Origin of the sequence: Sulfitobacter sp. BSw21498, assembly GCF_006064855.1 — a bacterium.
GTDB lineage: Bacteria > Pseudomonadota > Alphaproteobacteria > Rhodobacterales > Rhodobacteraceae > Sulfitobacter.
The window spans coordinates 2,902,501-2,960,171 of sequence record NZ_CP040753.1 but is presented as its reverse complement, the minus strand read 5'-3'; the positions used below and the strand labels follow the sequence as shown (position 1 = coordinate 2,960,171).

At 56.5% G+C, this 57,671-nt stretch carries 47 protein-coding genes, 1 tRNA gene and 2 rRNA genes (1 of these 50 running past the window's edge); 17 read left to right on the top strand and 33 right to left on the bottom strand.

What is annotated here, in order from left to right:
* Positions 1-471, top strand: the 3' portion of a protein-coding gene (locus E5180_RS14245; protein WP_138924959.1) for an energy-coupling factor ABC transporter permease. Its footprint begins 213 nt before the window's first position; the window shows 471 of its 684 coding nt (coding positions 214-684); its start codon lies off the left edge, out of view; the stop codon is at positions 469-471.
* A 58-nt stretch (positions 472-529) separates the two neighbouring features.
* On the top strand, positions 530-1,282 hold the full coding sequence (cobF, locus tag E5180_RS14240) for a precorrin-6A synthase (deacetylating) (protein WP_138924958.1): 753 nt from the start codon (positions 530-532) through the stop codon (positions 1,280-1,282).
* A gap of 9 nt (positions 1,283-1,291) precedes the next feature.
* Here the strand turns inward: cobF and cueR are convergent, their stop codons facing one another.
* Complete coding sequence (gene cueR / locus E5180_RS14235) at positions 1,292-1,678, bottom strand: Cu(I)-responsive transcriptional regulator (protein ID WP_138924957.1); 387 nt, start codon at positions 1,676-1,678, stop codon at positions 1,292-1,294.
* Between the two features lie 20 nt (positions 1,679-1,698).
* Positions 1,699-4,155 (bottom strand): heavy metal translocating P-type ATPase, encoded by a 2,457-nt coding sequence (locus tag E5180_RS14230; RefSeq protein ID WP_138924956.1) that lies wholly within the window; start codon positions 4,153-4,155, stop codon positions 1,699-1,701.
* A gap of 187 nt (positions 4,156-4,342) precedes the next feature.
* On the opposite strand from E5180_RS14230, the gene E5180_RS14225 reads away from it, so the two are divergent.
* Positions 4,343-5,299, top strand: coding sequence for a NodZ family protein (locus tag E5180_RS14225; RefSeq protein WP_138924955.1), 957 nt, complete (start codon positions 4,343-4,345; stop codon positions 5,297-5,299).
* Here the strand turns inward: E5180_RS14225 and E5180_RS14220 are convergent.
* The 3 genes from E5180_RS14220 to E5180_RS14210 form a co-directional block, all read right to left on the bottom strand.
* The gene (locus E5180_RS14220; RefSeq protein WP_138924954.1) at positions 5,296-6,267 is read right to left on the bottom strand and encodes a glycosyltransferase family 2 protein; all 972 of its coding nucleotides are present in this window, start codon (positions 6,265-6,267) and stop codon (positions 5,296-5,298) included. The genes E5180_RS14225 and E5180_RS14220 overlap by 4 nt on opposite strands.
* Before the next feature lie 2 nt (positions 6,268-6,269).
* Positions 6,270-6,950 carry a sugar transferase gene (locus E5180_RS14215; protein WP_254700494.1) on the bottom strand — a complete coding sequence of 227 codons (681 nt, stop codon included), beginning with the start codon at positions 6,948-6,950 and terminating at the stop codon, positions 6,270-6,272.
* Positions 6,951-7,168: 218 nt separating this feature from the next.
* A complete protein-coding gene (locus E5180_RS14210) occupies positions 7,169-8,455 on the bottom strand; it encodes a glycosyltransferase family 4 protein (RefSeq protein ID WP_254700493.1) in 1,287 nt (428 codons plus the stop codon).
* Positions 8,456-8,648: 193 nt separating this feature from the next.
* Between E5180_RS14210 and E5180_RS14205 the strand changes: the two genes are divergently transcribed.
* Together E5180_RS14205 and serA are read left to right on the top strand one after the other, a co-directional pair.
* A complete protein-coding gene (locus tag E5180_RS14205) occupies positions 8,649-9,788 on the top strand; it encodes a phosphoserine transaminase (protein ID WP_138924953.1) in 1,140 nt (379 codons plus the stop codon).
* An 81-nt stretch (positions 9,789-9,869) separates the two neighbouring features.
* Entirely contained in the window at positions 9,870-11,465 is a 1,596-nt protein-coding gene (serA, locus tag E5180_RS14200; RefSeq protein WP_138924952.1) for a phosphoglycerate dehydrogenase, read from the top strand.
* Between the two features lie 138 nt (positions 11,466-11,603).
* Here serA and tdh read toward each other — a convergent pair whose 3' ends face one another.
* From tdh to ubiE, 5 genes are all read right to left on the bottom strand, one after another.
* On the bottom strand, positions 11,604-12,647 hold the full coding sequence (gene tdh, locus E5180_RS14195) for an L-threonine 3-dehydrogenase (RefSeq protein ID WP_138924951.1): 1,044 nt from the start codon (positions 12,645-12,647) through the stop codon (positions 11,604-11,606).
* Positions 12,644-13,831, bottom strand: coding sequence for a glycine C-acetyltransferase (locus E5180_RS14190; RefSeq protein ID WP_138924950.1), 1,188 nt, complete (start codon positions 13,829-13,831; stop codon positions 12,644-12,646). Before E5180_RS14190 ends, tdh begins: the two co-directional genes overlap by 4 nt.
* Before the next feature lie 106 nt (positions 13,832-13,937).
* A complete protein-coding gene (locus tag E5180_RS14185; RefSeq protein WP_138924949.1) occupies positions 13,938-14,504 on the bottom strand; it encodes a helix-turn-helix domain-containing protein in 567 nt (188 codons plus the stop codon).
* Between the two features lie 45 nt (positions 14,505-14,549).
* Positions 14,550-16,082 carry a 2-polyprenylphenol 6-hydroxylase gene (ubiB, locus tag E5180_RS14180; protein WP_138924948.1) on the bottom strand — a complete coding sequence of 511 codons (1,533 nt, stop codon included), beginning with the start codon at positions 16,080-16,082 and terminating at the stop codon, positions 14,550-14,552.
* 3 nt (positions 16,083-16,085) lie between these two features.
* The gene (gene ubiE / locus E5180_RS14175; protein WP_138924947.1) at positions 16,086-16,838 is read right to left on the bottom strand and encodes a bifunctional demethylmenaquinone methyltransferase/2-methoxy-6-polyprenyl-1,4-benzoquinol methylase UbiE; all 753 of its coding nucleotides are present in this window, start codon (positions 16,836-16,838) and stop codon (positions 16,086-16,088) included.
* 88 nt (positions 16,839-16,926) lie between these two features.
* On the opposite strand from ubiE, the gene mutM reads away from it, so the two are divergent.
* The 8 genes from mutM (at position 16,927) to gyrB (ending at position 26,442) form a co-directional block, all read left to right on the top strand.
* Positions 16,927-17,778 (top strand): bifunctional DNA-formamidopyrimidine glycosylase/DNA-(apurinic or apyrimidinic site) lyase, encoded by an 852-nt coding sequence (gene mutM, locus E5180_RS14170; protein WP_138924946.1) that lies wholly within the window; start codon positions 16,927-16,929, stop codon positions 17,776-17,778.
* Positions 17,779-17,843: 65 nt separating this feature from the next.
* Positions 17,844-18,620, top strand: coding sequence for an enoyl-CoA hydratase (locus E5180_RS14165; RefSeq protein ID WP_093734393.1), 777 nt, complete (start codon positions 17,844-17,846; stop codon positions 18,618-18,620).
* A gap of 168 nt (positions 18,621-18,788) precedes the next feature.
* Complete coding sequence (gene rpsT / locus E5180_RS14160; RefSeq protein ID WP_093734394.1) at positions 18,789-19,052, top strand: 30S ribosomal protein S20; 264 nt, start codon at positions 18,789-18,791, stop codon at positions 19,050-19,052.
* Positions 19,053-19,575: 523 nt separating this feature from the next.
* A complete protein-coding gene (dnaA, locus tag E5180_RS14155; protein ID WP_138924945.1) occupies positions 19,576-20,934 on the top strand; it encodes a chromosomal replication initiator protein DnaA in 1,359 nt (452 codons plus the stop codon).
* Positions 20,935-21,069: 135 nt separating this feature from the next.
* Positions 21,070-22,188, top strand: a complete 1,119-nt coding sequence (dnaN, locus tag E5180_RS14150) for a DNA polymerase III subunit beta (protein ID WP_138924944.1) — start codon at positions 21,070-21,072, stop codon at positions 22,186-22,188.
* Between the two features lie 46 nt (positions 22,189-22,234).
* Positions 22,235-23,332, top strand: a complete 1,098-nt coding sequence (recF, locus tag E5180_RS14145) for a DNA replication/repair protein RecF (RefSeq protein ID WP_138924943.1) — start codon at positions 22,235-22,237, stop codon at positions 23,330-23,332.
* Positions 23,329-23,949 carry a LysE family translocator gene (locus E5180_RS14140; protein WP_138924942.1) on the top strand — a complete coding sequence of 207 codons (621 nt, stop codon included), beginning with the start codon at positions 23,329-23,331 and terminating at the stop codon, positions 23,947-23,949. Before recF ends, E5180_RS14140 begins: the two co-directional genes overlap by 4 nt.
* 78 nt (positions 23,950-24,027) lie before the next feature.
* Positions 24,028-26,442 carry a DNA topoisomerase (ATP-hydrolyzing) subunit B gene (gene gyrB, locus E5180_RS14135; RefSeq protein WP_138924941.1) on the top strand — a complete coding sequence of 805 codons (2,415 nt, stop codon included), beginning with the start codon at positions 24,028-24,030 and terminating at the stop codon, positions 26,440-26,442.
* Positions 26,443-26,705: 263 nt separating this feature from the next.
* On the opposite strand, the gene E5180_RS14125 is transcribed toward gyrB, so the two are convergent.
* Entirely contained in the window at positions 26,706-27,899 is a 1,194-nt protein-coding gene (locus E5180_RS14125; protein ID WP_138924940.1) for an MFS transporter, read from the bottom strand.
* 84 nt (positions 27,900-27,983) lie between these two features.
* Here E5180_RS14125 and E5180_RS14120 point away from each other — a divergent pair, with 84 nt between their 5' ends.
* Complete coding sequence (locus E5180_RS14120) at positions 27,984-28,880, top strand: LysR family transcriptional regulator (protein WP_138924939.1); 897 nt, start codon at positions 27,984-27,986, stop codon at positions 28,878-28,880.
* A 380-nt stretch (positions 28,881-29,260) separates the two neighbouring features.
* Here the strand turns inward: E5180_RS14120 and E5180_RS14115 are convergent, their stop codons facing one another.
* From E5180_RS14115 to E5180_RS14090, 6 genes are all read right to left on the bottom strand, one after another.
* Positions 29,261-30,403, bottom strand: coding sequence for a patatin-like phospholipase family protein (locus E5180_RS14115; RefSeq protein WP_138924938.1), 1,143 nt, complete (start codon positions 30,401-30,403; stop codon positions 29,261-29,263).
* Positions 30,404-30,470: 67 nt separating this feature from the next.
* A complete protein-coding gene (locus E5180_RS14110) occupies positions 30,471-31,643 on the bottom strand; it encodes a YHYH protein (protein WP_138924937.1) in 1,173 nt (390 codons plus the stop codon).
* Positions 31,644-31,729: 86 nt separating this feature from the next.
* Entirely contained in the window at positions 31,730-32,128 is a 399-nt protein-coding gene (locus E5180_RS14105) for a hypothetical protein (protein ID WP_138924936.1), read from the bottom strand.
* 173 nt (positions 32,129-32,301) lie between these two features.
* On the bottom strand, positions 32,302-32,982 hold the full coding sequence (locus E5180_RS14100; protein ID WP_138924935.1) for a response regulator: 681 nt from the start codon (positions 32,980-32,982) through the stop codon (positions 32,302-32,304).
* Positions 32,979-34,559 (bottom strand): ATP-binding protein, encoded by a 1,581-nt coding sequence (locus tag E5180_RS14095; protein WP_138924934.1) that lies wholly within the window; start codon positions 34,557-34,559, stop codon positions 32,979-32,981. The genes E5180_RS14100 and E5180_RS14095 overlap by 4 nt, the downstream gene beginning before the upstream one ends.
* Positions 34,560-34,660: 101 nt before the next feature.
* Positions 34,661-35,257, bottom strand: a complete 597-nt coding sequence (locus E5180_RS14090; protein WP_254700492.1) for a hypothetical protein — start codon at positions 35,255-35,257, stop codon at positions 34,661-34,663.
* 222 nt (positions 35,258-35,479) lie between these two features.
* Here E5180_RS14090 and E5180_RS14085 point away from each other — a divergent pair, with 222 nt between their 5' ends.
* Positions 35,480-35,797: a bactofilin family protein gene (locus tag E5180_RS14085; protein ID WP_138924933.1), complete on the top strand. Its 318-nt coding sequence runs from the start codon at positions 35,480-35,482 to the stop codon at positions 35,795-35,797.
* A gap of 138 nt (positions 35,798-35,935) precedes the next feature.
* Here the strand turns inward: E5180_RS14085 and E5180_RS14080 are convergent, their stop codons facing one another.
* From E5180_RS14080 to E5180_RS14065, 4 genes are all read right to left on the bottom strand, one after another.
* Complete coding sequence (locus E5180_RS14080; protein WP_171048957.1) at positions 35,936-37,051, bottom strand: SH3 domain-containing protein; 1,116 nt, start codon at positions 37,049-37,051, stop codon at positions 35,936-35,938.
* Between the two features lie 73 nt (positions 37,052-37,124).
* Positions 37,125-37,550, bottom strand: coding sequence for a hypothetical protein (locus E5180_RS14075; RefSeq protein WP_138924931.1), 426 nt, complete (start codon positions 37,548-37,550; stop codon positions 37,125-37,127).
* Positions 37,551-37,603: 53 nt separating this feature from the next.
* A complete protein-coding gene (locus E5180_RS14070) occupies positions 37,604-38,059 on the bottom strand; it encodes a hypothetical protein (protein WP_138924930.1) in 456 nt (151 codons plus the stop codon).
* Between the two features lie 107 nt (positions 38,060-38,166).
* On the bottom strand, positions 38,167-42,366 hold the full coding sequence (locus E5180_RS14065) for a hypothetical protein (protein ID WP_138924929.1): 4,200 nt from the start codon (positions 42,364-42,366) through the stop codon (positions 38,167-38,169).
* A 304-nt stretch (positions 42,367-42,670) separates the two neighbouring features.
* Here E5180_RS14065 and E5180_RS14060 point away from each other — a divergent pair, with 304 nt between their 5' ends.
* A complete protein-coding gene (locus E5180_RS14060) occupies positions 42,671-43,738 on the top strand; it encodes a helix-turn-helix transcriptional regulator (protein WP_138924928.1) in 1,068 nt (355 codons plus the stop codon).
* Between the two features lie 249 nt (positions 43,739-43,987).
* On the opposite strand, the gene E5180_RS15760 is transcribed toward E5180_RS14060, so the two are convergent.
* The 9 genes from E5180_RS15760 to E5180_RS14025 form a co-directional block, all read right to left on the bottom strand.
* A complete protein-coding gene (locus E5180_RS15760) occupies positions 43,988-44,140 on the bottom strand; it encodes a hypothetical protein (protein WP_171048955.1) in 153 nt (50 codons plus the stop codon).
* A gap of 287 nt (positions 44,141-44,427) precedes the next feature.
* Positions 44,428-45,557, bottom strand: a protein-coding gene (locus E5180_RS14055) for an IS3 family transposase (RefSeq protein WP_441351430.1) whose coding sequence is annotated in 2 segments (ribosomal slippage) — positions 44,428-45,308 and positions 45,308-45,557 — 1,131 coding nt in all. Because the reading frame shifts where the segments join, the coding sequence is not laid out codon by codon here.
* 63 nt (positions 45,558-45,620) lie between these two features.
* Positions 45,621-46,949: a sensor histidine kinase gene (locus tag E5180_RS14050; protein ID WP_254700491.1), complete on the bottom strand. Its 1,329-nt coding sequence runs from the start codon at positions 46,947-46,949 to the stop codon at positions 45,621-45,623.
* 17 nt (positions 46,950-46,966) lie between these two features.
* Positions 46,967-47,623: a response regulator transcription factor gene (locus tag E5180_RS14045; protein WP_138924926.1), complete on the bottom strand. Its 657-nt coding sequence runs from the start codon at positions 47,621-47,623 to the stop codon at positions 46,967-46,969.
* A 113-nt stretch (positions 47,624-47,736) separates the two neighbouring features.
* Positions 47,737-48,138, bottom strand: coding sequence for a diacylglycerol kinase (locus E5180_RS14040; protein WP_138924925.1), 402 nt, complete (start codon positions 48,136-48,138; stop codon positions 47,737-47,739).
* On the bottom strand, positions 48,135-49,799 hold the full coding sequence (locus E5180_RS14035; RefSeq protein WP_138924924.1) for a phosphoethanolamine--lipid A transferase: 1,665 nt from the start codon (positions 49,797-49,799) through the stop codon (positions 48,135-48,137). Before E5180_RS14035 ends, E5180_RS14040 begins: the two co-directional genes overlap by 4 nt.
* A gap of 161 nt (positions 49,800-49,960) precedes the next feature.
* Positions 49,961-50,587 carry a sensor histidine kinase gene (locus E5180_RS15980; RefSeq protein WP_254700489.1) on the bottom strand — a complete coding sequence of 209 codons (627 nt, stop codon included), beginning with the start codon at positions 50,585-50,587 and terminating at the stop codon, positions 49,961-49,963.
* A gap of 27 nt (positions 50,588-50,614) precedes the next feature.
* Positions 50,615-51,073 (bottom strand): GAF domain-containing protein, encoded by a 459-nt coding sequence (locus E5180_RS15975; protein ID WP_254700488.1) that lies wholly within the window; start codon positions 51,071-51,073, stop codon positions 50,615-50,617.
* A gap of 311 nt (positions 51,074-51,384) precedes the next feature.
* Positions 51,385-52,308 (bottom strand): nitrilase-related carbon-nitrogen hydrolase, encoded by a 924-nt coding sequence (locus E5180_RS14025; protein ID WP_171048954.1) that lies wholly within the window; start codon positions 52,306-52,308, stop codon positions 51,385-51,387.
* A 220-nt stretch (positions 52,309-52,528) separates the two neighbouring features.
* Between E5180_RS14025 and E5180_RS14020 the strand changes: the two genes are divergently transcribed.
* Positions 52,529-53,688 (top strand): IS3 family transposase gene (locus E5180_RS14020; RefSeq protein ID WP_138924922.1). Its coding sequence is split into 2 segments (ribosomal slippage): positions 52,529-52,778 and positions 52,778-53,688, totalling 1,161 coding nucleotides; the frame shifts between segments, so codons are not numbered across the junction.
* Between the two features lie 509 nt (positions 53,689-54,197).
* Here E5180_RS14020 and E5180_RS14015 read toward each other — a convergent pair.
* The 3 genes from E5180_RS14015 to E5180_RS14005 all read right to left on the bottom strand — a co-directional run bounded on the left by E5180_RS14015 (position 54,198) and on the right by E5180_RS14005 (position 57,387).
* Positions 54,198-54,274 (bottom strand) — tRNA-Met (locus E5180_RS14015).
* A 74-nt stretch (positions 54,275-54,348) separates the two neighbouring features.
* Positions 54,349-54,463, bottom strand: a 5S ribosomal RNA gene (gene rrf / locus E5180_RS14010).
* Between the two features lie 89 nt (positions 54,464-54,552).
* Positions 54,553-57,387 (bottom strand): 23S ribosomal RNA (locus E5180_RS14005).
* Positions 57,388-57,671: the final 284 nt, after the last annotated feature.

Genomic DNA, 57,671 nt, shown 5'->3' with positions numbered 1-57,671 from the left:
CACCTGATCCTTGGATCGACCCTGTTTTTGCTGTTCGGCGTGGCCCCTGCTGCTGCCGGTCTGGCGCTAGGTCTGCTGGCGCAGGGCATGTTCTTTGCCCCCATCGATCTGCCGCAATACACAATGAACGTCACCACGCTGCTGGTGCCGCTGTTCATGGTATCGGCGCTGGCCAAACGGATCATCGCGCCCAACACCGCCTATGTTGACCTGACCTATGTCCAAGCGCTGAAGCTGTCGACAGCGTTTCAGGCGGGCGTTGTGGGCTGGGTTGCGTTCTGGGCGATCTATGGTCAGGGTTTTGCCGCGAGCAACATCGCCGCTGTCGTCAGCTTTGGCGGGGCTTATATGATGGTCATCCTGATCGAGCCGCTGGTCGATCTGGCCGTGCTCGCCGCAGCCAAGACCCTGCGTGATGTTGCAGGCAGCGCAGTGTTCACCAAGCGTCTGACCCAATCCGCCGCTGAATAACCCAAGACCAGACGCGGCCCCTTCCCTTCGGGTCGCGTCACACTTCCGGAGCCATAAGATGTTTACGCTTTCACTGATCGGCATCGGGTCCGGCAACCCCAAACACCTTACCTTGCAGGCCATCGACGCGCTGAATGCCTGTGACGTGATCTTGATCCCGTCCAAGGGCGCGGGCAAGGATGATCTGGCCGGTCTACGCCACGAGATTTGCGCGCAGGTGCTGCACGCGGGCGGGCCGGATATTCATGAATTCACGCTGCCAAAACGCGACGCGGACAACCCCGACTATCAGGCCGGCGTGCACGATTGGCACGATGCCATTGCGCAGGTCTGGCTGGCCGAAATGCAGCGCGCACTGCCCCAAGGCGGGCGCGTGGGTTTTCTGGTGTGGGGCGATCCGTCGTTGTATGACAGCACGCTGCGCATTGCAGAGCGTCTGCAAAAGGTGGTGCCGCTTAGCGTCGATGTTGTGCCCGGCATCACATCGCTGCAGGTATTGACGGCGGGCCATGCGATCGCGCTGAACACCATCGGCAACCCCGTCATGATCACCACCGGACGGCAGCTGCGCGATCACGGCTGGCCCGAGGGCGTCGATACCATCGCCGTCATGCTTGACGGGACCTGCGCGTTCGAGGTGCTGCCACAGGACGGCGGTTTCCACATCTGGTGGACCGCTTATGCCGGGATGCCCAATGAGCGGCGCATCGCGGGGCCGCTGGATCAGGTCCGCGACCGGATCATAGCGACACGCGCAGAGGCCCGCGCGGCGCATGGGTGGATCATGGATATCTACCTGCTGCGCCGCTAGAGGCTTTGGCTAAAGCTCTTCGAGCCGCTGCAAGATCGGGCAATCGGGGCGATCGTCGCCGGCGCATTCATGCACCAGATGCGTCAACGTATGACGAATATCCTGCAAGTCCGCGATCTTGCTTTCGATCTGCGCCAGATGTTGCTGTGCGATGGCACGGACATCCGCGCTCGCGCGGTCCTGATTGTCCCAAAGCGCCAGCAGGTCGCGACAGTTTTCTATCGTAAACCCCAAGGTGCGTGCGCGCGCCAGAAAGGTCAGCTTATGCACGTCACTGTCACAAAAGCTGCGATAGCCGTTGGTGTCCCGCGCTGGCGTGATCAGCCCGATGTCTTCGTAATAGCGAATGGTCTTGGCAGGCAGGCCCGCGCGTTTCGACACGTCACCGATGTTCATAGACATTTCCTTTGCTTTCATTAGGCCGTTGCAGCCGCGGCGACCCACCGCAGGCGCAGCGCGTTAAACAGGACAAACACGCTTGAGAGTGCCATCGCAGCAGCGGCAAGCACCGGCGACAACAGCACACCGAACAGCGGATACAGAATGCCTGCAGCGACAGGGATCAGCAGCACGTTATATCCAAAGGCCCAGAACAGGTTCTGACGGATATTGCGCATTGTGTGCTGGCTGATGTGCAGCGCGTTGACCACACCTTGCAGATCGCCCGACATCAACACCACGTCGGCTGCTTCAATCGCGACATCGGTGCCGGTGCCAATGGCAATGCCCACGTCGACACCGGCCAGCGCGGGCGCGTCATTGATGCCATCCCCGACAAAGGCGACCTTGTGCCCTGCCTCTTGCAGCTTCTGAAGCGCTGCGACTTTGCCTTCGGGCAGGACTTCGGCGACCACAGTGTCGATCCCCAATGTGCGCGCGATTGCCTGTGCCGTTGCCTTGTTGTCACCGGTGATCATGGCGATTTTCAGCCCCGCGTCGTGCAACGCCTTGAGCGCTTTGGGTGTTGTCTCTTTGATCGGGTCGGCAACACCGATCATCGCAACCAGTTCCCCGTCAACAGCGGCGAACAGCGGCGTCTTGCCGTCGGCACCCCATGCCGCCGACCGCCCCTCTGCTGCCGCAAGAGAGACCCCTTCGAGGGTCATAAACCTGTCCGCCCCGACCAGCACGCTATGGCCTTCGACCTCGGCGCGAACGCCGTGGCCCGTCTGGGACGTAAAGGATGTGACCTGCGCCAGCGACAGCCCCTCTGCCTCGGCATGGCGGATGATCGCTGTGGCGATTGGGTGCTCTGACTTGGCCTCGACAGAGGCGACAAGACGCAAGGCATCGGACCGGGTCCAACCGTTGAAGACGTCCAGATCGGTCACCTCCGGGCGTCCGGCGGTCAGCGTCCCTGTCTTGTCGAGCGCGATGGTATCCACCTCTGCCAAGGTCTGCAGCGCATCCCCCTTGCGAAACAGCACGCCCAGCTCGGCACCTCGTCCCGTGCCGACCATGATAGAGGTCGGCGTTGCCAGCCCCATCGCACAAGGGCAGGCAATAATCAGCACGGCAACACTGGCCACCAGCGCGAACCCCAACGATGGCTGCGGCCCGACGGCCAGCCAGATAAGGAAAGTCGCTGCCGCAATCGCCATGACCGCGGGGACGAACCACATGGTGATGCGGTTGACCATATCCTGAACGGGCAGCTTCGCGCCTTGGGCATCTTCGACCATGCGAACGATTTGCGACAAGGTCGTATCCGCACCCACATGGGTCGCGCGGTAGACCAAAGCGCCAGTGCCGTTTACCGTTCCGCCGACAACGTTTGTATCCGCTTCTTTTTCCACCGGTATAGGTTCGCCAGTGATCATGCTTTCGTCCACAAACGACGTGCCGCTGGTGACGGTCCCGTCCACCGCAATCTTTTCACCCGGACGCACATGGATCAGATCCCCGACGACAATCTCGTCAATCTCTATCCCGGCCACCTGCCCGTCACGCTCTACCCGCGCGGTTTTAGGGCGCAGACCGATCAGTTTTCGAATGGCTTGGCCTGTCTGGCCCTTGGCGCGTGCTTCAAGCGTGCGCCCCAGCAGGATCAACGTGACAATCATCGCTGCGGCCTCGAAATAGACAGCCTGTGCACCAGCGGGCAGCACCTGCGGCGCAAACAACGCGACGGTCGAAAAGCCCCAAGCCGCTGTGGCACCCAGAACGACCAGCGAATTCATGTCAGGCGTGCGTTTTAACAGCGCCGGAACACCGGTGACAAAGAAGCGCCGCCCGGGCCACGCCAGCACGATGGTGGTCAGAACGAACTGGATCGACCAGCTGAGCTGCTGGCCAAGTGTGGTCATCACCCAATGATGAAACGCGGGGATCATATGCCCGCCCATTTCCAGCACAAACACCGGCAAGGTCAGCGCTGCGGCCAAAAGCGTCATGCGTTTCAGATGCGCGGCTTCTTCCATCTTGCGGTCGGGCGGTGACGTCATCGAGGCGTCTTTGACGGGGGTGGCAGGGTAGCCGGCGACTTGCGCCGCCTGCACAATTGCGGTGTCCGCGTCCGCGGTCAAAATGTGCACCACGGCTTCTTCGCGGGCCAGATTGACAGAGACGTCGACAACGCCGGGCACCGCAGCCAAGGCGCGTTCGACCCGGCCGACGCAGGACGCGCAGGACATGTTTTCGATGGCATAGCGCCGTGTTTGCACGGTGGCAGGGTACCCCGCGGTGTCCAGTGCAGCAACAACAGCCTTGGGGTCAAACCCCGATGTCACCTGCAATGCTGCCGTTTCAGAGGCAAGGTTAACGCGCGCGTCCTGCACACCATCGACACGGCCTAGCGCCGCCTCGACCCGCCCCACGCAAGAGGCGCAATTCATGCCGCTTATCTCAAAATTGATCGCAACTACATCGCCCATTCTCTGTCTCCTCAGGGTGTCTTGCCCCTCAGATAGGGATTCCAGTCAATGGAAGGTCAAGCTGTGAAGTCAAATTTAATTCATCTTGTCCACAATAAGCGGTTTTTCCGCGGGGCATTTAACGATTTCGAAATGGATAGGCCCGATCTTCACTGCAAAGCGACATACGGAGGGTGCGTATCGACGGATGACAACAAAAACATTGGTTATCAAAGGCAAAGGCGGGTTGGGGAACCGCATACTGTCTGCAGTTTCGGGCTTGGTTTACGCTGACTTATCGGGGCGCACACCCGTGATCGACTGGCGCGATGGCTGCTATGCTCCGCTTGGCGAAAACGCCTATCCACTTCTGTTTCAATCCCCGATCACGGGTGAAAACGTTGAAGACCATACAGACATATGCCCCGCAATCTGGACCGGCAAACTGCATTGCCAACCGCAAGATATGATCGACGCCTATATGCCCCAATCCCATTCAAACCCCTGGGGGTATCGCAGGCTATGTGTTGACTTAAAGCGGCTAGACCACCCACAGGAAACAGCAGTCTACTGGTCCTACCTGCCCAAGCTGGCACGCATGCAGCATCACTTGCGCCGTGACCCTCGCTTTGCCAACAGGGGGGAGCGTGAAATTCTGGCCGACTACCTCGGGCGCTACTTTACCCCTAACGCGCGGGTGCGCAGGGCGCTGTCGCAGATGCGCCCCACAACAAAGAGGCCCAGCATCGGCGTGCACATCAGGTTTACGGATCGTAAAATCCCGCTTCGACCCGTGTTGGCGACGTTGCGACGGCTAAAGCAATGCCAGCCGGATGCGACCATCTTTCTCGCCACGGACAACGCGCAGATCGAGCAACGTCTGACATGCGAATTCGACAAGGTAATGACCCACCCGAAACGACTGGACCCTTCGGGCCATCGCCTGCACGGGCCAGATACAACCTGCGATCAGCAACGCGAAGCAGAGAATGCTTTGATCGACATGTGGCAGCTGTCGCGCTGCGATCATCTCATCTATTCGCACCGATCTACCTTCTCTGTGACATCCGCCTGTTTGGGGTGTTTTTCAAAGGTACATACCCATGATGTCGAACGCTTTTCAGTACGGCTGTGGGCGAAGGACCTTTTACAGCGCTATGCCTAATCATACCCCTGCAACCAAAGGTTCCGCGCGGTCCAAACCGCCGCCCAATGCGCTGCCCGCGCCCGCCTGTCGGCCCTGTTCGACGCTATTAAGGGCCGCGTGGCCAGATACCGCGTCGCAGACCAAAGCCACATGAAGAAGATCCCCGCGCCCCTTTGCGATTTGGGCCAGTGATCGCGGATCAATGATGCGCGCGATGTCATGACTGCAATGGCCTTTGCCTCTGTGCGCGATGTGGAGGCTCCAACATGATGTACGATCTGCGCGCTTGGTGTGATCATCGGGTGGTACCCGAAGGCCCGCGCGCGCAGACACAGATCGGCATCCTCGCCATACATGAAATACTTGGTGCTGAACCCGCCCAGCCGGTGCCAAAGCGAAGTTTCAATCAGCATGAAGCATCCGACGACGATGTCCACCTGCCGCACGGTGTCGCGCGCCCAGCCACCATAAGCTTCAGGGTTAAAAAACCTGTTCTTCGTCAAAGCTGCGCTAAACCCCGTCGCCTTGAAGAACAGGCTTGCCAATGTGGGCCGTGCCCAGCATGACGCGATGTTCAACGCGCCGTTCGCAAAAACAGTCCGGCCGCCCCAGATGCCAGCCTTCGGATAAAGTCGCGCAAAGTCGATGAGGCGATCAATCGCCTCGTCCTGCAATTCCGTATCGGGGTTGAGCAAAAGCACGTAGTCAGATGCGCAATCTAGCGCAGCCAAGTTATTGCCACGCGCAAAGCCAAGGTTCTGCGGCGCTCGAATCAGCTGTACCTTCGGAAACGCAGAAGCAATTGCATCCGCAGAACCATCTGAAGACGCGTTATCCAAGACGACGCAGTCAAAACGCGTTGTGTGGGTATGTTGGTACAACGTTTCGAGCGCCTTCAACGTCATGATGCGCGTATTAAAGCTGATTATGACCACGGTTAGCGTGGCCGGAGAGCTCGCCAAAGACGCTGCGCCGGCCTGCGCCATCGTCAGCATCCCGTTGCGCGAAATACCACGCCCGCTGTTGCTTTTAGTATTCGTAAGTCTTGTTTCATTGAGAGTGATGCAAAATACTGCTCGTCAAAACGAGCGCGGTCCACAAATTTTGATCTATTTCGTGAGGAAACCTGCCAGTTCCCACTGATCCCCGGTCGCAGACGGTAATAGCTTTTTCCACGATACAACACTTGTTGAGACACCAGCATGGGTCGCGGGCCAACCAGACTCATATCGCCGCTGAGCACGTTCAAAATTTGAGGAAGTTCATCCAGCGATGTACAGCGCAAGAAGCGCCCCAGTTGCGTCACTCTGGGATCAAGGCACAGTTTGTGACTACGCCGCCATTCAGATTGCGCCGCGGGATTTTTCGCCAAATAATCGCTAAGGAAGTCTGGGTCATGAGGCCGCATGGTGCGCAGCTTCCACATGCGAAAGATCCGCCCATTTCTGCCGACACGTTCCTGCGTAAAGAATGGGTCAAGCCCAGATCCCGCGACTAAGCACGCCAGGAACGCGATCATAGCAAAAGCGATCGGGAACAGCAGCATACATAAAAAAAGGTCAAAGCAGCGTTTTCCGTAGCGGCGATATAGGTCCGACCGCACATATAGGTGCGGTCTGGTTTGCATATGAACATCACGCTGTTTTTGAAGTATAGTAGGTTGATACATCCGAAACTCCTTCTTCGGCGTGGGCCATGGAAAAGTCGATGCATCAAAGCGTATGAGGGCAGGCTTACTGCTGAGTTAAGAATAACTATTCAATTTGAGCTATTACGTAGAAAGAACGGTTCACCGCCGCTCGAACGAGACACGCTGTCAGGAAAACAGAGACTGTTGGCAATTCTTCGATGCTACGCAGATCTGAAAAACATTTTTGGGAGGAGCACCTACGGCGCTATGGTCCGACCTTCACCCTCTCGCTTAGCCGCCAAATGCGCATATGCAGCAAGCAATTGCGGTTCAGAGAATGACCATGCCAATGTGCAAGCCACCCTATCTTTGCCAATTTGGCCCATTTCACGCCTGCGTGCCGGATCGCTGACAAGGGTTTTGATACACTGCGCAAAAATCACTGGATCATTATTTTCTGCGTACAGCGATGCCCCCCCTGCGGTTCGCCGCCCTTCAGTCAAATCAAATTGCACTACAGGTTTGCCCAGCGCCATATATTCGACCACCTTATTCATGGTCGAAATATCGTTCATTGCATTGTGCGGGTCAGGTGCGAGGCCAATATCGATGACATTCAACGCGCCGACTAGCGCAGGCCCGTATAAGGCACCAGTAAACGTAAAGTAATCTTCAAGCTTAAGCTTAGTGATCTGCTGCGTCATCTCGGCCAGCGACGGCCCAAAACCGATAATTAGGAAGTGAATATCGGTTTCGCCCAATACGGTGACAAGATGATGGGCTGCCGAAACCATGTGCTCCATGCCCTCTTGCTGTCCGATTACGCCCACATAGCCAAGCTGTGTTTTTGCAAGGTTTTGATGGGATTTGGTCCCTGGCTCCGGCTTAAAATCCGCGAGGTCGGGGGCCGACCGGACGACAAAGATATCCTCCGTATTCTTGCGCCCTCGCCCGACGGCAATGTTGTGAAAGCTGACATTTGGCGAGATGATGATCGATGCGATGCGGTAGCTGAGCCGTTCAAATCGACGCATGAGCCAATAGCCAATTCCCCGCTTCTGAAACTTCACGATATATAGTTCAGGGCACACGTCGTGTTGGTCAAAGACGTATGCCACGCCTTTGCGTCGAAACCACAGCGCCAGCAGGCAGATCAGGTCCGGAGGGTTACAGCCGTGAATTGCCTGAAAAGGGTTTTCTCGCCAAATTTTTCGCGCCAAGCGGAACCAGTGCAAAAGTGCGCTGGAATACTCTTTCACGTAGGAAACAGCCCCCCCACTACCCTCTAAAACAGCGGGATACCGGTAAATGCGCACGCCTTCCCGAATTTCGAATGCCTCGATCCATCCCTGCCCCGTGGGCGAAATGATCGAAACCTGGTACCCGGCCTTGACCAACGTTGTTGCTTCCAGCCAGACCCGCCGGTCAAGCGGGACGGGCAGGTTTTCAACGACGATTAGGATATGGCGCAAGGGCGGTTTGGTCATACGTCTTTCAACAAGGGAATCATAGCTCCCCTCGGTTTGACACAAGGGAATGAACAATTGATTAATTCGGCCGCTAAACAGCCCGGGGGGCGCCGCCTATCGGAAACAAAGACACCCGCATCGTCCATTTATCCTGCATTTGCGTCAAACTGGCGATATTTGAGGACTTGTAGCCACCCTGATCGCCGCGTATCCAAGTCAGTGGGACACCCTTCCCCAACGAAGGGCGCTTATCTGAAAGGGTAGCTAAATGGCTATTACGACACCGACCTCGCGGCCTACGAATCCGCGTTTTTCTTCTGGCCCGTGTGCCAAACCCCCTGCTTATGACCTGGCGAAGCTTGCGAGCGCGCCATTGGGACGCAGCCACCGCGCAGCGCCCGGCAAGGCAAAATTGTTTGAAGCAATTGAAACCACCCGTGAAATTCTAGGCGTACCTGCTGACTATAAAATTGGCATCGTTCCCGCTTCCGACACCGGTGCGTATGAAATGGCGATGTGGTCACTGCTTGGCGAGCGCCCTGCAGAAATGGTCGCATGGGAATCATTTGGCGCGGGCTGGGTTACGGATGCCGTAAAACAGCTCAAGATAGAGCACACGGTACATACAGCTGATTACGGACAAATTGTCGATATGTCGGCGTTAAACTATGACCATGATGTATGCTTCACTTGGAATGGGACTACCTCTGGCGTGCGCGTTCCAACCGGCGATGTCATCCCATCCGACCGCAAGGGATTGACCTTGTGCGATGCAACGTCCGCTGCTTTCGCAATGGATTTGCCCTGGGACAAACTGGATGTGACAACATTCAGCTGGCAGAAAGTTCTGGGTGGCGAAGCCGCGCACGGGATGCTGATCCTCAGCCCTCGGGCTGTCGAACGGCTTGAAAGCTATACGCCTGCATGGCCACTTCCTAAGATTTTCCGCCTGACCAAAGGTGGCAAGCTGATCGAAGGTATTTTCAAAGGCGAGACAATCAACACGCCTTCCATGCTCTGCGTTGAAGATTATCTGCTGGCCTTGGATTGGGCGAAATCCGTGGGTGGACTGAAAGGTCTGATCGCGCGTGCCGATGCCAATACGGCAGCCATCACAGGATTTGTGGAAACACACGATTGGATCGATTTCTTGGCGGTTGATCCGGCGACACGGTCGAACACATCAGTATGCCTGAAGTTCAATGACGACCGGATCAAAGACGGCGCAGCCTTCGCAAAAGCTGTGGCCAAACGTCTGGCTGACGAGGATGTAGCATTGGACATTGGAGCTTATCGCGATGCTCCTGCCGGTCTGCGCATCTGGTGCGGCGGCACCGTCGAAGCCTCTGATATCCAGGCGATGTTACCCTGGCTTGAATGGGCTTTCGAAGCTGAAATCAACGCCTAATTTGCGGCTCCCCGCCTAGCATTTTTGTTGGGCGGGTGGTTAGCCCACGCCCCCATTTTATTCAAAAAAGGAGCGCCACTCATGGCCCCCAAAGTGCTTATTTCCGACAAACTCTCGGACGCCGCAGTTCAAATCTTTAAAGACCGTGGCATTGACGTCGATTTCCAACCCGACCTCGGCAAAGACAAAGACAAGCTCGCCGCCGTGATCGGCGACTATGACGGGCTCGCGATCCGGTCCGCTACGAAGGTAACTGACAAGATTCTCGCAAACGCTACCAACTTGAAGGTAATCGCGCGGGCCGGCATCGGGACGGACAACATCGACAAGGATGCGGCCTCGAAAAAGGGTGTCATCGTGATGAACACCCCCTTCGGCAACATGATCACCACTGCTGAACATGCGATTGCAATGATGTTCGCCGTCGCCCGGCAAATCCCCGAAGCGTCGGCCTCCACGCACGCGGGCAAATGGGAAAAGTCCAAGTTCATGGGTGTTGAACTGACAGGAAAGACCCTTGGCGTGATTGGCGCAGGTAACATCGGTGGTATCGTTTGCGACCGCGCGCGTGGGCTCAAGATGAAAGTTGCCGCCTATGACCCCTTCCTGAGCGAAGAAAAGGCACAGAAGATGGGCGTCGAGAAAGTCGAGTTGGACGACCTGCTGGCCCGCGCCGATTTCATCACATTGCACGTGCCCTATACCGACCAAACCGCCAACATTTTGTCGAAAGAGGCGCTGGCGAAGACGAAAAAAGGTGTGCGGATCATCAACTGCGCCCGCGGTGGCCTTGTTGACGAAGAAGCATTGGCAGAAGCGCTGAAATCCGGCCATGTTGCCGGCGCAGCCTTTGACGTCTTCAAAGAAGAGCCCGCGACCGAGAACCCGCTGTTCGGCCTGCCTAACGTCGTGTGCACGCCCCACCTTGGCGCGGCGACAACCGAGGCGCAGGAAAACGTTGCCCTTCAAGTCGCCGAACAAATGTCTGACTACTTGCTGACCGGTGCGGTCACCAACGCGTTGAACATGCCTTCGGTCACCGCCGAAGAGGCAAAGGTCATGGGCCCATGGATCACATTGGCCGGTCACTTGGGTGCCTTTATTGGCCAGATGACTGACGAAGCCGTTAAGGCAATCAACATTCTGTATGATGGTCAGGTCTCGGAGATGAACCTGAACGCGCTGAACTGCGCGGTCGTGGCGGGCATCATGAAACGTGCCAACCCAGATGTTAACATGGTCAGCGCCCCTGTCGTCGCACGGGAAAAAGGCATCCAGATCAGCACCACCAACCAAGATAAATCTGGTGTGTTTGACGGTTACGTGAAGGTCACGGTTGTTACTGAAAAACGGGAACGTTCGATCGCGGGCACCGTATTCTCGGACGGGAAACCACGGTTCATCCAGATCAAGGGCATCAATATCGAAGCCGAAGTTGGCGCACATATGCTCTATACAACCAACGACGACGTGCCCGGTATCATCGGCACATTGGGGCAGACCCTTGGTGCGCATGACGTCAACATTGCGAACTTCACGCTTGGCCGCTCCACCGCTAAGGGCGAAGCAATTGCATTGCTCTACATTGACGGACCGCTGCCCGAAAAAGCGCTAAAAGATCTGCGCGATACAGGCCTATTCAAGCAGGTCAAAGAGCTCGAATTCGAAGTCGCCTAAACCCGACCTTATCCCTGAAACGCAAAGCGCCCCCGGCATCGGGGGCGCTTTTTTGTCTGCTTCCAAATGACCTAAATCCCGGGGGAGTAGCCAAAGGCTGCGGGGGCAGCGCCCCTTCTTAGCCGACCCGACGATGCATCACGCACCGGTCCAGTCCAGCACGACCTTGCCCGACGCACCCGACCTCATCGTCGCAAATCCGGTCTCGAAATCATCTGCGTCAAAGCGGTGCGTGATGATCGCACTGACATCCAGCCCGTTTTCGAGCATGGCGATCATTTTGTACCAGGTTTCGAAAATCTCGCGGCCGTAGACGCCTTTGACCGTGATCGCCTTGAACACGATGCGCGACCAATCCACAGGGGATTTTCCGGGCGGAATGCCCAGCATCGCAATCCGCCCGCCCATGGTCATCGCCTCGACCATCTGGTCAAGCGCGGTCTGATTGCCCGACATCTCCATCCCGACGTCAAAACCCTGTTTCATCTTGAGACGCGCGATGACATCCGCGAGGTCTTCTTGACGCACATCGACAGGCACGACGTCCGCGACCTTGGCAGCCAGTTCAAGGCGTGCGGGGTTCACATCCGTGATCACAACATGGCGGGCACCGACATGGCGCGCGACCGCGGCGGCCATGATGCCGATGGGGCCTGCGCCGGTGATCAACACATCCTCGCCCACCAGATCAAAGCTCAGCGCGGTGTGGACCGCATTGCCAAGAGGGTCGAGGATAGCACCGATATCATCGGAAATCGTATCGGGCAGCGGCACCACGTTGAACGCGGGCAGCCGTAGGTATTGCGCGAACGCGCCTTGTTCGTTCACGCCGATCCCGCGGGTGGCGGGATCAAGGTGGAATTTGCCCGACCGCGACTGGCGTGAGGTTTTGCCGATGAGGTGCCCCTCGCCCGAGCACCGCTGACCGATGCTCAGATCGGTGACATTGCGCCCCAGCTCTACGATCTCTCCGGCGAATTCATGACCCGTGATCAACGGGACAGGCACGGTTTTTTGCGCCCATTCGTCCCAGTTCCAGATATGAATATCGGTCCCGCAGATGCCAGTTTTGTTCACCTTGATCAGCACATCATCCGGCCCGATCTCTGGCACAGGCGCGCGGGTCATCCACAGCCCCTCACGCGGCTCGGATTTGCACAGCGCTTTCATTTGGTTGCTCATGACAGAACCCCACAGGCTTTGCCCGCGACTTCAAAAGCGGCCAGCGCGCGATCCAGTTCATCGCGTGTCAGCGCGGCGTTCATCTGGGTGCGGATGCGGGCTTGACCACGAGGCACCACCGGAAAGAAGAATCCGCTAACATAGACGCCTTCCTCGAACAGACGCGCCGCCATATCTTGTGCCAACTGCGCTTCGCCCAGCATCACAGGGATAATCGGATGTTCGCCAGGTAGCAGGTCAAAGCCCAGTTTGGTCAGTCCCTCGCGCCAGTATTTCGCGTTTTCGAACAGTTGCTTGCGGCGGTCGTCACCTTGCTCGACCAGCTCCAGCGCCTTGATCCCCGCCATGACAATCGAAGGCGGCAGCGAGTTCGAAAAAAGATAGGGGCGTGCGCGTTGGCGCAGCAAATCGATCACCGGCTGCGGCCCTGCGATATAACCGCCAATGGCCCCGCCAAGCGCCTTGCCCAACGTGCCCGTCAGAATATCAACATCGACGCTAAAATGTGCGGGCGTGCCCTCGCCCTTGGGGCCCATGAAGCCTGTCGCGTGGCAGTCGTCGACCATCACGAGCGCTTCGTATTTCTCGGCCAGTTTTGTGATTTCAGGCAGTTTGGCCAGATAGCCATCCATACTGAAAACGCCATCTGTTGCGATCATGATAAACCGCGCGCCTTCCTCGCGGGCGAGCTTCAGCTGCCCTTCAAGGTCGTCCATGTCAGAATTGGCATAGCGGTAGCGTTTGGCCTTACACAGGCGGATGCCGTCGATGATCGACGCGTGGTTCAGACTGTCCGACACAATGGCGTCTTCGGGTCCGAAAAGCGGCTCGAACAGCCCACCGTTGGCGTCAAAGCAGGCGGCGAAGAGGATGGAATCATCCTTGCCAAGGAAGGCCGCCAGCTTTTGTTCAAGCTCGCGGTGAATATCCTGCGTGCCGCAGATAAAGCGAACCGAGGCCATGCCAAACCCCTTGGGGTCCATCGCGTCGCGGGCAGAGGCAATCAAGTCGGGGTGGTCCGCCAGCCCGAGGTAGTTGTTCGCGCAAAGGTTAATGACCTGACGCCCGCCCACCGTGATCTCGCCTGATTGCGGCGAGGTGATCATGCGTTCTTGCTTCATCATACCGTCTGCGGCGATGCCGGACAGGGTGGCGTTGACGTGATCTAGATACGCTTGGGTCATGATAAAACTCCTTTTCACAGGCGTTCTACCATAATGGATGCATTTCCGAAATAGAGGAATTCCCCTATAGCGGATTTTTTCCTATATTGTGGATTAAGATGTCGATCTAGGCGTCCTGCACCACTAGAAACGCCCGTACAGGACCATCCGTTGCAGCGATCCGGTGCGGCACGTCGGCTGGATAGCGCGCTGTATCACCTGCGTGGACTGTGCCGACGGCCTCCCCGCTGTGCAGCTCTACCGTGCCTTCCAAGACTGTCAGGTGTTCGCGTGCACCCCGCGTATGGGGCTGGCTGTCCAGCATACCGCCGACGTCAATCAGCAGTTCATAGACTTCGTGTTTGCCCGCCTCTTCGGGTGGCGAGAGGATGCGGATGCGGCAGCCGGAGCCGAGGTTATTGATCGTTGGCACCTCTGCGGCCCGTAGCACTTCGATCTGGGCAGGGCTCGGGGCGCTGTCCAGCAAACCTGCGAAATCTACCTGCAAGGCGCGGGTCAGGTTCCACAAGGTTGCGATGGTAGGGCTGCTTTCGCCGCGCTCGATCTGGCTGACCATGGACCGCGACACGCCTGACAGCTTGGCGACCGCATCAAGGCTCAGACCCTGTGCGGTGCGCGCGGCCTTCAGGCGGGCGGGAAGTTGCGTCAGTATAGCGTCTGGATTATCCGTCATGCCGGATAGATGGGCCGCAGTGTGCCCCGCTGTCAATGGCAGGCGCTAGCTGAGCGCCTGCAAAACCGCAATAATCCCCGTTGCGGTCCCTGCGCCCACAATCGCCGACAGGATAATCCACCGCCGGAAGGCCGGACGGGGCGGCGGCGTTTCTTCCTGCTGCCGGATCAACGCACTTTCGACCAGCGCAGGCAACCGCGGGCCGAAACGTGCGAGCACCATCGCGGTCTTGCTCAGGTCTTTGATCACTGCGCGTGGACCGATGGATTTAGAGATGTAATCCGTCACGATCGGGTTCGACACTTCCCAGATGTTGATATGCGGGTTGAGCGAACGGGCGACCCCTTCGACGACGACCATGGTGCGTTGCAGCAAGATCAGCTCGGTCCGCGTCTCCATCCCGAAGCGTTCGGTGACCTCAAACAGATAGGTCAGCAGCCGCGCCATCGAAATGCGGGTCGCGTCCATGCCGAAAATAGGCTCCCCCACGGCGCGCAGGGCACGGGCGAATTCGTCGACATCTTTGTCGGCAGGCACATAGCCCGCTTCGAAGTGCACCTCTGCCACGCGTTTGTAATCTTTGCGGATAAAGCCAAACAGAATCTCGGCATAAACACGGCGGGTGTATTCGTCGATGTGGCCCATGATGCCGAAATCATAGGCGATGATATCCCCGTTCGGTGCGACCTTAAGATTGCCCTGATGCATGTCTGCATGGAAATACCCGTCGCGTAGCGCGTGGTTCAGGAACAGCTGCAATACGCGATCGCCTAACGCGACACGGTCGTGACCCGCGGCGTCAATCGCATCGTTATCCCCCATGGATACGCCATCGGCCCAGCCCAGCGTCATCACACGTCGGGCGGAATATTCCCATTTGATCGCAGGCAGTTGGAACCCTGCGTCGCCTTTGGTGTTCGCGGCAAATTCAGACGCGGCAGAGGATTCGAGCCGCAAATCCAGCTCGCCCCGTACGACGCCATCGAAATGCTCGATCACCTCCATCGGGCGCAGGCGGCGCGATCCGGGAGAGAAGAGTTCAACCATACGCGCCGCCAGATAGAAGGCATCGACATCCTTGCGGAACGCTTTCTCGATACCGGGGCGGAGCACTTTGACGGCCACGTCTTCTTGGGTCTCGGCGATGGTTGCGCGGTGCACCTGCGCGATAGAGGCGGCAGCGACAGGTTCGCTGAACTCAGAGAAAATCGCACTGACCGGCAGGCCCAACTCTTTCTCGACTTCGGCCTTGGCCTGTTCGATCGAAAACGGCGGCAGCTTGTCTTGCAATACGCGCAGCTGCACCGCCAGTTCGTCGCCCACGACATCGGGGCGCGTGGACAGCACCTGACCAAATTTGATGTAGGCGGGGCCAAGCGCGGTGAGCGCACGGGTGGCGGGTGGCATCGCCGGATCGCCAGCATAGCCCAGAAACTTGAACGGCTTGCCAAGCGCCTTGGCGACGAACCGCAAGGCAGGAGTCGCGTCAAAAGCGTCGAGCACGACATTCATCGCGCCGGTCCGCTCCAAAGTTGCACCGGTGCGGATCAACCGCCAGATATTGTGAGGTCCGCGCATGACTTAAATCTTCCAACCAGAATGAAGCGCCGCAATGCCCAGCGACAGGTTCCGATATTTCGCCTGCCCAAAGCCCGCGGTGCGTAGCATACCTAAAAAGGTCTCTTGGTCGGGGAAATTGCGGATCGATTCGACAAGGTATTGATAGCTGTCACGGTCGTTCGCGATCATCTGCCCCATGCGGGGGATGACGTTAAAGCTATACAGATCATAGGCTTTTTGCATCATCGGATTGGGCAACTGGCTGAATTCAAGCACCATGAGACGCCCGCCGGGGCGCAACACGCGGTAGGCTTCGTTCAAAGCCTCTTGGGGACGGGTTACGTTCCGGATGCCAAAGCTGATGGTATAGACGTCAAAGCTGTTGTCCTCGAACGGCAGCGCCATCGCATCGCCGACAACCCAATCAAGACTGTCCGCCATCGCTGCTGCCTCGGCGCGCTTGCGCCCTGCGACCAGCATCGGTTCGGTCAAATCCAGCACAGTGGCATGGCCCGTTCCCGCGCGGCCCAGAAACTTGAACGACACATCTCCCGTGCCTCCGGCGACATCCAGCAGCTTTTGTCCTGCACGCGGGGCCAGCCAATCCATCATCGCTTCTTTCCAGACGCGGTGGATGCCGACGCTCATCACGTCGTTCATGATGTCATATTTGCTTGCCACAGAGTTAAAGACACCCTGCACGCGTCCGGCCTTGTCGCCTTCGGCCACGGTTTCAAATCCGAAATGAGTGGTTTTGTCGCTGTCGTTTGTCATGGGGTCTTGTAGTCCTTTGATCTGCACCTTTGTTATAGGGCGCGAGGGGTCAGGTACAATGCGCCCTTTTGTCAGAAGGGAAACAACCATGCCTGAGTTGCCAGAGGTCGAAACAGTACGTCGCGGTTTGTCCCCCGTGATGGAGGGTCAGGTGATTGCCCGCGCCGAGGTGAACCGCCCCGATTTGCGCTGGCCTTTCCCCCCAGATATGGCCGCAAGGCTGACAGGACAACGGGTGACCCAGCTGCGCAGGCGGTCAAAATACATTCTGGCGGATCTATCCTCGGGAGAATCGCTGCTGGTGCATCTGGGAATGTCCGGCCGGATGCTGATCTCGGGCGATCCGTTGGGGCAATTCGTGCATGACCACCCCGCCCCCGAAAAACATGATCACGTTGTGTTTCATATGGGCAACGGTGCGCGGGTAACATTCAACGATCCGCGCCGCTTTGGCGCGATGGATCTTTTGGATACGGCCAGTGCCGACAGCCATAAGCTGCTGTCGGCCATCGGGCCAGAGCCGCTTGGCAATGATTTCCACGAGGCGCACCTGATTGGCGCGCTGAAAGGCAAGAACACCCCGATCAAGACCGCTCTGCTGGACCAGCGGATCGTGGCGGGGCTGGGGAATATCTATGTCTGCGAAACACTTTACCGCGCGGGCATCCACCCGGCGCGCAAGGCGGGGCGCATATCAGCGGCCCGTGTTGGCGGGCTGGTCCCGATCATCCGCGACGTCCTGAACGCAGCGATCACCGCAGGTGGATCGACCTTACGCGATTTCAAACGCGCTGACGGAGAGTTGGGCTATTTCCAGCACAGCTTTGACGTGTACGGGCGCGAGGCGCAGCCCTGCCGCACCCAAGGCTGCGCCCATCAGATTGCCCGCATCGTGCAGTCCGGGCGCTCTTCCTTCTACTGCCCGCAATGCCAAAGATAACTTGAAACACCCCGTCCCCGTGGTATGCACATCTTTCAAAGCGTAACAAACGAGAGCATTCTTTGATGGCTTATGAAACGATCACGGTCGACGTCGACAACCACATCGCGCTTGTCACGCTGAACCGTCCTGACGCAATGAACGCATTGAATGACCAGCTGATGACAGAGCTGGCCGATGCATTGAAATCGGCTCAGGAAAACGAAAAAGTCCGCTGCATCGTGATCACCGGCTCGGAGAAGGCCTTTGCCGCCGGTGCCGATATTGCCATGATGCGCGACAAAAGCTTTGTCGACGTCTTTGCCGGTGATCTTTTCACCCCAGAGACCGACCAGATCATGCGTGTGCGCAAACCCATCATCGCTGCCGTGTCGGGCTATGCCCTTGGCGGCGGTTGCGAACTGGCGATGATGTGTGACTTTATCATCTGTTCGGAAAGCGCCAAGTTCGGCCAGCCCGAGATCAATCTGGGCGTTGTCGCCGGCATTGGTGGCACCCAGCGTCTGACCCGTGCGATCGGCAAATCCAAAGCAATGGATATGAACCTGACGGGCCGCTTTATGGATGCAGCCGAAGCAGAACGCGCGGGCCTTGTGTCACGTGTGGTTCCGGTCAAAAAGCTGATGGAAGAAACGATGGCAGCCGCGGCAAAGATCGCCGAGAAATCCATGATCTCGACCATGGTGGTCAAAGAGGCGGTAAACAGGTCCTTCGAAGTGCCGCTACGCGAAGGTCTGCTGTTTGAACGCCGCGTTTTCCATTCGCTGTTTGCAACGGAAGATCAAAAAGAAGGCATGTCCGCCTTCCTAGAAAAGCGCGAAGCACAGTTCCGCGACAAGTAAATAGCTTTGCGGGTTTGCATTGCGCGTCGGGGTGGACTATAGGCAACCCCAATACATGCGCGTGCAGCCCGCTCTGGCTAGAATCACCTTATCGGATATTGGTTCCGGTCCTTGGGTTTGTGTCGCGTATTCGCAATTTGAACATACCCAAGATTAAGGCTGATCCTCATGGCAAATACACCTCAGGCAAAAAAGCGCGCCCGTCAGAACGAAGCACGTTTTCAAATCAACAAAGCACGTCGTTCGCGCATCCGTACCTTTCTGCGTAAAGTAGAAGAAGCCATTGAATCCGGTGACAAAGAAGCCGCAACAGCCGCCCTGCGCGCTGCTCAGCCTGAGCTGATGCGCGGTGTGACCAAAGGCGTTTTCCACAAGAACACAGCGTCGCGCAAAGTGTCGCGCCTGGCGTCGCGGGTCAAAGCACTGGGCTAAGCCCGACTGACACCACGTCAACATTAAAATCCGAAAGGCACCGTTTTTACGGTGCCTTTTTTTTGGTGTCGCACTCGGATCACGGGAATGAGATTCTTTTGCACCAATCTCTGAGTCAAGTTTGAAGATGTGTTGTAACAGTCCAACCGAGATTGCTAACAGTATCAAACGCGATTCACTTCGCTTGGGGGGACAGGCCCGAACGGTTCGAGATATTTGCTAGGATATCGAACATCCGTCGGGGAAATTTGGATGGCCTTGCTAGAGGCCACCTGACGTCTGCAGATGCTGCTGCCAGCACATTTGCCCTGTCTTTTGTATACGACGAACGGTGTGTTCGGCAGCGACGTTGGGCGATTTTCATCGCCAACGCACGCGTCAGACGCGCCCTATGTAAAAATGTCCGAAGGACGACAGGCCGGTTTTCTGTGTGGGACCGGGTGAGCGGTCTATTGTCTTTTGGTACGGCAAAAAAGCGTTTCCGCATGAGCTGGGACGATCAAAGAATGGGACGGCAGGGCGCATGATGCAGGCAGAGTGGACGACAATTCGGGGCCGGCTTTTAAAGACGGTCGGGCAGAACAACTTTACGACCTGGATAGACCCGCTGACCGTTGGCCCGATCGATGACGGCATCTGCACGTTGTTCGTGCCGACCAACTTCTTTGGCAACTATGTCAGCCAGAACTTTGCCGATCTGCTGCTGCATGAAATGCAATCCGAAGACATCAGCATCAGCCGCCTGAAATTTGCTGTGGCCCCACAGGACAAGCCCACCGCCGTCGATCCTGTGACTGCCCGCCCCAAGCCCGCCGCCGCGGTTCATCCTGCGAACAGCCAAATCAACACTGCCCCGCTTGATGCGCGCTTTAGCTTTGACAACTTTGTTGTCGGCAAACCCAACGAGCTGGCCCACGCCGCCGCGCGTCGCGTTGCCGAAGGGGGCCCCGTCACGTTCAACCCGCTGTTCCTGTATGGTGGCGTCGGTCTGGGTAAAACGCACCTGATGCACGCCATCGCGCAAGAGCTTCAGATCCGCAAACCCGAGCTGAACGTGCTGTATCTCTCTGCCGAACAGTTTATGTACCGTTTTGTTCAGGCATTGCGCGATCGCAAGATGATGGACTTCAAGGAAATCTTCCGCTCTGTCGACGTGCTGATGGTGGACGATGTCCAGTTCATCGCCGGCAAGGACAGCACGCAGGAAGAGTTCTTTCACACGTTCAACGCGCTCGTGGACCAGAACAAGCAGATCATTATTTCGGCAGACCGCGCCCCGGGCGAGATCAAGGATCTGGAAGACCGCGTGAAATCGCGTCTGCAGTGTGGTCTGGTCGTAGATCTGCACCCCACCGACTATGAACTGCGTCTTGGCATTCTGCAAAACAAGGTCGATGCACAGCGCAAGAACTACCCCGGTCTCGAAGTCGAGGCAGGCGTGCTGGAATTTCTGGCACACCGGATCACCACCAACGTCCGTGTGCTTGAAGGCGCGCTGACCCGCCTCTTCGCCTTTGCGTCACTGGTGGGCCGCGAGATCAACATGGACTTGACGCAGGATTGCCTTGCCGACGTGCTCCGCGCGTCCGAGCGCAAAGTCAGCGTTGAAGAAATCCAGCGCAAAGTGTCCGAACATTACAACATCCGCCTCAGCGATATGGTCGGCCCCAAGCGTCTGCGCAGCTACGCGCGCCCGCGTCAGGTCGCCATGTATCTGTGCAAGAAAATGACCAGCCGGTCGCTGCCTGAAATCGGGCGTCGCTTTGGCGGGCGCGATCACACCACGGTTATGCACGGCGTCAAACGCATCGAAGAGCTGAAACAGAACGACGGTCAGATCGCCGAAGATCTGGAACTGCTGCGCCGCTCTCTCGAGGCTTAAAAGCACCAGCTTGCTCAGAACACACGCGAAGGCCTTGACGGGCCTTCGTTTCGTGCTGAAAAGTCAACAAAACTCTTGTGAATACATTGGTATCGGGTAGTTTGCCCTCCCGGACTGCCGGAATGGAGATGGCATATGAAATTCAGCATCGAACGCGCCGCGCTGCTTAAGGCCGTATCACAGGCCCAATCAGTGGTTGAGCGCCGCAACACCATCCCAATTCTCGCCAACGTGCTGATCGAGGCCGAAGGCTCCGACGCGTCGTTCCGCGCGACCGATCTGGATATCGAGGTTGTCGATAAGGCCCCCGCTCAGGTGGAACGCGCCGGTGCGACCACCGTATCGGCAACCACGCTGCATGAAATCGTGCGCAAGCTGCCCGACGGTGCGTTGATCAGTCTGACCGCAGACAACGCCGCGGGGCGTCTGACTGTTGAAGCAGGCCGGTCCAATTTCTCACTGGCGACGCTGCCACGCGAAGATTTCCCCGTGATGGCCACCTCTGAATATCAGTCGAACTTCAAGGCCCCTGCCCCCGTGCTGCGCCGGCTGTTCGACAAATCCAAATTCGCCATCTCGACCGAAGAAACGCGGTATTACCTGAACGGCGTCTACATGCATATTTCGGACAGCGACGGCAGCAAGGTTCTGCGCTGCGTTGCGACCGATGGCCACCGCCTGGCCCGCATCGACGCGCCCATGCCGGACGGTGCCGCTGAAATGCCCGGCGTGATCGTCCCCCGCAAAACCGTGGGTGAATTGCGCAAGCTTCTGGATGACGATGATATGGAAATCGCCGTTTCCGTGTCCGAGACAAAGATCCGCTTTGCCACGCCGCATATCACGCTGACTTCGAAAGTTATCGACGGGACGTTCCCCGACTACACGCGCGTGATTCCGCAGGGCAACACACGTAAAATGGAAGTCGACGCCAGCGATTTTGCCCGCGCCGTTGACCGTGTTGCGACCGTAAGCTCTGAACGGTCGCGTGCCGTCAAACTGCAACTGGACGAAGACCGTCTGGTGTTGTCGGTCAATGCACCTGACAGCGGTGCAGCCGAAGAAGAGTTGGTCGTCGCCTATGCGGACGAACGGCTCGAGATCGGGTTCAACGCGAAATACCTGCTTGAGATTGCAAGCCAGGTAGATCGTGAAAATGCGGTATTCCTGTTCAACTCCTCCGGTGATCCGACGCTGATGCGCGAGGGCAATGATATGTCTGCCGTGTATGTCGTTATGCCGATGCGTGTGTGACGCTGCCAGCTTACGCCGAATATCTTAACGCATTCATACCACCCGTATGAGCGGCCTATTTTTATCCCAGCTGACGCTGTCGCATTTCCGTTCGCATAAACGGGCGGTGATCGACAGCGATGCGCGACCGGTATCGATCTTTGGTCCGAATGGCGCGGGCAAAACCAATATCCTCGAAGCGGTATCTTTGCTGTCGCCCGGACGTGGCCTGCGGCGGTCGAGCGCGTCGGATATGACACGCCGGCCAGAGGCGCTTGGCTGGAAAATCACCGCACATCTTCACAGCTTAGGACAGGTTCACGAGATCGAGGTCTGGTCAGAAGCAGGCGCGGCGCGACAGCTGCGCATTGACGGCAAAGCCGTAGCGCAGAACGGTTTAGGGCGCATCGCGCGGGTGCTGTGGTTGATCCCGTCGATGGACCGTCTGTGGATCGAAGGGGCCGAAGGGCGCCGCCGCTTTCTGGACCGTATGACCCTCAGCTTTCTGCCTGACCATGCAGATCAGTCGCTGGCCTACGAGAAGGCCATGCGGGAACGCAACCGCCTGCTCAAAGATATGGTGCGCGAACCGTCGTGGTATGTCGCGCTGGAACAGCAGATGGCCGAAGCCGGAAGCGCGATCCACGCCAACCGTGTTGCTGCCCTTCAAGCGATCACCGAAGCGCAGGCGCAGGCCGAAACCGCCTTTCCGACCGCCACACTTAATCTGATCTGCGACATGCCCAAAACCGCCGACGGGCTGCGTCAGGCGCTTGCCGATAGCCGCATGCGCGATCTTTCGGCTGGGCGGACATTGATCGGCCCGCATCGTGCCGACCTTGAAGGCGTCTATGCCGCTAAAGATGTCCCCGCGCGCGATTGTTCAACCGGAGAGCAGAAGGCGCTGCTGGTATCGCTGATCCTTGCCAACGCCCGCGCTTTGGCCGCTGATTTTGGCGCGCCCCCTTTGTTGCTGCTCGACGAGGTCGCGGCACATCTGGATGAAAGCCGCCGCGCCGCGCTGTATGAAGAACTAAGCGCACTTGGCGCGCAGGCCTGGATGACCGGCACCGGGGAAGAGCTGTTCGACACGCTCGGCCCGCGCGCGCAACGGCTTGAGGTGACAGACGCCGACGGATTGTCGACCGCAAGAATGCTCCCATGACCATCGCCCTGCCCGACCTGCTGCTGTATTGCGGTGCGCTGCTCATCCTGTTTCTGACACCCGGTCCGGTGTGGTTGGCGATCATGGCGCGGGCATTGTCGGGCGGATTTGCATCCGCTTGGCCGCTCGCCGTTGGTGTCGCAATCGGTGATATGCTGTGGCCACTGGTGGCGGTGCTTGGCATCAGCTGGATTCTGTCGGTCTTTGATATGTTCATGTTGGGCATGCGCTGGATTGCATGCGGTGTGTTCCTGATCATGGGCTCCCTGCTGATCCGCCATGCCGACGCTAAAATCGACCGCGACAGCCGTCTCACGCGGCCAGGTGCCTGGGCTGGTTTCGGGGCCGGTCTGCTTGCCATTCTGGGCAATCCAAAAGCGGTATTGTTCTACATCGGCGTGCTGCCGGGCTTCTTTGATCTGCGCAGCGTTACCGCAGTTGATGTGGGTGCGATCATCGCGGTCTCGGTCGTAATTCCGCTGCTTGGCAATCTCTCTGTCGCCGCTTTGGTGGGCAAATTGCGCGGCCTGATGACCAACCCTGCCACGCTGAAACGCATCAACATTGTGGCCGGCACGCTATTGATCTGCGTAGGTTTGCTCATTCCCTTCATCTAACGCAAAATCTTGTGTCAGGCGCGTGACAATCATGGCGAAAAATACTATAAATTGGGTAACAAAAGAAGGTTTCCCAATATGTCCGACACCGATCAGCTCCCCGAGGAATACGGCGCAGATTCCATCAAGGTTCTAAAAGGCTTAGAAGCTGTTCGCAAACGTCCGGGCATGTACATCGGTGACACCGATGACGGGTCGGGTTTGCACCACATGGTCTATGAGGTCGTGGACAACGGCATCGACGAGGCGCTGGCCGGTCATGCGGATGCGGTGAACGTCACAATCCACGACGACAGCTCCATTTCTGTCCGCGATAACGGGCGCGGCATTCCGGTTGGCATCCACCAAGAAGAAGGCGTTTCCGCAGCCGAGGTCATCATGACCCAGCTGCACGCGGGCGGTAAGTTCGACAGCAACTCCTACAAGGTGTCGGGCGGTTTGCACGGCGTGGGTGTGTCGGTTGTGAACGCCCTCTCCGACTGGCTTGAGCTGCGCATCTGGCGCGAAGGCAAAGAACACATCGCACGCTTTGAGGGCGGCTTTACCACAGAGCACTTGAGCGTTGTTGGCCCGACTGACCGTACGGGTACTGAAGTACGTTTCATGGCCTCGACAAGCACGTTTTCGAACCTCGAATACAGCTTTGAAACGCTGGAAAAACGCCTGCGCGAACTGGCCTTCCTGAACTCCGGTGTGCGGATCATCCTAACGGACGAACGCCCTGCCGACCCCCTGCGCTCAGAACTGTTCTATGAAGGCGGCGTGAAGGAATTCGTGAAATACCTCGACCGCTCAAAATCCTCTGTCATGCCAGAACCGATTTTCATCACCGGTGAAAAGGATGATATCGGGGTCGAGGTCGCGATGTGGTGGAATGACAGCTACCACGAAAATGTCCTGCCGTTTACCAACAACATCCCACAACGCGATGGCGGCGCCCATATGGCGGGCTTTCGGGGCGCATTGACGCGGACGATCAATAACTACGCTCAAGCTTCCGGCATTGCCAAGAAAGAGAAAATCTCCTTTACCGGCGATGACGCGCGCGAAGGTCTGACGTGCGTGCTGTCCGTCAAGGTGCCGGACCCCAAGTTTAGCTCGCAGACCAAAGACAAATTGGTCAGCTCAGAGGTGCGCCCCGCCGTCGAGGGCTTGGTCAACGAAAAGCTGTCCGAATGGTTCGAAGAGAACCCCCAGATCGCCAAGATCGTCGTCGGCAAAATTATTGAAGCCGCTCACGCCCGCGAAGCGGCGCGCAAAGCCCGCGATCTGACCCGTCGCAAGACCGCCATGGATGTGAATTTCCTTGCCGGCAAGCTCAAGGATTGCTCTGAAAAAGACCCGTCCAAAACCGAAGTCTTCCTGGTGGAGGGTGACTCAGCCGGTGGTTCTGCGCAAACTGGCCGTGACCGCCAGACCCAGGCAATTCTGCCATTGAAGGGTAAAATCCTGAACGTCGAGCGTGCACGGTTTGACCGGATGCTGGGCAGTCAGGAAATTGGTAACCTTGTTATGGCGCTTGGCACAGGTATTGGCCGCGACGAATTCAACATCGACAAGCTGCGCTACCACAAGATCGTCATCATGACTGATGCGGACGTCGACGGCGCGCACATCCGCACGCTGCTGCTCACGTTCTTCTATCGCCAGATGCCGAAGCTGATCGAGAACGGCCACCTCTATATTGCGCAGCCGCCCTTGTACAAAGTGTCGCGCGGCAAGTCTGAAGTCTATCTGAAAGACCAGGCCGCGATGGAAGACTACCTGATCCAGCAAGGCATTGATGGTGCTATGTTAAAACAGGGTAACGGCGAAGAAATCACCGGTCAGGATCTGGCCCGCGTCGTCGATCTGGCGCGCCAGATGCGCCGTGTTCTCGAAGCCTTCCCGACCCATTATCCCCGTCATATTCTAGAACAGGCAGCTATCGCCGGTGCCTTTGTTCCAGGCGCGGTCGATTCCGATTTGCAAGGTGTGGCCGATAAGGTCGCCGTGCGTCTGAACCTCATTGCGCTGGAATGGGAACGCGGTTGGCAGGGCCGTATCACGCAAGACCACGGCGTCCGTCTCGCCCGTATCCTGCGCGGCGTGGAAGAAGTCCGCACCCTTGATGGCCGCATGCTCCGCTCCGGCGAAGCAAAGCGTTCCGGCGGTTTCACAGAGCATCTGCAAGACGTCTATGGCACGACCGCCAAGCTGGTACGCAAAGACCGCAGCCAGCTCATCCACGGTCCTATGGACCTGCTTGAGGCAATCCTCGCAGAGGGTGAAAAAGGCCTGTCCCTGCAGCGCTACAAAGGCTTGGGCGAAATGAACCCTGATCAGCTTTGGGAAACCACGCTCGACCCCGACGCGCGGACCCTGCTGCAAGTCAAAGTGGCCGATATGGCCGAAGCAGATGATCTCTTTACCAAGCTCATGGGCGACGTCGTGGAACCCCGCCGCGAGTTCATCCAGCAAAATGCGCTGAACGTAGCAAACCTCGATTTTTAGAGGGTTCATTGGCCCGCGCCGTATCGATATGCCGAAATCCTCCGGAAAGGGGCGCGGCCAGAACGTCCTCGATTCCACGCTGTGATTGGCGCAGGTTCAAGGCGATGTGGGCGAACCCTGCAGCCTGCAGGGAACGAACCTGTGTCGTTAGAGCATTGCGACCGATACGGCCCCTGAACTGGATGGGCCGGAACAGCGCATCGGGATCAGGGGCAAGACCCCGCTACATGGCGGTCAGGATTGGCGCGGATGGCAGGCCTGCATCATTGCGCGCCTGACGCCACATCGACAGTCGGCGTGCGGCCTGATCGGGAGGGCCCGGATAGGCGCACCAGAACAATCCCGACAACCACCACACCAGCGGCGATGTAGGGCGCAGCGGCAAGGCCTATGCCTTCCACAACAAGCCCCCCGGCCCATGCACCCCCGGCGATGCCAAGGTTGAACGCACCGATGTTCAGACCGGATGCCACATCGACCGCACCCGGGGATACTTCGCGCGCAATTTGCACGACATACGATTGCAGCGGCGGCACGTTGGCGAAGGCAAAGCCGCCCCAGAAGGCCGCAACCGCGATGGCTGCAATCGGGTGTGTAAGGAAGGCACCAAGTGCGACCAGTGATATCGCAAGGCCAGAGAAAATCACCATCAGGGACGCGACTGCACCGATACGGTCAGCCAGTTTGCCACCGGCGATATTTCCTACGGCAACAGATGCACCGTAGAGCAATAGCACAAGACTAACCGCGCCCGCAGACAGACCCGTGACTTCGTTCAGCATCGGTGCAAGGAAGGTAAAGGCAATGAAGTTGCCGCCATAGCCGACAGCCGTGATCAGGTAGACCAACAGAAGGCGCGGCGAAGTCAGCACCTGTAGTTGGGCTTTGATTCCCGCTGATGCGGTCTTGGACAGATTGGCGGGCACCAAAATGGCAGAAGCGATGAAACCGATAACGCCAAGCACGACAACGCCAAGGAAAGTTGACTGCCAGCCAAAGTTCTGGCCGATGAACGTCCCCAAGGGAACACCCGTCACAAGCGCGACAGTCAAACCAAGGAACACCAGCGCAATAGCCGAGCTTTCCTTTTCAGGTTCCACAAGGTCCGTGGCGATAGTCGAGGCGATAGCAAAGAACACGCCGTGGGCGAGGCCAGTAATAAAGCGCGCAGCGACAAGGCTGCCGTAATCCGGCGCAAAGGCAGCATAAGCATTGCCGAGCGTGAACAGCGCCAGCAAGAGCAGCAACAGCGTTTTCCGCGGCACACGGTCTGCCATGGCGGTCAGCACTGGCGCGCCGATGGTCACGCCAAGCGCATAGAGGCTGACCAGCAGGCCAGCGGAAGGAATGGAAACGCCAAGATCGGCGGCGATGGTGGGAAGCAAGCCGACGATAACGAACTCGGTCGTACCGACGGCAAAAGCGCTGATGGTCGGCGCCCATAGGGCAAGTGGCATCGGTTTTCTCCAATAAATTTGATGTCGACGCCGTATATGCCTGTCGTTATCTATTGCGAGAACAGACAAGTTTGGAATGGATCATTGCAAAAACTGCACGAATTTCTGCGCATGGGGGACTTGGCCGCCTTCGTCGGGATCGTTGATGGTGGGGGCTTTGCTGAATCCGCGCGGCGCAGAGGGGTGTCTGCCTCAACACTCAGCCGGTCGGTCACGCGGCTGGAAGAGCAGCTGAAAGTCACGCTGCTGCGCCGGACCACGCGGTCCATCGAAATCACACCCGAAGGCGCCGCCGTTCTGGCTGAGGCGCGCGAGATTTTAGATCGTAGCGAAGCCCTGCAAGAGATCGCCACAAGTGGACAGGCCCCTGCCGGACCGCTGCGTGTAAACGCACCGGTTCCTTACGTCCTGCATGTTCTCGCCCCGCGGCTGGCCGAGTTCCGCACCCGATATCCCGACATCCAGCTGTCGATTGACATGACGGATGCGCTGGTGGACCTAATCGGCAGTCACGCGGATGTTGCCATTCGGCTGGGACAACTGCCCGATAGCGACATGTTGCACCGCCCCTTGGGGCGCACGTCATGGAAGTTAGTGGCGACGCCGGAATATCTCGATCGCAACGGCTGGCCCAAAACACCAACCGACCTCGCACGGCTGGAGCAAGTGCGCTTTGCGGCACCAGATCATATCAACACGCTGCGCTTTACCGGTCTGCCCACCCCCGTGACGGTGCCCCCCGCCCTGACTGCGGGCAATGGGGAGGCCGTTCGCCAGATGGTATTAAGCGGTCTGGGCATCGCGCGGTTTTCCGATTTCATGATCGCAGATGACATCGAGGCGGGCCGATTGGTGGAGCTGTTTCCCGGCCGACTTGACGCCGCCCCACTGGATATCTCAGCGCTCTACCTTACCCGCGTATCAGGATTGCGCCGTCTGGGCGTCTTTTTGGATTGGCTGGGGAACCTTAGCGAAGGCTAAGTTACGCTGGTGCCCTTCGCGCATGCATAACGATACCGAGCAAAGCGTGGCCTCGAAAAGGTTAATCTCTGTCAGTCTTATATAGACATATTTTTTATGCCCGCTTTCGGGAAGTTGCGCCGCAGCGGTGCGATCCCTTCCGAACGGCTGGTAAGGGCTGGAAGTTGCCATGGTGACGAAGCGCGGAGAGCCGGCCTTTGCTGCGGGTTGTACGATCGGCAGCCATGTGCAGAAAGTTGGATTTGCAAAGTCCGAGATTTTACTAGATTCAGCGCATTTTTGTTCTGCGGTGCGCCCGCTGCGGCTTACGTTTTCCGCAAGTTCGGGGTGCTGACCTAATCAATAAGGATCGGTGCTACTTCTTCTATCGCCCATTCTTCCTATGCGTTCGTCCAAAGAGCGCCATTCTGCGCCCGCTCCGCCCCGTGCTGATAAAGGGCGTTCATATAAGTTGATGAAAACCGATCCGACGGATCATAGACGATCCCCGAACTCGGATCGATCGATGTCACCGAAAAGCGGAGCCCCCTTTCTCGCGCGTAAAGCTGCGTCGCGTTGACCTGTAACAATGCATTTGCTCTGCCTGTTGTCGTGAGCGCTTGTTGCGAGATGCTTAGCGCGGATCTTCTTACTGTCTCAGGTGCAGGGTTAAGCGTGTTGTTGATGAGGACGTAGATATGCCCGCCTTGCAGCTTCTGATCAGGTGTTGTGAACGCGAAATTAGGTACCGCCAGAAACTGCATGTGAACGCCACCGTCGACATGTGTTTCCGCATAGGTTTTATCATTCACACTGTATCGCAGGTTCACGGGCGGAAAGAGGCCCGGCAATGCAGCAGACGCCCGCATTATACTGCGAAACAGATCGTATTGCCCTGCGGCGGCGATGGCACCCATGTCCCAGACCGAGGCTCGCGCACTATCAAGCTCCGAGGTTACGACCAGCAGACTATTTCCCGCTTTATGCTTTTGCGCAATGGCACGGAGGAACGAGGGTGGGGTGTTTTCCTCGATCAACACTGCAAGCGGAGAAGTGTCATATAGCGCGTCGCTGAAGACTGCTTGAAATGGACGCATCCGCATGATGTCACTTGCATCACTTTGGGTGAAGACGCGGGTCAGAACCTCGTCATAGTCCTGTCCCATAAACGCAAAGGGCGCGATCAGCGCTCCGGTCGAGATACCGGTCACCAGGTCAAAGTCGGGTCTGTCGCCCCGTGCGGACCAGCCAACAAGCGCGCCTGCACCAAAAGCACCATCCTCACCGCCGCCGGATAGGGCCAGCACGTTCGGCCCGTCGGAAGACCCCGACGAGGATTGCGGGGGATGCAGGTGTTTGAGCCATTCATCCGGCCCATCATCCGCAAAGAGACGAAACCGAGACAGCGGGTCATCGTCTGTTGCAACACGCGTTTCCAAGGGGATCTGAACGCGGCTTGAGCAGGCTGAAAGGGCGGTTACCCCAAGACCCATGAGAAGCAAGCGGCGGCCCAAAAGGTCACTGGTTGGTTTCGTGCACGTCATCTCAATTTCCTCAACGGCACCGAGCAAGTAGCCCTGCTCGGTGAACTGTATCCTGTCTTAATGGTCATTAATGGTCGGGCGGTGGTGGAAGGGTGGCCCGCAAGGCATCTTCGGTGATGCCCAGCGCCTTGGCCGCAGCGGACATATCGGGCCGTCCAGCTTGAGGGTCGCCCAAGGCACGCACCAGTTCTTCGGGTGTTACCCCCAGCGTCTCTGCAGCCTCAGAAAAACCCGGAGGCATCTGTCCCGACGTGCCATCGCCGGGACGTGGCGGTTCATTGCGCCCGTCTGCACCAGCCCGTGTTGCGCCAACCCCTGCAGTTGCGGTTGTTGAGAAATTACCCACGGCTTGCACGCCAACCAGACATGCCGGCAGGTTCGGGAATTCATCCGTAGCATGATAATGATATATTTCGCCTGTGGGTGTCGCTCCGATGTGACCGTTGCAAGCATCAAGACCCGTGACTTCTGCGCCATCCGCTTCGGTGCTGCCATACATGGCGTGACCGTCAAATGCGTAGCCGAACAGCGCGGCGCTATCTTGATCCAATGCACAATCTGCGGCGACGCCTTGCTTTTCAAAGACGGTTTCTATGTCCGTCGACGTGGCATGCCAATGATACCAACCGCCGGGATCGATATGACCGCCACAGGTATCAAGCGCTGGCATATGCCCCGTTTGCTGAATGCTGGGCGCGTCCGAGAATATCGGCACACCATCAAGCGCCACGCCGACCTTGGAGACAGTGCCAAGCGGGCGGGGGCTCCCTGCCATTACTGGTGTCACCGGTAGCAGCATGGTGATCTCGACGCTTTCGTCCGCAGATACATTGATGCAGGCGTGGTCGACCGTTGGCCGTTCAGTTGCGATATCGACCGTGTGCACGGTTCCATCCTCGTCGAAGAAGCTATAGCCAAGCTCATCCAGCATCCCAAGGAATGCCCCATCAACGCGGTACAGCTTGGCATTCACGCCAGTCCAGTCCCAGATCCCGCCCGCGTCGTTCAGTGTCGCTGGACAGAACGGCCCGATGTCCAAGTCTTTCGGCATGTAATTGACCGTGATTTTGTAGCAGCTCGATGCTGTGCCCTCCTCGAGCGTGCAGTCCACGGTCACAGGTTGCTCAGCAAAGGCCGTCTTGGCAAATTCTTCGATGTCGGGATGGGCCAAAGCCGTTTGACCAAAACCGACCGAGGCGAGCACAAACAGGCCCGGCCAAAGGTGAGATAGACATTTCATTCAGCAAATCCTTTATCAGGACGTTTACAGAAAACACGACAACCCAATGTGGGGTGCCGTGTCGAAAAGTGATTCAGGAGGGGAGCTTAGCCCTTTTTCGGCATACTCGCTGGGGCGCAGGCAAGAGGCACATCCGACTTGGGGGACATACAGGTGCCCTGAACAGCGTTGCCGTCACGACCTGAGAATTCACAGGCTGCCTTCGGCTGCGCATTTTCACAAGCGCTTATTGCTTCGCGCGGCGGGCGGTCTGCGCGCGCTCCCTTACCGGACGGGGCAGCTTGCGCATAAACGATTCCTTGGTCCGTGACTGGCATGCTTTCAGCCCGCACAGCCGAGATGTTCAGCGCGCCCAGAAGCACTGCGGCCAATGTGATCGCGAGGATAACACTTTGGTTTCCTTTGATGCGCGGTACTGTTGGTCGGTAAAGCGGGATCTTGCGTTGGGCCGCGGACTGTGCGCGTCGTGCTCTAAATTTATCCATGAACATCGTAGGTTCTCCTATTGTGGCGTTAAGTCGCCATTCACAGGATCCTTTTCCATGTTCTTTGAGCAGTGAGTTTGCAGCAATTATGCAGCGAAAATGCAGATCGTTAAAAAATGAGCTCTGTAGCTTTTGTGGCTCAATTCTCGGAGGATAAGGCGCGTGCAGCCCCTTTATCCATCGTACGCGTATCCCACGCCATAGACAGAGCGGATCGGGTCCCAAGTGCTGACCGATGCGATCTTCCGCCGAATATTTCGAATGTGACTGTCGACGGTTCGGTCAAAGACCTCTGTGTCGTCGGGAAAGGCGAGAGAGAGCAGTTGATCGCGCGAAAAAACGCGGCCTGGCCTTGAAGCCAACGCCTGCAACACCGAGAATTCGCGACGCGTAAGATCGAGGTGGCTGCCATCCAGCGTTGCCTGCCACCTGTCGCCGTTAATGATAAGGCGGTCGTTCGTGACAGGGCTTTCGGTGGGCTTGCCAATAGGGCGTCGCCGCAAGACCGCCCTGACCCGCGCGACAAGCTCACGCGGGGAATAGGGTTTGCATAGGTAATCATCGGCCCCCAGCTCGAGCCCCAACAGGCGGTCGATTTCTTCAACCTTCGCAGTGGTCATGATGATCGGCACATCTAATGTCTTGCGCAAGTCCCGGCAGATCGTCAGCCCGTCGACTGCCGGCAGCATCAAGTCGAGAATGATCAGATCATACTGCTTTGCCTGTGCGAGTTCGACGGCACCCGCGCCCGTACTGAGCATTTCGACACTCATACCTTCAGTAAGCAGGTAATCCCGCACAACTTCTGCAAGCGCAATTTCATCTTCTACGATTAGGATGCTCGCAGTGGTCATTTTGATTCCTTTGGCAATCGAATGACAGTTTGCACCCCGCCCAACTCAGAGCGGCCAGCAGAGATGGTGCCGCCATGCGCCTCTACGATCGCCTTACAGACAGAAAGCCCCAGTCCAGACCCACCATACGCGCGAGATCGCGATGCTTCCACACGGTAGAAGCGGTCAAATAGCTTTTCCACATCACCTTCAGGCGCAGCTGGCGGAGTGTCCTCTACAGTCAGCAGCGCGAAACCCTCATCGTCTTGCAGATTTACGCGTATTTGGCCTGGTCCATCCGTGTATCGGAATGCGTTCTCAAGCACGTTATCCATGACTTGGCCGATCTGCCCTCGGTCGCACGGGACCAACATATGCGCGGGCAGATTGAGTTCCAATTCAATTCCCTTAGCGCTTAACCTTGACCGCGCCGCTTCAGCCGCCTGATCTACAAGTGTCGGGAGGTCCTCATGTTCAAGTATGGATGTCAATTCTGCTTCGCGGCCATACGACAGTGTTTTGAGGTCCTGCACCAAGCGCGATAGTCGCATGAGTGCAGCATGCATTTCGGTCAGCGTTTTGTCATCAGGCTGGCGTATCCCGTCCTGTAGTGCCTCAATCTGGGCCCGTAGAACCGCAAGTGGAGTTTGCAATTCGTGGCTGGTGTTGGAGATCCATTCTCGCTCGGCCTTGGCCGTCTGTTCAAGTGTCGCTGCCAAGGTGTTGTAATGGCCGATCAACTGCCCGAGTTCGTCACTTCGGTCCTGTTCTATCCTTGCTGTATAATTACCTGCGGCCATCGTTTTCGCCCCGGATTCCAGCCGCCTAATGGGCTCCAGTAACTGGCGCGCGATAATAAATGCAGCAGCAGCCGAAAGGGCGATGGCGATCAGCGCAGCAAGGGCAAGAGACGCATACTGCCCGCGCAAGAAAAATGCATCACTCGCATCTCGCTGCTCAACTGGGGCGCTTAATCCGATATAACCGAGAAGGTTCGCACCCGTGCAATTGTTTTTCGCACATACTGGGCGACGTTCAAATAACGATGAGCGTTCAATGTTGCCCGCGATGTGAATGCCATCGCGGTCAAGCAGCACGATGCGTTTCTCGAGCCTCATATTGTCGTCGCCTGCCGCAAACGGCGGTGGGTTGGCTTGCCTAGGACCCGGTGGCGCTTCAGATGGAAATCTCGGGGGCCGGCTTGGGCGGGGGCCGAAATTCCCCTTAGGGCGAGGAGCATGCGCATGTACAAAGGCACCCCAGACCTGCGGATCATCATCAAATTCAGCCCACCCGCCTTGGTTGCGCTCAGCCAAGGACGATGCCAGTTCGTCGAACTGTGCCAGCTCGCCCCTTAGCAGGTACCGTGCAAAACCGTCACGCATCCACACCGCGACCATCAGCGCCATCACCAGTACGACAAGTATGGAAATCGCTGCGACTGCTATGAATATCTTGGCAAACAGTGACTTCCGGATTGGGTTCATGCCGTAAGTATTCCACCGAAATATGCAGTGAGTTTGCAGGTACGCTAATGGTTCAGCGTTACTGCCGTTGAATCGCTCACCAGTATTATTAAGCTTTGTTCGGTCCAGCAAATATCAGATCTTAGATGTAGCTTTGGTCACGGTTCGGCTCGAAGGAGATATTCGCGGCTGACTTTAGCAATGTCCGCTAAGGGACGATCAGGCAGCCAACCTTATCTGCTTTCAAGAAATTGGTAGGCGTCAAGAATGGTTGCTGCCAGGCCTTCAAAAAAGTGCGGCGAGGCTACATCGATCAAACCCGTGGGCGCGCCCTGTGATGTCGCTCCGCTATCTTCGTCCTGTGTCACTACCAACATCGCACTTTTGTTGTTCAGCAGCTCGCGGTGGCTCGCGCCGTGCCCGTGCTTCAAAACATTGATCGCCAAATAATACTGGTGAAGTCGATCGGCGAGGTCGGCATGCCCAGCCGCCAAAAGCGTGGCCTGTACTTTACGTGACAGCGGGCCTCGTTTGAAATGGCGTTGCATCCGTGCTTCGAACACGGTGAAAATATCCACTGCAACCAATTTAATCGTATCCGTTTCAGATGCGATTTCTTTGATTTGTGCGTCCGACAGGGTTTGACCTTCGGCACATTTCAGAATTTCCGACATCCGGTCCAAGGACGTCTTTGCCGTGCTCTGCGCTGTGTGAACCAGTTCCGTTAGGGGCTGTGAGCTTGCCATTTTTTGTCCTTCCAAGAGTTTCTCTCTCAATACGCTAAAAGGCCGCCGATGGTAGGAGAAATTGGCGTTGAGCGGCAACGCCACATCCGCATTCGGAAAGCCGCATCACGGCGCCGACTGCGTTGACCGATGGCAGCCAAGGGCCGCACACGCCCTTGAGCAGGCCCCGTGACAAGCCGACGCTGCACCACATACGCGCCTGGTGACTTCCTGCGCTTGGACTCGCTAGAGACCACCTTCTACGACGGTGTTCAAATCCCAGTTTTCATTCTATGGTCGCCAATCTTTCATCCAAGGGGATTCAATGTGCCAAGCTCAATTATTGAAGAAGATCTGATGATCGAAGGCAACATCAGCTCAAGTGAGGGCAGTGTCGACATCAAAGGTCGCGTGGTTGGGGATGTCAGCGTTAAGATGATCACTATTCAGTTGAGCGGCTCAGTTGACGGGGCAATGTCGGCAACGAAGATCACAGTTGAAGGCAGCCACACCGGCAGTTTGAAGTGCGACGATCTAAAGCTTGCATCGACCTCACGGGTTCAGGCTGATGTCGTGGCCAAGGTGATGGCAACAGAAAGCGGCGCCAAAGTTAAAGGCAAGATCGATATTACAGGGCGCAAATAGGACAATTCCGGTATCGCTACGCGGTAAAGTCACATTTGGGCTTTTACAGCTAAATCATTCCAAATGCGGCGCGATGCGCGAGTGGCTGTTTCCATGACGCTGCGATGCAGCTTGCGATCGGACGACGAGAGCCCGCTTCTACTTCAAGCTGCAACATCCATGGAGCGTTTCCGTTTGCCCGCCGCTGAGCGCGCGGATCAGGATCAGGGACATGGGATAGCTGATGTCGGACATGCCATCCGAACAGGTTGTCTGATCAAGCGCGCCGGAATAACGCTGCGCCCCGAAGGTGTAGGGATAGCCACCTCCCGTGGCCGGTGTCGTTTGCGTGAGCGACGTGATTGGGTCCGCCCCGTCGTTGAGCGAAGTATATTCCACCGTGCGATCTTCGGCGATGGTCAAGGTCCAGAACGGCTCCGTCCCACGACAGGTCAGCCCCAATGGAAAGCCGTTCACCGTCGTATTACCGCCGCTTTCAAAGGCGCGTGTGAGGTAGCTCATGTGGACATAGCCGATCTCGCCATTGAGCGTGATCTGTCCCCAGTCCTCGGATGCCCGTGCGTTGATGCTGACCACCGAATTGGGGGTGAGCCCGCCGAGCCGAGCGCCTGTGACTGCGGGCGCATCGCGGACCCAGAGCTTGTCGCCTGCGGCCACGCCCGTCACGGTAAACACCGCCGGCAGGCGGGCACCATCGGGGGCCGTATGCGGATCAATCCCGTCGCTCGGGTCAGGCAGGGTGCTGGCCGCCGTCAGATAGGCCGTTGAGACCCAGCCCACATTGCCGCCGAAACCGATCATCGCCCATGTTCCGCCCTCGGCCATCTGGATGACATGCACCAAGGTTTCATTTCGCAGCGTGCCGATGGCCGCGAACTGCCTGCCCGCACCACCGCGCACCACCAGCCCGCCGTCAGGATCGTCAGCGGCAATGCCCGTCACGACATTGGCCCCGATTGCCACTGGGGGCGGCTCGGAGGTGGCGAGATAGGCCGTCGAGACCCAGCCCAGCTGGTCGCCATATTGGATCCGCGCCCATGTCCGCGCAAAGTTCCGACCCAGCACCTCGACCATCGTGTGCTCCTCCAGATCGCCAATATCGGCGGAGGACGCACTCGGGCCTCGGCGGACGTTCAACGTGTCGCCATCCGCAATGCCGACCACCTCCATCATCTCGGCCGAAGCCTCCAAGGCGGAAAAGGTCAGGCCAAGGGCGAGAAGCGACATATGCGCAGCGGGGAAGAGACGGGACATGCGGACAACCTCGAATTGAAAAGAATAAGCCAGTGGGCGCCCCGCACCGAAACGCGGGCCGCGCCTTGTCATGTTATTTGTAACAGCTTGCCGCGATCTTCTCGGCGGGGACTTTCCCTTTGATCATCTTGATGATCTCACCAGTTTTGCAAACCTTGACGTGTTTAGCACGCTTGGCATTTTCTTTGGCAGGCTGCGCCTTGCCCTTGATCCCGTCGACTTTTTTGGTTGTCGCCTTCTTTTCGATCAGCTCACCTTTGATCGGGTCGAGTTTCATGTATCCCTCCGCTCTGAGGGTTTGGAGTTCGACCTGCTCTTCTGACGTATCCGGCTCGCCGAAGTGGATATAATCTCCGCCGAGCTTTTCCGAGAGCCAGCAGCCGATCGCGTCCAGGTTCTCGGCATAGCAGACGTCATAAGGGCGTGCCTGTGCGGACAGCGGCAAGATGAGACCAAGGGTGGCCGCGGCGAGAAAGGTTTTTGTATTGAAAAGGGTCATAGTGTTGTCCTTGTTGGAAATGTTGAGGTGGTCTGGTTCTTGTCGAGGATCAATCAATCACGCTTCATAGCGTCTCCGAGTGATTTGGATTTTTCGACACCTTTCCCGTGAATGTGCAGATCCAGCATATAGGTGGTCTTGCCGACAGGGACTTTCACCGAGATGTCGTTGACCATCTTGCACGGCCCGCACCAGATATCGCCAAGCGCCTTCATGCCGGAGGTCACGAATTTGTCTCCTGCACCGATGTGCTTGGCGACGGTTTTCAGAACAAAGGCTGGGCGATCCGCGCCCTTGAGGCCGTTGAGCATTTTGATTTCGCTGCCCATGAGGGAATACGGATTGATCGGTTTACTGCCGGGATTCTTCTTAATGATAATATCAATGCCCGAAATCGGATCATCGCCGCCAATGGCCAATGCGGGGGACAGCCCCGCCATCATGCTCATCCCGATGACGGCTGTGCCGAGTATAAATCTACGTCTTAAAGTCATGAATCCATCTTTCATAAAGTTGAATTGTTGCGCTTAAGGTGTGGTGTCTTACCAATGTCGAATTGCCGATAGCTAAGCGATGTCAGCCCCATTTCATCTGATACCACCACCCCAAAGCATTGTTATTTAATGCAAATTTCATTGAGTTTGATCTTGCATTTTTCTGTACCGTTCTCGTCCCTTGCAGGGCCAGACGGCTTGATCACCAGAGGAATACATTTGCCGTTGATCATCGGCAGGCCATTGCTGCAACCGCATTGGGTGGCCGAGATATTCCTGGCGTTTTCATGGTCGATACAAGCGCAGATGTCGCCGCGTTCATAGGTCGAGCGCAGGTCGCATTGCAGCGCGGGGGTTGGCTCGGGCACAGGCGCTGGTGTGTCCGCGACGACCTTGACGCAGCCCTTGCCATTCACCAGTTCAAACCCTTTGACGCATTGGCAGGAGGTGCTGCTGCTGGCGGCCATGTTATCATAGCGACAGGCACAGCTTTCGCCACGTTTCACCGTGCTAACTGCATCACAGCGTAGAGGTGGCGCGGGCGTTGCGGGAAGCGTGGCAGTGATACAAGAATTCACGCCGTTCTCTTGCAAGGGTAAGCCGAGGGCTTCAAACAGCGCGTCGTCAAAGTCGCGGCTTTCGGGTAGGCCAAGATCGCTGCGCAGCTTGCGCAAGGCGGTGTAGGTCTTTTGTCCCGGCTTACCATCGACTGGTCCCGCGTTGAGACCGCGATCATTCATAAGTTTCTGGATCAGGACCACGCGCTCTAAGCGGTTGTTCGGAACCCCGACCGCCGCGCAGTTCTGAAACGTGCCACCTTTGCGCAGGGCGCTGACCGTCATGCGCAGGTCGATATGGGTGGATGCTCCAGCTGCAAGGTTGAGCGCGGGATGGGAACACGACAGTGCCGCATTCACCACCGCGCCACAGGTCCAGCCATTGCCCGAGAGCACCTGTGCCGCCACCCTTCCCGGTGCGCCGCTCGTATCGGTTATCACCAGCGGCCCAAGATAGGCCCCGTCGCCCGTATTGGTAACACGCAAGCGGAAGCCGCAGTCATAGGTCTGGCTGATGCGGTCGGAATCACAGCTTTCTGTTTGTTCCTTCACCATGGTCAATACGGCACGCGGCACAGCAGGCACGGGTGTCGGCGTCTCGGCGCGCGGGAGCACGATGTCGGGTCGGGTAGATCCGATGCTGCCCGTACCGATGACGGGGCCACCGGGCGTGTCGGGCACGGCAGGATCAACCATGCCCCCCGTTCCCGCCACGGCATTTGCGGGGAAGTTGATCGGCGTGCAGACCTTTTCGTCCCCCACAGGCCCCGCAGGCGCGCGCAGGGACAGCGTCGGGATCGTGACCCAAGCGCAGTTCGTGATCGAACCGCCGTTGATGAGCTGCCCCGCAGGGCCAGAGAAGGTCGCGGTGTAGGGTTGCGTGATCGTGGCGCTACCGTCGGCTTGCAGATAGTTCAGAAGCATTCCGGTGGCGTTATTAAACCCTGCGGGCGTGCCTGTTGTTGGCCCCCAACCGCCCGCGCCCATTGCATTGAAGGGCATCAGCGAGGTCAGCGGCGTTTGCGGACCGCTGCCCCCCAATTCATCATAGATGTAGAACTGACGGTTGGTCGCGGTGTCGAAGTTCTCGAAATGGACGTAGATTTCGCACTCTGCGGTCCAGATACCATCCCCCCCGCGCACGGCGGGGGCGCAGGTCTTGGTGATGTCGAGGCTGGGCTCTGGCGCGGGCGGTGGTGCGATTTCAAAGCAATCGCTGGCGAGCGGTTCGCCCTCTCCGGCCTCTTTGCCCAGACCGATCGAGACGCAGTTCTCCGCGCCGAATATGTCCATCGCGCCGCTTATCATCAGATCAACGGTCAGGAATGAGCTACTCGAAGCAGGAAATTGCCCGCCATCGATGCTGCATTCTGGCGTGGTGCCTTGGCCTGCGGGCGCATAGGGTGGGTTGGAACAGACCCAAGGATCAGCGGAGGTGATGTTCAGGATCGAGCCCGCACCGGGGTTCTGCCCAAAGGACAGGTCTTCCGAAAGCCACAACGGACCGGTGAAGGGTGCGCCATTTGTCGCGACCGTGAGGGTGCATTGATAGGGCTGGAACCAGATCGAAGGACTGAAGGTTTGTCGCGGGCCGGTCTCCTTGCACTGTTTCGAGACATCAAAGATGGTTTCGACAGGCGGCTCTTCGATCTCGACACAGTCCGCCGATCCGACGACCTGATCCCCGATCCGCACCTGCGCGCAGTTCTGGAAACCCTCGTCGCCAAAGCCGCTCGTAGGGATCGACAGATAGGCATCGATCCGATGGCTCGGATTGCTGTTGAAATCGGCGGCGGCAATCGTGCAGCTTGCGCCATTGGTATAGGGCGGCTGCTGGCAATCCCACCCGTTCGGCATGGCGGGGGTGCCTTGCATGTTCAGCATATATTGCGTCGCAGGGCTGCCCGATGTGGTCGAGAACAATTCGTCGAAGGTCAGCAGATTGGTGATCGGCGTGCCGCTGCTCTGCGTGATATAGACCGTGCAGGCATAGAACGCGTTTCCATCCTGCACCCCGCCCAGACGGCAGCCCTTTTTCAGTGCAAATTCGGGCGGCGTTGTGGACACGGGCAGGTCCAGAACCACGCAGTTGTCAGGCAGGCCCGCAATCGTATCTGTTGGCGGTGCAAGCATGTCGGGCGCGGCACTGCGCTGGCCTGGGGCGCTATGAAAGGAGGCAGGCAGAATGGCGGACTGGGGACAGTTGATCACCTGACCCTCTGACTGGCTCGCGGTGAAATCGAAGCTGACGTTGATCGTCGACGCCCCGCCTGCGGCCAACATATCGGACGCGGTGAGTTCACACAGTCCGGTCGATCCGGGGTTGTTGATGTTCTGATCCACGCAGGACCAAGGCTCGGTCGAGGCGACATTCATCATCGGGCCCGTAATCGTTGTGGTCATGGGCGGCAAAGAGCCAAACATATCCGCGGCGAGGACAAAGCTCCCTGTCGCAAGGTCCGTGCCCGTCACCTCGATCTGACAGTTCATCGTCATCGGCCCCGAGGTGACCGCCTCAAGCGGGTCGCAGCTCTTGTCGATGGAGCTGCGCGGAATCCATTGCGCATTCACACAGTTGCCCGCGACAGGCGTGACCGCGCCCGCACCGTCATCATAGCTGCCCCCGACGCAGTTCTGCATCGGGTAGCTGTCCTGCAAATCTGTGCTGGTGACAAAGATGGCAAAGTCGAGTGTGTCAGTGCCGCTCGCATCAAAATCCACCCCGTCGATGGTGCAACCCGCCCCCGTCGTGCAGTCGAAATTGCCTGAAGCGGAAGTGCCAGAGATCACTTCGCTCGATGTGGTCGAAATCGGGGTGTAGAGGTCCGAGACGCTCAATGTGCCTGCAAAAGGCACGCTCGGCACGGTGACATCCACGGAACATTCCCACAGTTGACCGACTTGGCCATTATGTTCGGCCGAGGAGGTCGGTGTGCAGGATTTGGTGAGAGAAATATTGCTTGCCTCCAATGTGGGGGCTGATGGCGTCCAGCCCGCAACACATTGCTCCACCGGCACAAATTCAGCATAGACATCGTCCATCGCGACGCCCGAATAGGTGAACGCACTCAAAGCATAGGTTTTACCCGCCTCGACGTTCATCCGTATCGCCTTTTCATACCAGCGGCCGTCTGGTGTCAGCGTGAACAACTCATTAACCGACGCGGCCCCATGTGCATATCGGGGGTCCATTTGTGGTGGATTTGGATTGGCTTGTATTTCCTGAAGATCCAACGGCGTCATTTCATGAATTTCAAGCTTCACCCAATCTGAGATTTGCCAAAAAGGAACCGATGGCGGGGCGGCGCGGGCAATATCCGCACCGAATTTGATACAGCCGTTTTGAGGCATTTCGACCCGTTGGCCAAACTGCCGCCAGTAGACCCCCGACCAGCTGTCACTGCCAACCCAACGTAGATACTGCCCCTCGGGCGCATTGGATGCATCCTCTTGCGGCAGCGCCTGGATCAGAGCATTTCCACCAAAGACCCCTGGTTCTGCAACACTTGTCGCACCGCCCACGCCGTCAACGCGCACCAACGACCCCTGCATAGTGACCCCGCCCGGGCCGCCAGCTGTCGAATAGGTCGTGAGCCACGGCGCAGGCAAGGCTAGAATATTGTCACCATGATTTGGCACGACAGGAGACTCGAAGTCGCCATTGACGATCAAATTCTGTGCCTCTGCCGATGCGATTGCAAAGCCACTCAATGCCAGTGGCATCAGAAAGTAGCGCAAAGCGGCGGTTGAGAAATGTCGGGCCATGGTGAGGTTCCTATCGGAGGGAAACGGAAAGCCTCGCGCGCACAAGGGTATGACTTCGGTATGTTGCAAAAAAACCGAAACGAACTACCAAACGGGAGTTGTTGGGACATATCAGCGAGAAAATTTTCAATTGATCCAAGACCGCCCTAAGGTTGAACCAAACCGCGTTGTCCTCTCCTTGGGCCTTCGGTTTTGAGGGGGTGACAGACGGGCCGCTGAAACCTTTCAATTCTGTGGCTTCGCTCCAAGCGGCCCGGTGCAGGGTCTGCGGCCCATTCGGGCGTTACGACGACAAGGACATGATTTGGATACCCTATTTCAAGAGCTTGAAAACACGCTGGGCCGGGCCTGCGAAGACGCCCAGTATTGGGACGCGGCTCTCAACATTGTTGTGGAAATTCTGGGAGGTAGGGGGGCCCTTATTCCCGCCACAGACCCGTTCTTTCGCGGCACGTGGATGGCAGGCACCAAGAAGATGAAAGAGGCTTTGCCCAGCTACATCAGTGAAGGCTGGGCGAGCAACGATCCGCGCGAGGCGGTGATTAGTCTGATGATGGAGCGCGGGTATGCCTGCGATCATGACGTGTTTGCGGACCATGCGGCGCGCGACATGATCCCCATCTATCGCGACTACCTCTATCCGCTGAATTTCGGGGTTCATTACTCCATACGTATTCTGACGCCCAACGGCTATTGGGCAATGACTGTGCATTTCGACAATGACCATCCGCCGATCAGCGCCGAAGACGTAGTTTTGATCGAGCGGATTCAGGCGATGTTTTCCAGGGCTACCGCACAGGCAGATGAAACCGCTCACAAACGCATCGCCGCCTTCGCACAGTTTTTCAAAGGCACGGAGTCCGAGGTCTTTGTGCTCGACGTTGATGGCAAGCAATGTTTCAGCATCAACAGCAGCGGCAAAATTCGGACCCGCGCGCGGTTGGGGGATGTGATCCCCAACGAAATGAGCGCGGCGCTTGGGGCCGAGATCAGAGAGCTTTGTTCCAGTGATCCCAGCCTGTCGATGAGCCGCGCCTATCAATTCAATATCGCAGCCAAGAGCAGAAGCGTGTTGATTATCCAGATCCCACCAAATTTGCGGCACTTCTTCATGCACTCCAAAGTCTGCGCGATCCGGACCGAATGCAGTGACACCACCGCGCTCAAGCAAAGCTGCCTGCGCGAGAACTACGGGTTGTCTGCGGCGGAGGTCGCTACGGTAGACCTTTTGGTCGGGGGCAAGACGCCCAACATGATCGCAGAGTTATTAAGCGTAAAAGCCACCACCGTACGCCAGAGGCTCAAGCAGATTTTCGAGAAGATGCAGGTGAACAGTCAGGTGGAACTGATCGCGTTGCACAACCGCCTTTAGAAGGCTGTCTAATAAAACTGGCATTTTCGACCCCGAGAGGACCAGCCAAGAAAGCGACGAGAGCAACGCCAATTTTGCTTTCATCGTCGGTTGGACAACTGGTCTGCGGTGAACAATAGGTGCATCGTTTTTGACGTGTTCCCAGACTTAAACAAATCTGCGCAGCGGTCCTGTCCTCAGTGACTTACTTAACCGCAAATCCCTTTTAAGCTTCCGTGAGTTTGATAGCTTTATCCGCTATTCCGAAATTCATTCTTCAAAATGCTGCGCCATGAACGAATGGCCAGTTTGGTTGAACTGCACCGCGGCATTCTCTGGTTCCATCAACGTCGCCTCTTGGCCGCCCCTTGCATAAAATGTGATGCTGCAACTGCGAATAGTTTCAAGCTCGACACTTTCCATAAGGGCTCCTTGCTGCCATTCGCCGCGCTTGCACACTACATCAGTGTCGAGATGGGAGGGACAGTCTGCTAGGCGGACCTTCATGCCGTTCGCTGCAGGCGCTCTGTTTTCGCTGCGGTTGCGAAGACCTTTAGGATAAAAGGCGGCAAGCCGACTTTCTGTGCACTTGCGATGTATGTTCCATCACTCGGAGAAGCAGGCCTTAACGTCGCTAGGCTTGGCTGTTTGAAGTGGTCCTGCTTTTTAAGACAGGTTTGCGGCTCAGCTAAGATGTAATCTGGTTGGTTTCATGCGGCCTTCTGCGTCCGTTCTGTTGTGAAGAATGCGTCGTCGGGTGATCGTTTGTCGAGAGCGGTGTGAGGCCGCTCGATGTTGTAGAAGCTGATCCAATCTTTGATAACGCGTTTGGCTTGGAACCCGTCCTGCAATTCATGCAAGTATACGGCCTCCTGTTTGAGGGATCGCCACAGCCGTTCGATGAAAATGTTGTCGAGATAACGGCCACGCCCATCCATCGATATTTTGATGTCAGCGTCAGTCAAAGTGGTGATCCAGGCTGAACCTGTGAACTGCGATCCTTGATCGGTATTCATTATTTCGGGTTTACCATATCCGGCGATGGCTTCTTTCAAGGCTTCGACACAGAACCCGGTATCCAACGTGTTCGATAGCCGCCACGCCAGCACCTTGCGCGTCGCCCAGTCCATGATCGCCACCAGATATAAGAAGCCACGTCGCACGGGGATGTAGGTAATGTCACTGCACCAAACATGATTGGGTCGCGTGATCGGCAGGTTTCTCAGCAGGTAGGGATAAATGCGATGCTGAGGATGCCTCTTGCTGGTGTTCGGGCCTCTGTAGATGGCCTGTAGCCCCATGATAGCCATCAAGCGGCGCACACGATGCCGACCTGCATAGAACCCGTTTCTGGGCAAATAAGCTGCGATCTGGCGGCTGCCAAAAAACGGGTATTTGGTGAACACCCGATCAATCTCGTTCATCAATTCCAGCGTCTCAGCATTCACACCGACTGGCGTATAATAAAGCGACGACCGGCTAATCTTCAGCAACTTGCACTGCTTGGTCAGGCTCAGGTCTGTGCGGTCAGCGTTGATCAGCGCCTTGCGTTCGGTCGGGCTCATCGCTTTAGCCCTTGTGACAAAAAATCGTTTTCGACCGCCAGCTTTCCGATCTTGGCGTGAAGCTCTTTGACCTCAGCTTCGTTAACTTCGGCCCGCCGGACCTTATCGGAAAATACCCCGGTCAGCCCATCAATGGCCTGTCGCTTCCACGTCGTCACCTGCGTTGGATGAACCTTGTGCTTCGCTGCAATCTCTTGCGCGGTCTTGTCACCACGTAGCGCCTCGAGTGCCACAGTAGCTTTGAACTTGTCTGAAAAACTGCGTCTCTTCGTCATTTGTGTATCCTGTCTTCAAGGTTGGATACATCTTAGCACGCTGTCCAGTTTTGCCGGACCACTTCAGTTCTTGCCTTTTGGCAGGCGCAAATCAGCAGCGAAACCGCGAGGGCTATTTTTCGAGGGCACATAGATTTCAAGACGACATCCGGATTGGGCACACAGATCCTGAACAATCGACAACCCAAGCCCGTAGCCGTCTGACAGCGCGCCACGCCGGATAAATCGCTGCTTAATTCGGTCAAGGTCTGTGGATGATAGAGGGTCGCAATCGTTGAAGACAACAACATGGCCCGGTTGGCTGGCGTCTATAATTGTCTGCGAAGGGCCGCAGGCATGCTTCAGGGCATTGTCGAATATATTGTTCAGGATGATACCAAGCGCATCCGGATCAACGCGGGTTAAACAGCGCCCTTCTGGGAAGTTCAGCTGTACCTTGTCTGGCTGGGCGCTTCGGCTGCGCATTTCCGTCATCAGGAGTTTGATAACAGGGTTAACGTCTGTCGCTACCGCAGTTAGGCCCAGCCCTGATTGCGCCCGCGACAATTGCAAAAGGCGTTCGATAAGGCGCTCAAGCCGCTTCAAACCGGTTTCAATCTCGACAATGTTTTCGATTTGATCGGGCGCACTGAGCTTTGCCCGAAGTCGTTGCGCCTGTGCCTGACAAATGGCAACCGGGGTGCGCAATTCGTGGGCGGCGTTTGTGGCAAAGGCACGTTCTGCAGTCATCGCGCGGTCAAGTCGGGCCATCAGTCCGTCGAGCGTGTCGATCGCTGGGGTGATCTCGGAAAATACATTCTCTCGATCAATCGGGGACAGGTTGTGCTCGTTCTTTTCAGCGATGGTGCGGCTGAGCTCGGCGATCATCGCGACCGACCGTCGGACCGCCCAGAAGGAAGAGAGACCGAAAAGCATTCCCAGCATGATAAAACCTGCAACGACGCCAATCACCACATCGGTTATCGCTTCGTTGCGTTCGATCATCGGCTCGGCCACCACGACGCTGCCCGTCTCGGGCTGATCTGAACGGAGCACGATAAGGCGATGCCCGTCCGAGGTGCTCAGACCCGGTATCAGTGGCGCGGGAAGCGGGAAACGACCAACGGTCTTTGACTGCGCATAGACCTCCCCCTTCTCGTCAAGAGCCCACATCACCGAGCGCTCATCCGGCTTACGCAGTTGGTTTTCGAAATCCAGCAGACTGCCCACGTCAAAACCGGTTGAGCCTTGGGTGGTTTCGATAAATTCCAACAATAGGTGTGCCTTGCCCACCAGGCTGGCATCAAGGAGCTCGTCATATTCTTCTTTGAAAATATGGTGGACGATCAAAACGCCGATCACCATCACGGCCAGTCCGGGCAAAAGCAACGAACCAAGCAGCGACTGAACCATGCTTTTACGGCGGCGTGTCATGAGGTCAAAGCGTATCCCATGCCACGGTGTGTGACGATAAGGGCTTTTCCCAACTTACTGCGCAGACGGCTGATGTGTGCTTCTAGCGCATTGCTTTCAACTTCTTCGCCATAGGCATAGATGGCCGCCTCAAGGCTTTCTTTCGGCACGATCTGAGCCTTGCGGCGCAGAAGTGTCTCGAACACGCCCCACTCTTTAGCAGTCAGCCGCACGGGCTGCCCTTCGCGCATGACCGTGTGATCGGACAGATTGACCACCAAATCGCGCAGGTGAATGGTTTGTGCAATCTGGTTGGCGCTGCGCCGACATACGGTGTGAATGCGCGCCTTGACCTCGTCCAAATCAAAGGGCTTGATCACATAGTCATCGGCCCCCCGGTTCAATCCATCAATCCGGTCCGACACCTTGTCGCGGGCGGTCAGAATGAGGATCGGCGTGCGCAGCGCCCTCGCCCGCAGTTTGCTCAGAAATTCTAGCCCGTCACCATCAGGCAAGTGTAGGTCCAAAAGCACCACGTCATACTCCAGCGTATGCAGCGCGGCATCTGCCTCGTCCAGCGTACAGAACCATTCAACAATGTGTCGATCCGCTTCCAGGTGCTCCTTGAGCGGCCGCGCCAGAGCTTTTTCGTCCTCGATCAGCAATATACGCATTGTGCTTCTGTCCAACTCCCTGACGCGCGCTGGCCGGTTCGGCCCCCGCTGACATCATCACGCATTTCTGTGTAATGCATTCTATTTTTGTCGGTCTTTTCATCCAACTTCTTTCACCTCATACCGTAAAAGCGCAAGATCACCGCGCCCAGAAAAACGCCGTTGGCGAAAAGCAGACACATCGTCGCAAGGGATCCCAGATCCTTCGCGTCACGGGCAAAGACCTCCCATTGTGGTGCCAAGTGGTCGACGATGCATTCGATCGCCGTGTTCAGCGCCTCGACCGCAATGAGGCCCGAAAAGAGGATCAACAGGACAAGAAAATCTGCGACACCCGCATCCATACCGTAGAGGAGCAACCCACAAATCGGCAGAGCCACGATGATGTGCCTGAACGCAGTTTCCGTCCAAAGCCGTCGGACACCCCCGATCGAGTAGCCGGCAGCGGCAAACAGATGGGCAACCCCGGTCACCCGTTCAGGTTTCTCGCGTGGGTTTGTTAGGTCAGGCTTCATAACTTAGCTACCTCAACGTTTGTTTTGCAGGGGGTAAAGATATCCAGATCTGGATTGCGCTCTGCTGTGTGGATATCGAGCAATCCCAGCAACGAGTGGAACAGGTTGTCATGCGACAGCGCCTTGTCCCTCTGGTCGGCCACACAGCTTTCATCAATGCTAAAGCGGGATTGGAATGCGTCAGACATCCACAGGATCATCGGCACATGGGTCTGTGTTTCGGGTGCCATGAAATAGGGTGCCCCGTGCAAATAGAGCCCACTTTCGCCAAGCGATTCACCGTGGTCGGACACATAAATCAGCGACGTGGCCAGTCCGTCATTTGCGGCCAGCATGTTAATGGTTTGGGCCAGAATATGATCCGTATAGGCGATTGTGTTATCGTAAGCGTTGGTAATCTCCTGCGGCGTGCATTTCTTGAATTCTGCGGTGCGGCAGGCGGGTGTGAAGCGTTCAAATTCTGCCGGGTAACGCTGATAGTAGGTCGGCCCGTGACTGCCGATCTGGTGCAGCACCAATACCGTGTCCTTATTGACCGATGCTATGTATTCCTTTAGGGGTTCGAGAAATATGCCATCGATACATTCCCCCGTTGCACAGAATTCCGGGTTCTTGAGATTGGTCAATCTGCGTGTGTCAAACCGCGCGGCAATCGCTTTGTCGCCCGTATTATTGTCCCACCATTCGACATTCAGCCCCGCATGTCCCAACACATCCAGCACGTTCTCGGTCGAGGTACCCTTTTCAAAAGAGTAGCTGTCTTGGCTGAACTTGGAGAACATGCAAGGCAGCGACACAGCTGTGGCCGTGCCACATGAATGCGTGTTGCTGAAATTGATGACGGGCAGCTTGGACAGTTCCGGGTTTGTGTCGACATCATATCCGTTCAGGCTGAAATTCTGGGCCCGCGCGGTTTCCCCCGCGACGACAATCGTCAGCATAGGCTTTTGCGGCGCGTCATAGGCAGCGCCGGCTTTTGCGTCCATACCTGTGCTGGTCAGGACCAGGTTGGCAGAACGCGATATCATCTTGGCGTAACGGATCGCGCCCACCAGCGGCGCGCCGGGCTGGTAGCTGCTCATGAAATCCTTCCGTTCGCGTAGGATCGACGCATAGGATTTCAAATCCACCATCAGCAACCCTGTCGCCAAAGCAAGACTGACAACAAATGTCACTATCGGCGTCACCGCAGCCCAGACCCGTCGCTGAGGTCGAATGCGTACCCACATCACAATGAGCGAGGGGAAAACACCGAAGGCAAGAATATGGGTCACATAGCCAAGCGTTATCAAATGCCTGGATTCAGCTACGGTGGTCACCATGACATTCTGGATCATGTCGCGATCAACGATGATGCCCAACGTATCGACATAATACGATGTCATGGCGGCCAATATGAGCATTGAAATTAGAAACGGTTTTACTGTCCACCGAAATGCAAACAGGCTGAAGGCCGCCAACGTCAGGCAGAACACGGCTGCCATATAGCCCATGAGTGAAAGTAGGTGGCCCGAGAAGACGTCGCTGGCGATGTACCAGAACGTACTATTGTCGACACCAAACATGAAAGCGATGGAAAAGACGGTCAGTAGGGCTGGTGAGATGCTTATTTGCGCACGCAGAAGGGATGTTCGGTATAAAAGGGCTTGGACAAAGGGCATGGCAGAGCTTTCGCAAGATTAATTACGTGCTCATGACCAGTCAAAGCTTACGACAAGCTTACGAATGGCGTTTTACTGTATCCGCTGGTGTCACAAGCACAGCCCTATTCGCGCGTGATAGGCTGGATGACATGGGCATTTGAAAAGTGAAAACGGTCTCATCATCGTCCGAAGTTACTGTTAGCGTCCCGCCGTGTCCCTTCGCGACTGAAACGGTTTCTTGTGCGTTCGAATGGCATGAATATCGTCGGAAGCAGTTCTTCGGGAATGCGGTCCCCGCTGTTAGCAACAGTCAGAATGAAGTCATTATCTACAAGCCGCGCTGCGGCCTTGATAGGTTTTCCTGAAGTGCCGTGGGTGACTGCGTTTCCCAGCAGGTTCGAAAACAACTGTGACATGCACGCGACGTCGCAAGACACAGGGTATGGCAACTCGACGGTCATCTCAATCGGCTGATCTGGCGTCACGGTCCGAAGCTCGGCGCAGATCTGATGTAAAGCTGGGCCCAAATCTTCGGATAGGTGCCGCTCGATAACGATTCCGCCACCACTGCGTTTGCGGGCCTGATCCAGAAGGTTCTCGACTAAGAGCCCCATACGATTAACCGAAGCGCGCATCAAACCTACGAGCTCAACCGTCTCGGCATCAATATTTCGCCGCTCTATCAACCTACAGCCAGACGACAGTGCATTTATCGGATTGCGCAAATCATGCGCCAAGATAGCTATGAACTGCTCTTGGACGTGAGCCAGACCGCGCTCGTGCGACGAGGCATCTTTGCTCGCCAAAAGTTTCTCATCAGCATCCCGGATTTCTCATATCATCTTGGCAAACAGTCGAAACATAGCCAAAACCTGTTCATCCTTAACGCGGAAAGGGTTGGGGTCGATGGCGCAATGTGTGCCGAAGAATGACCCGTTCGCGCGTCGGATCGGCACGGAGATATAGCTACGGAAACCATAACGGGCGGGGCAGTGATGCGCGGCGTAGGTGGGATCGTTGTTCACGTCATCGATCACAATCTCCTGATCGAATTGCCTGACCTCGTGACACAGTGTGGTTTCCACCACGAGCTCATCGCCTGCCGTTAGACCGAACGATATATTGTCGAGAGCGCTGCATGTGATCCAGCGCGCTTCGATTACGCGCGCTACAGCTGCAAAGCCCATACCGATCGCGGGCACTATCGTTTCAAGTAGTGTTGGAATGACCGCGCTGCGACCGATCGCGTCAATATCTTGCAGGAAATCGTGAGCGTTGGATGGGGCATTCATGGCTTAGCATCTCACTATGTCAGAACTCCTAGGCGCTCTTGAGAAAGCTAATTGCAATATTCGCCAGTGTCAGCGGTCAAAAATTTGGTTTGGGAAGGGGGCGTATTGCGTCATGTCCACTTACGGGACGCTCCAATATTAACTTGTCCGAGCGCCGATAGGCTCTTCGCACACCAAGAAGCTGCGGCAAAGTCGGCCCATTATTTGATGCCGTCCAGTGATCGAAGGTCAGCCTTAGCAAAGCGGGGTTTGGACCACCGTGAAGGTAACCGGTTGAACTAAAAGCAAAAACATAACTTCTAAATCAGATGTTATTGAGAGGCCGGGTCAACGACGGACAGATGATCAGCGTTCCATATTGCCGGACAAACTTCGGCCTCGGCATGACCGTTACGCACTCTCCGGCACGCACCCACTGGAATATCAGTCGCAATCAGAATGCGATCTGTCATCATCGCGGCCGTCTGCGGTGCAAGAGTGACGTGAATACCATCAAGCGCGACACCGACATCGCACGGCAGAAAGACGCTGGCACCACCCACGCCTGTATCCGTCAGGGGCTGTCCAAATGGCACACCAACTGCGCCAAGAACGCAAACAACAGTCTGAAGCTCAATCGCCCGTGCACGAGCGCAACTAAAGACCCTGTTATAGCCTGTGATCATATCCGTTTTGGCCGGAATAATGATCAGATCAAGATCGAGCTGCCCAAGCCGTGACCAGAGGTGGGTGAATTCACTATCCAGACAAATGATCATTGCGATGCGCAGACCATTCCACTCAATCACGTTAATCGTTTCACCATGAACGGTAACGCCGCCTGCTCCCTGCGCTTCAAGTGGCGTTAGGCTTAGCTTATCCTGCGCGTGGCGCGCGCCTTCGGGCGTCAGTAACCATGCACGGTTTAGATATGTTGGCGTGCCTTCCTGAAGCCCTGCAGCAAAAGGTATCGTTCCAGCGAGGATCGAAATACCGTATCGCGCCGACATATCAGCAATGGCATCCAATGCGATTTCGCCACATTCATACAACCACCCCATCGTGCTTTCGGTTGGTAGATCCACAGGTGCAAAGCTTAACCATTGCGCACATGCAAATTCTGGAAGAACAAGCATGTGGCCGCCGCGTGCAGCGGTCTGTGCGACGCGCGCCTCAAGCTCAGCAAGCCATGCCGCAAGGTCAGGGACAACGGGTTCAAGATTTGACGCCCAGAGGTCGATCGAAACGTGTTCCATGTGCATCCCTGCTGAATTATGTTTAGTCCAGTGTGAAGTAGCGCAGAAGCCGCCCTCTACAACACGTTTCCCGTTAAAAAGCTAAATGCATGAATATCGGTACGGCTGATGTGCAGAGAGCTGTCCTATTTCTCCATATAGCGATAATTCTTTTGACCTGCCCCCCGAAACTTCCCTCAGTTTAATGTAGAGTTTGCTCAACCTTCGAAGGAGCAAACAGATGCGACAGAGCCGTTTTACTGAAGCCCAAATTATCGGAATGATCAAAGAACAGGAAGCTGGCATGCCGACGGCAGAGGTGTGCCGCAGGCATGGCTTGAGTCCCGCGTCGTTCTACAAGTTCAAAGCCAAATATGGTGGCATGAACGTTTCTGATACTCATCGCCTTAGATCGCTGGAGGATGAGAACGCCAAGCTGAAGCGCCTTCTGGCGGACACGATGTTGGACAATGTTGTGTTGAAGGATTTGCTGGGAAAGAACTGACGACACCGAATGTGCGACGGGCCGCAGCACGCAAGGCAATGCGAGACCATGATATCTCGCAGCGCCGGGCGTGCAGGCTTGTCGGTGTCGATCCCAAGACCGTCCGGCGCGATCAGTCACCGGATACTCCAGAAGTGCGCGAAGAGATGACAGCGATTGCCAGCAAGCGACGGCGCTTTGGCTACCGCCGGATCGGTGTGCTGCTGGAACGCAAGGGAAGGATCATGAACCACAAGAAACTGTATCGCCTTTATACTGAAGAAAAGCTGGGCGTTAGACGGCGCAGGGGCCGCAAGCGTGCGCGTGGCTCGCGGACACCAATGCCGGTTGCTTTGCGTCCTGGCGAGCGTTGGTCCTTAGATTTTGTGTCGGATACGTTCGGCGCGTCACGCAAGTTCCGCATGCTGGCTGTAAACGACGATTGTTGCCGCGAGAACCTCTGCTTGGTGGCTGACACCAGCATCTCGGGCGCTCGTGTCGCGCGGGAACTTGACGCGCTTGTCCGTATTTATGGAAAGCCTGCCTGCATTGTCAGTGATAACGGCACGGAGTTTACCAGTCGTGCGATCCTAAAATGGGCCGGTGATAACGACGTTGATTGGCATTACATCGACCCCGGCAAACCCCAGCAGAATGGCTTCATAGAAAGCTTCAATGGCAGCCTGCGCGACGAGCTGTTGAATGAGGAAATCTTCGATACGTTGGATGACGCCCGTCGCAAGCTGGCACTCTGGCGATACGACTACAACAACGTCAGGCCGCACTCATCGCTTGGGAACCAAACACCGGCAGAAGCTCGTCGAGCGCTTGAGCAATTTGAGGGCTCCGCGCAAGACGCGCTTGCCCAAACTGACGACGAAGAATATGAAACCCAGACCCGCAAACTCTCGTTATGAATGAGGGAGCCTCGGGGGGCAGGTCAGTCCGGATTCAGTCTAGAAGTTGCGGTATGGCATTCGCAGCTTTGCACCATGCTTGCCGGTCATCGGCCTGAAAACAGGATGGAACTTCGATCTGTCGCGATTCCAGATCCGTCATTTAGCGTCCGTTTTAAATTTTGTCCCCACGAGAGGGGGGCGTTCATAGTAGAGGTTCTTTGGACATCGTTTCATAAAAAAGCTTGAGGCGGATCTGGCTACTCAGGCTCAGGATCCTATTGAGATCACACCGGACTTAGCAGCACTCCACCGTGCGGCGATTGACGACATCTCCGACATCCTTAACGACCCGGATGTTGTGCATCGCGCGTCTGAAGTCCTCGGCGCGCTTATCGACAGCATTACAATCCGTCACGATGCGGAGCGTGGCCATACGGCGCTGCTGGAGGGTAAGCCGTCGGGATTGTTGAGCTTTGCGTACAGCAAAAAAGCCGCGACCTGATTGGGTGCGGCTTGTGTGTTAAGTTTGGTTGCGGGAGTAGGATTTGAACCTACGACCTTCAGGTTATGAGCCTGACGAGCTACCGGGCTGCTCCATCCCGCGCCGGGTGCCAATGAGTATGTATTGGCTTATTAATTGTCATCGCAGAGAGATACGTTATTTAGAGGTTTTGCTAGGTTTGGCGGTGACCTACTCTCCCACGTCTTAAGACGCAGTACCATTGGCGCAGTAGCACTTAACTGCCGAGTTCGGGATGGGATCGGGTGTTTTGCTTACGCTATGACCACCAAACCGAGTAAAACCTCTAAATGTCCAAGTCAGTACAACTGATTGTATGTGTATGCTTTTGTCTCAGTAGATTAGTCTTTCTTCTACTGGATCAAATCAAGCCTATCGAGCAATTAGTACCAGTCAACTGAACGTATTACTACGCTTACATCTCTGGCCTATCGACGAGGTGGTCTACCTCGGCTCTCAGGGATACCTTGTTTTGAGGGGGGCTTCCCGCTTAGATGCCTTCAGCGGTTATCCTGTCCGATCATAGCTACCCAGCACTGCTATTGGCATAACAACTGGTCCACCAGTGGATCGTTCACCCCGGTCCTCTCGTACTAGGGGCAACTCCTCTCAAGTATCCTACACCCACGGAAGATAGGGACCGAACTGTCTCACGACGTTCTAAACCCAGCTCACGTACCTCTTTAAACGGCGAACAGCCGTACCCTTGGGACCTGCTCCAGCCCCAGGATGAGATGAGCCGACATCGAGGTGCCAAACACTGCCGTCGATATGGACTCTTGGGCAGTATCAGCCTGTTATCCCCGGCGTACCTTTTATCCGTTGAGCGATGGCCCTCCCACTTGGGACCACCGGATCACTATGGCCGTCTTTCGACTCTGCTCGACTTGTCAGTCTCGCAGTCAGGCTGGCTTCTGCCATTGCACTCAACGAGCGATTTCCGACCGCTCTGAGCCAACCTTCGCGCGCCTCCGTTACGATTTAGGAGGCGACCGCCCCAGTCAAACTACCCACCACACAGGGTCCCGGATCCGGATAACGGACCGCGGTTAGACATCAAGCAGAACAAGGGTGGTATCTCAAGGGAGGCTCCACGCAAACTGGCGTTCACGCTTCAAAGCCCACCACCTATCCTGCACATGTTCGGCCTAATGCCAGTGTGAAGTTGTAGTAAAGGTGCACGGGGTCTTTCCGTCTAACCGCGGGTAACCGGCATCTTGACCGGTAATTCAATTTCGCTGAGTCTATGTTGGAGACAGCGGGGAAGTCGTTACGCCATTCGTGCAGGTCGGAACTTACCCGACAAGGAATTTCGCTACCTTAGGACCGTTATAGTTACGGCCGCCGTTTACCTGGGCTTCAATTCAGAGCTCTCACCCCTCCTTTTAACCTTCAGGCACCGGGCAGGCGTCAGACCCTATACGTCGTCTTACGACTTCGCAGAGCCCTGTGTTTTTAATAAACAGTCGCCACCCCCTGGTTTGTGCCCCCAGCCCGTACTTGCGTACAGACCGGGCCTCCTTCTCGCGAACTTACGGAGGTATTTTGCCGAGTTCCTTCAACATAGTTCTCTCAAGCGCCTTGGTATTCTCTACCTATCCACCTGTGTCGGTTTAGGGTACGATCTAACGATGGAGCTATTTCCAGGAACCTCTAAGCAGCCCATTCAATCCGATAAGGATGAACTACCTTCGAGATCCGTCACTTCCATCTGGCCCAGGAATATTAACCTGGTTCCCATCGACTACGCCTTTCGGCCTCGCCTTAGGGGTCGGCTTACCCTGCTCAGATTAGCTTTAAGCAGGAACCCTTGGATTTTCGGCGAGAGTGTCTCTCACACTCTTTGTCGCTACTCATGTCATCATTCTCACTAGTGATCTCTCCACGGGATCCCTCACAGGCCCGCTTCACAGAAAGCTCCTTGTGTCCAATTCCACCCGAAGGAGGATAAGGACACATGGAACTATGTCACACTACGCTCTGCTACCATGCAATAAATGCATCCTAAGCTTCGGCTCATGGCTTGAGCCCCGTTACATCTTCGCCGCAAGACAACTTATTTAGACCAGTGAGCTGTTACGCTATCTTTAAAGGATGGCTGCTTCTAAGCCAACCTCCTGGTTGTTTTGGTCGTCTCACCTGCTTTCCCACTTAGCCATGAATTAGGGGCCTTAGCTGTAGGTCAGGGTTGTTTCCCTCTTCACAACGGACGTTAGCATCCGCTGTGTGTCTGCCATCTAGTACTCCTCGGTATTCGGAGTTTGGTTAGGATCAGTAAGCCTGTGGGGCCCCATTACCCATCCAGTGCTCTACCCCCGAGGGTATTCGGATGACGCTCTACCTAAATAGATTTCGCAGAGAACCAGCTATCTCCGAGTTTGATTGGCCTTTCACCCCTAGGCACAGCTCATCCCGATCCTTTTCAACGGATGTGGGTTCGGTCCTCCAATAAGTGTTACCTTATCTTCAACCTGGCCATGCCTAGATCACTCGGTTTCGGGTCTGATCCCACAAACTCAACGCCCTATTAAGACTCGCTTTCGCTGCGCCTACACCTAACGGCTTAAGCTTGCTTGTGAGACCAAGTCGATGACCCATTATACAAAAGGTACGCTGTCAGGACGTAAAGTCCCTCCAACTGATTGTAGGCGTTCGGTTTCAGGTACTGTTTCACTCCCCTCGTCGGGGTGCTTTTCACCTTTCCCTCACGGTACTGGTTCACTATCGGTCAGTAAGGAGTACTTAGCCTTCGAAGGTGGTCCTCCGATCTTCAGACAGAATTTCACGTGTTCCGCCCTACTTAATACGTCCTCTCATGCTTCTTATACGGGACTATCACCCACTTTGGTTGCGCATTCCAACGCATTCTAACCACAATTGAGGCTCGGCTGGTCCCCGTTCGCTCGCCGCTACTAGGGGAGTATCAATTGATTTCCTTTCCTCCGGGTACTTAGATGTTTCAGTTCCCCGGGTTTGCTTTTATAAACCTATGTATTCAGTCTATAAATACCTGGTTTACCAAGTTATTAGCTGCTCGTTGCCGAGCAATAATAACAAAGTATCAGGTGGGTTGCCCCATTCAGAAATCCATGGATCAAAGCTTATTCTCAGCTCCCCATGGCTTATCGCAGAGTATCACGTCTTTCATCGCCTCTTACTGCCAAGGCATTCACCAAACGCCCTTTTCGCGCTTGATTTGATCCAGAAAAAGAAAGACTGATTTAATGTCCTACCCCCTATTCGGCTACTTGAGGACTATTTACACCCTCAAAGGCCGGTAGATTGCAGGACGTCAGTCCAACGTGGAAGACAGAAGCTGGTAAGAAACTGTCTTTCCTTATTCCAGATCAAAAGCATACTTTTTTACCCGCCCAATCACTATAGATTGGACAGCGAGCAGTGCATCTAGCCTACCTTCCGTGCAGGAAGTAGGCGTCACTACTCTGGTTAGTGTACTTGACTTGGACAACACGTCTCTTTC

Bases quoted from the DNA above. Each gene is read 5' to 3' on its own strand.
- ubiB (WP_138924948.1), bottom strand. From the start codon at position 16,082: ATGCGCGGACCTCACAATATCTGGCGGTTGATCCGCACCGGTGCAACT.
- E5180_RS14045 (WP_138924926.1), bottom strand. From the start codon at position 47,623: ATGCGTATATTGCTGATCGAGGACGAAAAAGCTCTGGCGCGGCCGCTC.
- E5180_RS14230 (WP_138924956.1), bottom strand. From the start codon at position 4,155: ATGGGCGATGTAGTTGCGATCAATTTTGAGATAAGCGGCATGAATTGC.
- E5180_RS14080 (WP_171048957.1), bottom strand. From the start codon at position 37,051: ATGTCCCGTCTCTTCCCCGCTGCGCATATGTCGCTTCTCGCCCTTGGC.
- cobF (WP_138924958.1), top strand. From the start codon at position 530: ATGTTTACGCTTTCACTGATCGGCATCGGGTCCGGCAACCCCAAACAC.
- E5180_RS14040 (WP_138924925.1), bottom strand. From the start codon at position 48,138: ATGAAGCCTGACCTAACAAACCCACGCGAGAAACCTGAACGGGTGACC.
- E5180_RS14105 (WP_138924936.1), bottom strand. From the start codon at position 32,128: ATGGATAAATTTAGAGCACGACGCGCACAGTCCGCGGCCCAACGCAAG.
- rpsT (WP_093734394.1), top strand. From the start codon at position 18,789: ATGGCAAATACACCTCAGGCAAAAAAGCGCGCCCGTCAGAACGAAGCA.
- E5180_RS14205 (WP_138924953.1), top strand. From the start codon at position 8,649: ATGGCTATTACGACACCGACCTCGCGGCCTACGAATCCGCGTTTTTCT.
- E5180_RS15975 (WP_254700488.1), bottom strand. From the start codon at position 51,073: ATGAATGCCCCATCCAACGCTCACGATTTCCTGCAAGATATTGACGCG.
- E5180_RS14225 (WP_138924955.1), top strand. From the start codon at position 4,343: ATGACAACAAAAACATTGGTTATCAAAGGCAAAGGCGGGTTGGGGAAC.
- gyrB (WP_138924941.1), top strand. From the start codon at position 24,028: ATGTCCGACACCGATCAGCTCCCCGAGGAATACGGCGCAGATTCCATC.
- E5180_RS14190 (WP_138924950.1), bottom strand. From the start codon at position 13,831: ATGACCCAAGCGTATCTAGATCACGTCAACGCCACCCTGTCCGGCATC.
- E5180_RS14215 (WP_254700494.1), bottom strand. From the start codon at position 6,950: ATGTATCAACCTACTATACTTCAAAAACAGCGTGATGTTCATATGCAA.
- E5180_RS14115 (WP_138924938.1), bottom strand. From the start codon at position 30,403: ATGACGTGCACGAAACCAACCAGTGACCTTTTGGGCCGCCGCTTGCTT.
- E5180_RS14035 (WP_138924924.1), bottom strand. From the start codon at position 49,799: ATGCCCTTTGTCCAAGCCCTTTTATACCGAACATCCCTTCTGCGTGCG.
- E5180_RS14100 (WP_138924935.1), bottom strand. From the start codon at position 32,982: ATGACCACTGCGAGCATCCTAATCGTAGAAGATGAAATTGCGCTTGCA.
- recF (WP_138924943.1), top strand. From the start codon at position 22,235: ATGAGCGGCCTATTTTTATCCCAGCTGACGCTGTCGCATTTCCGTTCG.
- E5180_RS14065 (WP_138924929.1), bottom strand. From the start codon at position 42,366: ATGGCCCGACATTTCTCAACCGCCGCTTTGCGCTACTTTCTGATGCCA.
- dnaN (WP_138924944.1), top strand. From the start codon at position 21,070: ATGAAATTCAGCATCGAACGCGCCGCGCTGCTTAAGGCCGTATCACAG.
- tdh (WP_138924951.1), bottom strand. From the start codon at position 12,647: ATGAGCAACCAAATGAAAGCGCTGTGCAAATCCGAGCCGCGTGAGGGG.
- E5180_RS14125 (WP_138924940.1), bottom strand. From the start codon at position 27,899: ATGCCACTTGCCCTATGGGCGCCGACCATCAGCGCTTTTGCCGTCGGT.
- mutM (WP_138924946.1), top strand. From the start codon at position 16,927: ATGCCTGAGTTGCCAGAGGTCGAAACAGTACGTCGCGGTTTGTCCCCC.
- E5180_RS14110 (WP_138924937.1), bottom strand. From the start codon at position 31,643: ATGAAATGTCTATCTCACCTTTGGCCGGGCCTGTTTGTGCTCGCCTCG.
- E5180_RS14165 (WP_093734393.1), top strand. From the start codon at position 17,844: ATGGCTTATGAAACGATCACGGTCGACGTCGACAACCACATCGCGCTT.
- E5180_RS14070 (WP_138924930.1), bottom strand. From the start codon at position 38,059: ATGAAAGATGGATTCATGACTTTAAGACGTAGATTTATACTCGGCACA.
- E5180_RS14050 (WP_254700491.1), bottom strand. From the start codon at position 46,949: ATGGTTCAGTCGCTGCTTGGTTCGTTGCTTTTGCCCGGACTGGCCGTG.
- serA (WP_138924952.1), top strand. From the start codon at position 9,870: ATGGCCCCCAAAGTGCTTATTTCCGACAAACTCTCGGACGCCGCAGTT.
- E5180_RS14025 (WP_171048954.1), bottom strand. From the start codon at position 52,308: ATGGAACACGTTTCGATCGACCTCTGGGCGTCAAATCTTGAACCCGTT.
- E5180_RS14140 (WP_138924942.1), top strand. From the start codon at position 23,329: ATGACCATCGCCCTGCCCGACCTGCTGCTGTATTGCGGTGCGCTGCTC.
- E5180_RS14185 (WP_138924949.1), bottom strand. From the start codon at position 14,504: ATGACGGATAATCCAGACGCTATACTGACGCAACTTCCCGCCCGCCTG.
- E5180_RS14075 (WP_138924931.1), bottom strand. From the start codon at position 37,550: ATGACCCTTTTCAATACAAAAACCTTTCTCGCCGCGGCCACCCTTGGT.
- dnaA (WP_138924945.1), top strand. From the start codon at position 19,576: ATGATGCAGGCAGAGTGGACGACAATTCGGGGCCGGCTTTTAAAGACG.
- E5180_RS15760 (WP_171048955.1), bottom strand. From the start codon at position 44,140: ATGGAAAGTGTCGAGCTTGAAACTATTCGCAGTTGCAGCATCACATTT.
- ubiE (WP_138924947.1), bottom strand. From the start codon at position 16,838: ATGACAAACGACAGCGACAAAACCACTCATTTCGGATTTGAAACCGTG.
- cueR (WP_138924957.1), bottom strand. From the start codon at position 1,678: ATGAACATCGGTGACGTGTCGAAACGCGCGGGCCTGCCTGCCAAGACC.
- E5180_RS14220 (WP_138924954.1), bottom strand. From the start codon at position 6,267: ATGGCGCAGGCCGGCGCAGCGTCTTTGGCGAGCTCTCCGGCCACGCTA.